Origin of the sequence: Ferranicluibacter rubi (genome assembly GCF_011603255.1) — a bacterium.
GTDB classification, from domain to species: Bacteria; Pseudomonadota; Alphaproteobacteria; order Rhizobiales; family Rhizobiaceae; genus Ferranicluibacter; species Ferranicluibacter rubi.
The window spans coordinates 1-55889 of the sequence record NZ_JAANCM010000018.1 but is presented as its reverse complement, the minus strand read 5'-3'; the positions used below and the strand labels follow the sequence as shown (position 1 = coordinate 55889).

At 64.2% G+C, this 55889-nt stretch carries 56 protein-coding genes (1 of these 56 running past the window's edge); 36 read left to right on the top strand and 20 right to left on the bottom strand.

Going from position 1 to position 55889, the window contains the following annotated elements; genetic code table 11:
* On the top strand, window positions 1–1627 hold the 3' portion of the coding sequence (locus G8E10_RS23820) for a methyl-accepting chemotaxis protein (RefSeq protein ID WP_132663114.1). It extends 185 nt beyond the left edge of the window; the window shows 1627 of its 1812 coding nt (coding positions 186–1812); the start codon falls outside the window, past its left edge; it ends in the stop codon at window positions 1625–1627.
* 259 nt (window positions 1628–1886) lie between these two features.
* Here G8E10_RS23820 and G8E10_RS23815 read toward each other — a convergent pair whose 3' ends face one another.
* Window positions 1887–2267, bottom strand: a complete 381-nt coding sequence (locus G8E10_RS23815; protein WP_092934107.1) for an acyl-CoA thioesterase — start codon at window positions 2265–2267, stop codon at window positions 1887–1889.
* A 637-nt stretch (window positions 2268–2904) separates the two neighbouring features.
* A complete protein-coding gene (locus tag G8E10_RS23810) occupies window positions 2905–3150 on the bottom strand; it encodes a hypothetical protein (RefSeq protein WP_167130901.1) in 246 nt (81 codons plus the stop codon).
* Window positions 3151–3762: 612 nt separating this feature from the next.
* Here G8E10_RS23810 and G8E10_RS23805 point away from each other — a divergent pair.
* From G8E10_RS23805 to mazF, 5 genes are all read left to right on the top strand, one after another.
* A complete protein-coding gene (locus G8E10_RS23805; RefSeq protein WP_167130924.1) occupies window positions 3763–4950 on the top strand; it encodes an extensin-like domain-containing protein in 1188 nt (395 codons plus the stop codon).
* 266 nt (window positions 4951–5216) lie between these two features.
* Window positions 5217–6143, top strand: coding sequence for an ABC transporter ATP-binding protein (locus G8E10_RS23800; protein WP_167130923.1), 927 nt, complete (start codon window positions 5217–5219; stop codon window positions 6141–6143).
* Complete coding sequence (locus tag G8E10_RS23795) at window positions 6140–6901, top strand: ABC transporter permease (protein WP_167130922.1); 762 nt, start codon at window positions 6140–6142, stop codon at window positions 6899–6901. Before G8E10_RS23800 ends, G8E10_RS23795 begins: the two co-directional genes overlap by 4 nt.
* Window positions 6902–6970: 69 nt before the next feature.
* On the top strand, window positions 6971–7234 hold the full coding sequence (mazE, locus tag G8E10_RS23790) for a type II toxin-antitoxin system antitoxin MazE (protein WP_167130921.1): 264 nt from the start codon (window positions 6971–6973) through the stop codon (window positions 7232–7234).
* Entirely contained in the window at window positions 7234–7593 is a 360-nt protein-coding gene (gene mazF / locus G8E10_RS23785) for a type II toxin-antitoxin system toxin MazF (RefSeq protein WP_167130920.1), read from the top strand. Before mazE ends, mazF begins: the two co-directional genes overlap by 1 nt.
* Before the next feature lie 7 nt (window positions 7594–7600).
* Here mazF and G8E10_RS23780 read toward each other — a convergent pair whose 3' ends face one another.
* From G8E10_RS23780 to G8E10_RS23770, 3 genes are read right to left on the bottom strand one after another with little or no spacing between them, the layout of a single operon-like run.
* Window positions 7601–8299, bottom strand: coding sequence for a retropepsin-like aspartic protease family protein (locus tag G8E10_RS23780; RefSeq protein WP_167130919.1), 699 nt, complete (start codon window positions 8297–8299; stop codon window positions 7601–7603).
* The gene (locus tag G8E10_RS23775; protein ID WP_167130918.1) at window positions 8296–8526 is read right to left on the bottom strand and encodes a DUF1289 domain-containing protein; all 231 of its coding nucleotides are present in this window, start codon (window positions 8524–8526) and stop codon (window positions 8296–8298) included. The genes G8E10_RS23780 and G8E10_RS23775 overlap by 4 nt, the downstream gene beginning before the upstream one ends.
* Window positions 8527–8568: 42 nt before the next feature.
* Window positions 8569–9360, bottom strand: coding sequence for an adenosylcobinamide-GDP ribazoletransferase (locus G8E10_RS23770; RefSeq protein ID WP_343289870.1), 792 nt, complete (start codon window positions 9358–9360; stop codon window positions 8569–8571).
* A gap of 350 nt (window positions 9361–9710) precedes the next feature.
* Here G8E10_RS23770 and cobT point away from each other — a divergent pair, with 350 nt between their 5' ends.
* A complete protein-coding gene (gene cobT / locus G8E10_RS23765; RefSeq protein WP_167130917.1) occupies window positions 9711–10730 on the top strand; it encodes a nicotinate-nucleotide--dimethylbenzimidazole phosphoribosyltransferase in 1020 nt (339 codons plus the stop codon).
* 391 nt (window positions 10731–11121) lie between these two features.
* Here cobT and mazG read toward each other — a convergent pair whose 3' ends face one another.
* On the bottom strand, window positions 11122–11961 hold the full coding sequence (gene mazG, locus G8E10_RS23760; RefSeq protein WP_167130928.1) for a nucleoside triphosphate pyrophosphohydrolase: 840 nt from the start codon (window positions 11959–11961) through the stop codon (window positions 11122–11124).
* 43 nt (window positions 11962–12004) lie between these two features.
* On the bottom strand, window positions 12005–12592 hold the full coding sequence (locus G8E10_RS23755) for a deaminase (RefSeq protein WP_167130916.1): 588 nt from the start codon (window positions 12590–12592) through the stop codon (window positions 12005–12007).
* 217 nt (window positions 12593–12809) lie between these two features.
* Here G8E10_RS23755 and cysG point away from each other — a divergent pair, with 217 nt between their 5' ends.
* From cysG to G8E10_RS23730, 5 genes are all read left to right on the top strand, one after another.
* Entirely contained in the window at window positions 12810–14288 is a 1479-nt protein-coding gene (cysG, locus tag G8E10_RS23750) for a siroheme synthase CysG (protein WP_167130915.1), read from the top strand.
* A gap of 2 nt (window positions 14289–14290) precedes the next feature.
* On the top strand, window positions 14291–14602 hold the full coding sequence (locus tag G8E10_RS23745; RefSeq protein ID WP_110728026.1) for a DUF2849 domain-containing protein: 312 nt from the start codon (window positions 14291–14293) through the stop codon (window positions 14600–14602).
* A 182-nt stretch (window positions 14603–14784) separates the two neighbouring features.
* The gene (locus tag G8E10_RS23740; protein ID WP_167130914.1) at window positions 14785–16458 is read left to right on the top strand and encodes a nitrite/sulfite reductase; all 1674 of its coding nucleotides are present in this window, start codon (window positions 14785–14787) and stop codon (window positions 16456–16458) included.
* A gap of 1 nt (window position 16459) precedes the next feature.
* On the top strand, window positions 16460–16972 hold the full coding sequence (locus G8E10_RS23735) for a DUF934 domain-containing protein (protein WP_167130913.1): 513 nt from the start codon (window positions 16460–16462) through the stop codon (window positions 16970–16972).
* A 204-nt stretch (window positions 16973–17176) separates the two neighbouring features.
* Window positions 17177–17989: a ferredoxin--NADP reductase gene (locus G8E10_RS23730; RefSeq protein ID WP_132663123.1), complete on the top strand. Its 813-nt coding sequence runs from the start codon at window positions 17177–17179 to the stop codon at window positions 17987–17989.
* Window positions 17990–18399: 410 nt separating this feature from the next.
* Here the strand turns inward: G8E10_RS23730 and G8E10_RS23725 are convergent, their stop codons facing one another.
* The 5 genes from G8E10_RS23725 to G8E10_RS23705 all read right to left on the bottom strand — a co-directional run bounded on the left by G8E10_RS23725 (window position 18400) and on the right by G8E10_RS23705 (window position 24797).
* Window positions 18400–20127 carry a M10 family metallopeptidase C-terminal domain-containing protein gene (locus tag G8E10_RS23725; RefSeq protein ID WP_167130912.1) on the bottom strand — a complete coding sequence of 576 codons (1728 nt, stop codon included), beginning with the start codon at window positions 20125–20127 and terminating at the stop codon, window positions 18400–18402.
* Window positions 20128–20496: 369 nt separating this feature from the next.
* A complete protein-coding gene (locus G8E10_RS23720; protein ID WP_110728021.1) occupies window positions 20497–21267 on the bottom strand; it encodes an amino acid ABC transporter ATP-binding protein in 771 nt (256 codons plus the stop codon).
* 15 nt (window positions 21268–21282) lie between these two features.
* The gene (locus G8E10_RS23715) at window positions 21283–22437 is read right to left on the bottom strand and encodes an amino acid ABC transporter permease (RefSeq protein ID WP_167130911.1); all 1155 of its coding nucleotides are present in this window, start codon (window positions 22435–22437) and stop codon (window positions 21283–21285) included.
* A 1-nt stretch (window position 22438) separates the two neighbouring features.
* The gene (locus G8E10_RS23710) at window positions 22439–23650 is read right to left on the bottom strand and encodes an amino acid ABC transporter permease (RefSeq protein ID WP_132710443.1); all 1212 of its coding nucleotides are present in this window, start codon (window positions 23648–23650) and stop codon (window positions 22439–22441) included.
* Window positions 23651–23768: 118 nt separating this feature from the next.
* Window positions 23769–24797: an amino acid ABC transporter substrate-binding protein gene (locus tag G8E10_RS23705; RefSeq protein ID WP_092934066.1), complete on the bottom strand. Its 1029-nt coding sequence runs from the start codon at window positions 24795–24797 to the stop codon at window positions 23769–23771.
* A 397-nt stretch (window positions 24798–25194) separates the two neighbouring features.
* Between G8E10_RS23705 and G8E10_RS23700 the strand changes: the two genes are divergently transcribed.
* Window positions 25195–26391, top strand: a complete 1197-nt coding sequence (locus G8E10_RS23700) for a cystathionine beta-lyase (RefSeq protein ID WP_132663127.1) — start codon at window positions 25195–25197, stop codon at window positions 26389–26391.
* Here the strand turns inward: G8E10_RS23700 and G8E10_RS23695 are convergent.
* Complete coding sequence (locus G8E10_RS23695; protein WP_132663128.1) at window positions 26388–27557, bottom strand: FAD-dependent monooxygenase; 1170 nt, start codon at window positions 27555–27557, stop codon at window positions 26388–26390. The genes G8E10_RS23700 and G8E10_RS23695 overlap by 4 nt on opposite strands.
* A gap of 75 nt (window positions 27558–27632) precedes the next feature.
* Window positions 27633–27878: a zinc-finger domain-containing protein gene (locus tag G8E10_RS23690; RefSeq protein WP_062473826.1), complete on the bottom strand. Its 246-nt coding sequence runs from the start codon at window positions 27876–27878 to the stop codon at window positions 27633–27635.
* A gap of 202 nt (window positions 27879–28080) precedes the next feature.
* Here G8E10_RS23690 and G8E10_RS23685 point away from each other — a divergent pair, with 202 nt between their 5' ends.
* From G8E10_RS23685 to clpA, 6 genes are all read left to right on the top strand, one after another.
* Window positions 28081–28878, top strand: a complete 798-nt coding sequence (locus G8E10_RS23685; protein WP_167130910.1) for an alpha/beta fold hydrolase — start codon at window positions 28081–28083, stop codon at window positions 28876–28878.
* An 83-nt stretch (window positions 28879–28961) separates the two neighbouring features.
* Entirely contained in the window at window positions 28962–29801 is an 840-nt protein-coding gene (gene cysE, locus G8E10_RS23680) for a serine O-acetyltransferase (RefSeq protein ID WP_110799040.1), read from the top strand.
* A 140-nt stretch (window positions 29802–29941) separates the two neighbouring features.
* Window positions 29942–30145: a DUF3126 family protein gene (locus G8E10_RS23675; protein ID WP_062473820.1), complete on the top strand. Its 204-nt coding sequence runs from the start codon at window positions 29942–29944 to the stop codon at window positions 30143–30145.
* Between the two features lie 186 nt (window positions 30146–30331).
* Complete coding sequence (locus G8E10_RS23670; protein ID WP_167130909.1) at window positions 30332–30715, top strand: phasin family protein; 384 nt, start codon at window positions 30332–30334, stop codon at window positions 30713–30715.
* Window positions 30716–31005: 290 nt separating this feature from the next.
* On the top strand, window positions 31006–31356 hold the full coding sequence (clpS, locus tag G8E10_RS23665; protein ID WP_110799038.1) for an ATP-dependent Clp protease adapter ClpS: 351 nt from the start codon (window positions 31006–31008) through the stop codon (window positions 31354–31356).
* 9 nt (window positions 31357–31365) lie between these two features.
* On the top strand, window positions 31366–33882 hold the full coding sequence (gene clpA / locus G8E10_RS23660; protein ID WP_132663131.1) for an ATP-dependent Clp protease ATP-binding subunit ClpA: 2517 nt from the start codon (window positions 31366–31368) through the stop codon (window positions 33880–33882).
* Between the two features lie 267 nt (window positions 33883–34149).
* On the opposite strand, the gene G8E10_RS23655 is transcribed toward clpA, so the two are convergent.
* Both G8E10_RS23655 and G8E10_RS23650 read right to left on the bottom strand, forming a co-directional pair.
* Window positions 34150–34887: a class I SAM-dependent methyltransferase gene (locus G8E10_RS23655; protein ID WP_167130908.1), complete on the bottom strand. Its 738-nt coding sequence runs from the start codon at window positions 34885–34887 to the stop codon at window positions 34150–34152.
* A gap of 116 nt (window positions 34888–35003) precedes the next feature.
* Window positions 35004–36209 (bottom strand): MFS transporter, encoded by a 1206-nt coding sequence (locus G8E10_RS23650; RefSeq protein ID WP_167130907.1) that lies wholly within the window; start codon window positions 36207–36209, stop codon window positions 35004–35006.
* Between the two features lie 306 nt (window positions 36210–36515).
* On the opposite strand from G8E10_RS23650, the gene G8E10_RS23645 reads away from it, so the two are divergent.
* From G8E10_RS23645 to G8E10_RS23635, 3 genes are read left to right on the top strand one after another with little or no spacing between them, the layout of a single operon-like run.
* Window positions 36516–37202 carry an AzlC family ABC transporter permease gene (locus G8E10_RS23645; RefSeq protein WP_132711000.1) on the top strand — a complete coding sequence of 229 codons (687 nt, stop codon included), beginning with the start codon at window positions 36516–36518 and terminating at the stop codon, window positions 37200–37202.
* A gap of 30 nt (window positions 37203–37232) precedes the next feature.
* Window positions 37233–37577, top strand: coding sequence for an AzlD domain-containing protein (locus tag G8E10_RS23640; protein ID WP_110728547.1), 345 nt, complete (start codon window positions 37233–37235; stop codon window positions 37575–37577).
* A 21-nt stretch (window positions 37578–37598) separates the two neighbouring features.
* The gene (locus tag G8E10_RS23635) at window positions 37599–38603 is read left to right on the top strand and encodes a hypothetical protein (protein WP_167130906.1); all 1005 of its coding nucleotides are present in this window, start codon (window positions 37599–37601) and stop codon (window positions 38601–38603) included.
* A gap of 160 nt (window positions 38604–38763) precedes the next feature.
* On the opposite strand, the gene G8E10_RS23630 is transcribed toward G8E10_RS23635, so the two are convergent.
* The 4 genes from G8E10_RS23630 to G8E10_RS23615 are packed head-to-tail and all read right to left on the bottom strand — an operon-like array spanning window position 38764 to window position 41646.
* Entirely contained in the window at window positions 38764–39186 is a 423-nt protein-coding gene (locus G8E10_RS23630; RefSeq protein ID WP_132447391.1) for an HIT family protein, read from the bottom strand.
* A 19-nt stretch (window positions 39187–39205) separates the two neighbouring features.
* Entirely contained in the window at window positions 39206–40414 is a 1209-nt protein-coding gene (locus tag G8E10_RS23625; protein ID WP_167130905.1) for a GNAT family N-acetyltransferase, read from the bottom strand.
* A 3-nt stretch (window positions 40415–40417) separates the two neighbouring features.
* Window positions 40418–41173, bottom strand: coding sequence for a glycerophosphodiester phosphodiesterase (locus G8E10_RS23620; RefSeq protein ID WP_167130927.1), 756 nt, complete (start codon window positions 41171–41173; stop codon window positions 40418–40420).
* A 5-nt stretch (window positions 41174–41178) separates the two neighbouring features.
* Complete coding sequence (locus tag G8E10_RS23615; protein WP_132447389.1) at window positions 41179–41646, bottom strand: RidA family protein; 468 nt, start codon at window positions 41644–41646, stop codon at window positions 41179–41181.
* A 142-nt stretch (window positions 41647–41788) separates the two neighbouring features.
* Here G8E10_RS23615 and G8E10_RS23610 point away from each other — a divergent pair, with 142 nt between their 5' ends.
* The 14 genes from G8E10_RS23610 to G8E10_RS23545 all read left to right on the top strand — a co-directional run.
* Window positions 41789–42631 carry a cell envelope integrity EipB family protein gene (locus G8E10_RS23610; RefSeq protein WP_165910562.1) on the top strand — a complete coding sequence of 281 codons (843 nt, stop codon included), beginning with the start codon at window positions 41789–41791 and terminating at the stop codon, window positions 42629–42631.
* Window positions 42632–42835: 204 nt separating this feature from the next.
* Entirely contained in the window at window positions 42836–43609 is a 774-nt protein-coding gene (gene rpsB / locus G8E10_RS23605) for a 30S ribosomal protein S2 (protein ID WP_110799031.1), read from the top strand.
* 247 nt (window positions 43610–43856) lie between these two features.
* Entirely contained in the window at window positions 43857–44783 is a 927-nt protein-coding gene (gene tsf, locus G8E10_RS23600) for a translation elongation factor Ts (protein ID WP_110799030.1), read from the top strand.
* Window positions 44784–44976: 193 nt separating this feature from the next.
* Complete coding sequence (gene pyrH, locus G8E10_RS23595) at window positions 44977–45699, top strand: UMP kinase (RefSeq protein WP_110728544.1); 723 nt, start codon at window positions 44977–44979, stop codon at window positions 45697–45699.
* A 57-nt stretch (window positions 45700–45756) separates the two neighbouring features.
* Window positions 45757–46317: a ribosome recycling factor gene (frr, locus tag G8E10_RS23590; protein ID WP_110799029.1), complete on the top strand. Its 561-nt coding sequence runs from the start codon at window positions 45757–45759 to the stop codon at window positions 46315–46317.
* Window positions 46318–46361: 44 nt separating this feature from the next.
* Window positions 46362–47141 carry an isoprenyl transferase gene (locus tag G8E10_RS23585; RefSeq protein WP_167130904.1) on the top strand — a complete coding sequence of 260 codons (780 nt, stop codon included), beginning with the start codon at window positions 46362–46364 and terminating at the stop codon, window positions 47139–47141.
* Window positions 47141–47968, top strand: coding sequence for a phosphatidate cytidylyltransferase (locus G8E10_RS23580; RefSeq protein ID WP_167130903.1), 828 nt, complete (start codon window positions 47141–47143; stop codon window positions 47966–47968). Before G8E10_RS23585 ends, G8E10_RS23580 begins: the two co-directional genes overlap by 1 nt.
* A gap of 183 nt (window positions 47969–48151) precedes the next feature.
* Window positions 48152–49306 (top strand): RIP metalloprotease RseP, encoded by a 1155-nt coding sequence (gene rseP / locus G8E10_RS23575; RefSeq protein WP_110799453.1) that lies wholly within the window; start codon window positions 48152–48154, stop codon window positions 49304–49306.
* Window positions 49307–49539: 233 nt separating this feature from the next.
* A complete protein-coding gene (gene bamA / locus G8E10_RS23570; RefSeq protein WP_110799026.1) occupies window positions 49540–51882 on the top strand; it encodes an outer membrane protein assembly factor BamA in 2343 nt (780 codons plus the stop codon).
* Between the two features lie 47 nt (window positions 51883–51929).
* On the top strand, window positions 51930–53000 hold the full coding sequence (gene lpxD, locus G8E10_RS23565) for a UDP-3-O-(3-hydroxymyristoyl)glucosamine N-acyltransferase (protein ID WP_110807521.1): 1071 nt from the start codon (window positions 51930–51932) through the stop codon (window positions 52998–53000).
* An 11-nt stretch (window positions 53001–53011) separates the two neighbouring features.
* Window positions 53012–53479 (top strand): 3-hydroxyacyl-ACP dehydratase FabZ, encoded by a 468-nt coding sequence (gene fabZ, locus G8E10_RS23560; RefSeq protein WP_110727997.1) that lies wholly within the window; start codon window positions 53012–53014, stop codon window positions 53477–53479.
* A 1-nt stretch (window position 53480) separates the two neighbouring features.
* Window positions 53481–54293: an acyl-ACP--UDP-N-acetylglucosamine O-acyltransferase gene (lpxA, locus tag G8E10_RS23555; RefSeq protein WP_110799023.1), complete on the top strand. Its 813-nt coding sequence runs from the start codon at window positions 53481–53483 to the stop codon at window positions 54291–54293.
* Between the two features lie 5 nt (window positions 54294–54298).
* Window positions 54299–55189 carry a UDP-2,3-diacylglucosamine diphosphatase LpxI domain-containing protein gene (locus tag G8E10_RS23550; protein ID WP_167130902.1) on the top strand — a complete coding sequence of 297 codons (891 nt, stop codon included), beginning with the start codon at window positions 54299–54301 and terminating at the stop codon, window positions 55187–55189.
* Window positions 55190–55285: 96 nt separating this feature from the next.
* Window positions 55286–55889, top strand: a 604-nt coding sequence (locus G8E10_RS23545; RefSeq protein WP_425530872.1) for a lipid-A-disaccharide synthase, incomplete at its 3' end; no start/stop codon positions are given.

Below are 55889 nucleotides of genomic sequence, written 5' to 3'. Positions count from 1 at the left end.
GACGGCCGGCAAAATGACTCAAGGCGCCGCGCAGGCCGCCGCGCTCGATGCGGTCCGCGCCATGCGCTTCCAGAACAGCGGCTATCTCTGGATCAACGACATGCAGCAGCGCGTCATCATGCATCCGATCAAACCGGAGATGGAAGGCACGGACCAGAGCGCTACCGCCGATCCCAACGGCAAGCACCTGTTCACGGAATTCGTCAAGGTGGTGAAGGCGCAGGGGCAGGGCACGGTCGACTACTATTGGGCGAAGCCCGGCGTCGACAAGCCTGTGCTGAAATATTCCTACGTCATCGGCTTCCAACCCTGGGGATGGGTCGTTGGCACCGGGGTCTATGCGGACGATCTCGCGGCGATGTTCCGGCAGGGGCTGATCCAGCTTTCGGTGATCTCCGGCGTGGCCGCCCTGCTGATCCTCGGCGTCGCGCTCGCGGTCGTGCGCAGCGTGGTCGGCCCGGTGGAGCGGCTGAAGGCCTCAATGCTGGCGATCTCCCGGGAAGACGTCTCGTCACCGGTGCCGGAGACGGATCGCGGCGACGAGATCGGCCAGATGGCGAGCGCGCTCGGCGTGCTGCGCGACAGCGTCTCCGAGCGGATCGCCCAGCGGGCGCGCGAGGCGACGCAGCAAGGCGAGATAGAGACCGAGCGTCGCGGTAACGAAGCGCGCACGGCACGCCAGACGCAGGAGCAGGCGGACGCCATGGCCACCATCGGCAATGCGCTGGAAGCGCTGGCACGCGGCGACCTGACGGCGGAGATCGGCGCGATCTCGCCGGAATATGCCAAGCTGCGCGACGACTTCAACGATGCGGTGGCGGCGCTGGCCGGTGCCGTGCAGTCCATCGCGCGCTCCACCGACGTCGTGCACGAGAATGCCGGCGACATTTCTGAGGCGGCCGGCAACCTGTCGCGGCGCACGGAACAGCAGGCGGCGGCGCTGGAGGAGACGGCGGCAGCGCTCGACCAGATCACATCGACGGTGCGCAACGCCTCCGAGCGGGCCGGCGAGGCGCGCAGCATGGTGGCGGAGACCAAATCGAGCGCGGCGAAATCCGGCGAGATCGTGCGCAGCGCCATCGCGGCCATGAGCCGGATCGAGGGCTCCTCGGAACGCATCAGCCAGATCATCGGCGTGATCGACGAGATCGCCTTCCAGACCAACCTGCTGGCGCTGAATGCCGGCGTCGAGGCGGCCAGGGCGGGCGAGGCGGGCCGCGGCTTTGCCGTCGTCGCGCAGGAAGTCCGCGAGCTGGCCCAGCGCTCCGCGCAGGCGGCCAAGGAGATCAAAGAGCTGATCCGCAGCTCGACCGGCGAGGTGGAAACCGGCGTCGCCCTCGTCCGCTCGACGGGTGATGCGCTGATGGAGATCGAAACGCTGGTCAACCGCGTCAACGACCACGTCGCCTCCATCGCCACCGCCGCCCGCGAGCAGGCGACGGGCCTGCAGGAGGTGAACGTCGCCGTCAACAGCATGGACCAGATGACCCAGCAGAACGCGGCCATGGTCGAGGAAACCACGGCGGCCAGCCAGACTCTGGCGCAGGAAAGCCGCACGCTGAAGGATCTGCTGCAGACCTTCCGGCTTGCCGGCGACGGGGAGCGATCGGTGCGACGGGCGGCCTGAGGCGGGCGAGAGCTTTGTGGGAAGGGCGTTGCGGGAGCGGCGCCCTTTTTGCGTTGGGGGAGGTGGTGTTCGGCAGTAGGAGTAGGAGTAGGAGTAGGAGTAGGAGTAGGCAGTAGGCAGTAGGCAGTAGGCAGTAGGCAGTAGGCAGTAGGCAGTAGGCAGTAGGAGATTGGTCCTCAGCCGTAAGTCGTAAGCCGTGGGTGAGAGATGACCGGGTCGTCGGTACGATGGGTCGGCCGGCGTGCTTGGTCTCCAGGGGTTAGCGTTCGCCGGGGACGGGGGTGGGGTGGCCTTCGGCGTCGAGGGCGACCATGACGAAGGTGGCGTCGGTGACTTTTTCCATGCGGTCGGAGAGGTAGCGCTGGGCCCAGGCTTCGACCGTCAGCGTGATCGAGGTGCGGCCGACGGCGGCGATGTCGGTGTAGATGCAGAGGGTGTCGCCGATCTTGACCGGCAAAGCGAAGGCCATTTCGCGCACGGCGGCCGTGACGACGCGGCCACGGGCGCGCTCGGCGGCGCGGATGCCGCAGGAAAGGTCCATCTGGGCCATGACCCAGCCGCCGAAAATATCGCCCGCAGCATTGGCATCGGCCGGCATGGCCAGGGTTCGCAAGGTCAGTTCACCACTCGGCGTCGCCATGACAATCTCCGTTTGCTTCGGCGCCTGCGCACCGGGGATGGGGCCGTCCGGGGGCATGCCGTGGACGGGTTTGCGTGGTCCCGTGCGTATCGCGGTTACGGGCGTTCGTCATCCCCTCGATGGTGGAAAGTGGCGATGGCTTTGGTGTGGGATGTGTTGGGGCTTTGCAGTGGGCTCTTGTGGCCGCGTCCGGGGATTCGCGCGCTGTCGTCGCGAGGTGGTGCGCGGGATGAGGATGCTTGGGACGCTCTGCGGGTGGGGTTTGCCCCTCACCCTAGCCCTCTCCCCGCTTGCGGGGCGAGGGGACGTGCCCTGCTTGGCGTTTTCAATTGCGGCAGTCCGGTGCCACAGGTCCCTTCGCCCCGCGTGCGGGGAGAAGGTCGCGGCAGCGGGATGAGGGGCGGTCTCTGCGCTATGTTTATGGGATTAAAGAAGAAAGGCCCTCTCTGCCCTGCCGGGTATCTCCCCCACAAGGGGGGAGAGGACTCGGCGCGCGCCTCAGCTTCAATCTTGAACGTTTCTTTGAAGCGAGCGGCCGGCCACGAGTCTTTTCCCCCCTTGTGGGGGAGATGGCCGGCAGGCCAGAGAGGGTTTTTCTTTTTTCGACCGGGGACACCAAACGTCGAGCGCGCCGCCCTCAGGCCGTTCCGGATGACGGGTCGGGGATGGTGGGGAGGCCGAGGCGGAGGCGTTGGCCTCGGGCGTAGCTGAGGGCCCAGTCGTGCTGGACGAAGGATTGCCGGCGCTCGACGCCGTCCTCGACGATGACGACGTTCCATTCGTCGCGGTCGGCGACGACGGTGACGGCCATACCTGCGAGGGCACCGGGGCCTGCGAGGGTATCGGGCGTTCTGTTTTCCATGGTCTGCTGCATATGGTCCATGCCCGGCCCTCTTTTCCCGCATGAGCATTTCCGGTGAGCACAGGTCACCCGAAATGCGTCTCCTCTCCGTCTTCCGCATTCCCCGACGCGATACCGCTCCGGCTGGAATGCTCCCGATGTCTTCGCATGACGGCCCGTGTTTCGTTGCCAGGCCGTGCTGCGATCACCGTTTCATGCTGTCCTGTCCCGAGCCCCCTCGGGATGCGGACGTAAGACGCCCGTACCGGCGATGCGCGAAGGCTTGGCCGGTGCGTTGACGATAGCGGGTTTGCGCGCCGGAGTAAACGGCGACGGGTGGTCCGAAACCGCGCTATAGCATTCCTCCGTCAGGATTCTCACCTGACGGAGGAATGCTATAGAGTCAAAATGTAGAGCGACCTTTGCGCGTTCGATCGCGCGCGCGGCGCTCTATCGTAATCTTTCATTTACCATGATTGCCTAAAGTCGAGCGATTGGCTATCGCCCGCGCCGCGTGCCCGGAAATGACCGAAGAGGGGCGGCAGTCTTCTCCGGCGTGCGACCCTTCTCTGGTTCTGCCCGGCAAATCCGGTCCTGTCGGAGGGCCGGGGTCTTCTCCGGGAAACCGGTTCCGTTCGAAAGGCGATATCCGGCATGGCGAACCATTCACAGGCTTCCAGACGTATTTCTCGCCGACCGTTGGTTTCCGTCGGGCTGATGCTGGCGCTGGCGGCGTGCTCCACGGATGTGCTGGAGCCGCCGGAGCGGATGAGCGGCGTGCGGCCCGTGACGGCAGCGCGGCAGGAGCGGGTGGCGACCTATCCCGTGCGCGAGGCGTCTTCGCCAATCCCCGCGAATGGTGTCGATATCGATAGCATGGTGACCGCCGCGCCCGTGGTCGGGCTGGCGGAGGAGCAGAGCCGCGATATTCATGCGGGGCAGAGTGTTCCTGCCAGTTTGGGGCCGAGTTCGGGACCGGTGCTGGTGGATGGGATCGGGACGAGCAGCGTGCATGTGCTTTCGGTGCCCACGCGCGCGACGGCTGCGGTCACGCCGGCTATGCCGGGCGATATTGCGTCGGCTGCGTCGGGCGGGGGCGATCCGGACCTGCCGCCGCTGACGCCCGAGCGGATGGAGATGGAAGCGCGGCGCAAGGCGCAGTTTCTGGAGCAGGAACAGCGGGTGATGATCGAGCGGCGGGACAAGGCGCGCGAGCAGCAGGTGGCCTTTTTGCCGCGGGCCGGCAATCCCGTCGATGCGGTTTCCGAACCGGATTTCAGCGGGCAGATGCCGGCCTCCGAGATTGCCTGTCGCAAGCGGCTGACGAAGCTGGGCGTGACCTTTACAGACGTGCCGCGCATCTCCAACGGACCGTCCTGCGGCATCGACTATCCGATCCAGCTTTCCGGCCTCTCGGGCGATATCAACGTCAAGCCGGCGGTGAAGCTGAACTGCGAGGTGACGGAAGCCTTTGCGCTGTGGGTGAAGAACGAACTCGCGCCGTCGGCCCGATACCGCTATCTCAGCGGTATCGGCACCATCAAGCCGCTCGGCGGCTATTCCTGCCGGACGATGAACTCGCGCCGCGGCGCGGCCATGTCCGAACACGCGCATGGCAATGCCATCGACGTCGGCAAGTTCGTGCTAAAGAACGGCAAAGAGATCGACGTGCGCAAGCCGGGCTTCTTCGCCTTTCGGGAAAAGGGTTTGCTGAAGGCGGTGCGGCAGTACAGCTGCAAATATTTCAACACGGTGCTGGGGCCGGGCAGCGATCCGTTCCACAAGGACCATTTCCACTTCGACCTGCGGTCACGGAAATCCGGCTATCGTCATTGTAGTTGACGAAACCAGTGGGCGGCGGAAAAAGAAGGCCGGTCTCCCGTTTTCAGACGGGTGCCGGCCTCAAGAAACCGGGCGGAGGGGACTGCCAGCCGATCGGTGCAAACCACAGAGGCGGGCAATGAAGCGGCGCCGTGTGCCCGGCGACCGTGATTGATTCTGGCGAAGGATTGATGACAGCGGAAAAGATCGGTTCAAGGTCGCCGGATGACTTTTGGCGGGGGAATGCCATATAAGGCATCCCGTCCCCAACAGTCCGGATCACCCCCATGGCGCCCATCGTCTCCGTTTCCCATCTCGTCAAGACCTACGGGTCCGGGTTCCAGGCGCTCAAAGGGGTTAGCCTCGATATCGAGGAGGGGGAAATCCTGGCGCTGCTCGGGCCGAACGGTGCGGGCAAGACCACGCTGATCTCCATCATCTGCGGCATCGTCAATCCGAGTTCCGGCACCGTGCTGGTGAACGGCCATGACGTGGTGAAGGATTTTCGGGCGACGCGGGCGATCATCGGGCTGGTGCCGCAGGAACTTACGACCGACCAGTTCGAGACGGTGTGGAACACGGTGTCGTTCTCACGCGGGCTGCACGGGAAGAAGGCCAACCCTGCCCATATCGAGAAGGTGCTGCGCGACTTGTCGCTGTGGGACAAGAAGGACAATATGCTGCGCGAGCTATCGGGCGGCATGAAGCGGCGCGTGCTGATCGCCAAGGCGCTCTCCCACGAGCCGCGCATCTTGTTTCTCGACGAGCCCACCGCGGGCGTGGATGTGAATCTTCGCAAGGACATGTGGAAGGTGGTTCAGACGCTGCGCGAAGGCGGCGTGACCATCATCCTGACGACGCACTACATCGAGGAGGCCGAGGAGATCGCCGACCGGGTGGGCGTCATCAATGGCGGCGAGATCCTGCTGATCGAGGAGAAGAGCGCGCTGATGAAGACGCTCGGCCGCAAGCAGCTGCGCATCGAGCTTGCCGAGCCGGTGACGGTGCTGCCTCAGGGGCTGGAGCCCTATCATTTGAAGCTCGAGGATGACGGCGGGCGGCTGATCTACGACTACGACGCGTCCGGCGGGCGCACCGGCATCACGACGCTGCTGGCCGCCATCGCAGAAGCGGGGTTGCGGATCAAGGACATCTCGACGCGGCAGAGCACGCTCGAGGATATTTTCGTGGAACTGGTGGAGAAGCGGGCATGAATTTCGAAGCGGTCAAGGCGATCTACCTGTTCGAAATGGCGCGCACGCGGCGCACGCTGCTGCAGAGCGTGGTGTCTCCCGTCATCTCCACCTCGCTCTATTTCATCGTCTTCGGTGCGGCGGTGGGCTCGCGCATCCAGGAGATCGACGGCGTCTCCTACGGCGCGTTCATCACGCCCGGGCTGATCATGCTGACGCTGCTGACGCAGTGCATCGGCAACGGCTCGTTCGGCATCTATTTCCCAAAATTCACCGGCACGATCTACGAGATCCTGTCGTCGCCGATCTCCATGACCGAGATCGTGCTCGGCTATGTCGGGGCGGCGGCGACCAAGGGTATGCTGGTCGGGCTGATCATCCTCGCCACGGCCGCGCTGTTCGTGGACCTCTCGATCGCCCACCCCTTCGTCATGCTGGTGTTTTTCGTGCTGACGGCGGTGACCTTCTCGCTGTTCGGCTTCCTCATCGGCATCTGGGCCAAGGATTTCGAGCAGCTGAACCTCATTCCCATGCTGGTCATCCCGCCGCTCGTCTTCCTTGGCGGCAGTTTCTATTCGGTCTCGATGCTGCCGCCCTTCTGGCAGGCGGTCAGCCACGCCAACCCGGTGCTCTACCTCATCTCCGGCTTCCGCTGGTCGTTCTTCGAGATCTCGGAGGTGAGCCCGCTGGTCAGCTTCGGCATCATCATCGCGTTTCTAGCGGTACTGATGGGACTGCTGGTGTGGATCTTCCGGACGGGGTATCGGTTGAGGAATTAGGGGCGATCGTATCGCCTTGCCGATCCTCATGGAGTGCTATATAAGTAGCACATTCTGGAGGGTGCTCGGATGTCCAACACAGCTAAAATTCGCCGTCAGGGCGGCGCCACGGTCTTCAGCATTCCGCCTGCGCTTCTGAAGATGCTGGGCGCGGACGTCGGCACGGAGCTGGCGCTGATTGTCGACAATGGTGCGCTCGTCGCAACGCCGCTGAAGACGAAGAAGAGATATACGCTTGCCGAGCTTCTGGAAGGCGCCGACGAAATGGTGGCCCTGAACAAGCAGGCAGCGGACTGGGAGGCTGGCGCGCCTGTCGGGAATGAAGTGCTCTGATGGTCCGGAGCAATGTTCCGAAACGAGGTGACGTCTTCGTCGTCGATCTGAACCCCGTCGTCGGACATGAGATGAAGGACAATCATCGCTGCGTCGTCATCTCGCCGCGCGAGATCAACGCGCTAGGGATGTGCCTCACGGTGGCCATCACGACGGGTGGGGCTTTTGCCCGAAAAGCCGGCATGGCCGTCAATATTACCGGACACGCAACCAATGGCGTTGCTCTGTGCAATCAGGTCCGAAGCCTGGATATCGTAGAACGGGTCAGACAAAAGACCGCTCGATACACCGATACCCTCGATGCCGCGACGGTTGACGATATCGTCGCCCGCGTGGTCGGCATCATCGACATCGCCTAATTCTGACTTAATCCCGCAATCGCAACTCGTCCGTCTTCATCTGCATCATGTCGAGCGTGGAGAGGAAGCTCATGCCCAGCAGGCTCTGATCGAGCTTGCCGTCTTCGGCGACGGTGGCGCGGACGTCGTTGCGGATAATGGGACCGATGGCGACTTGTGACAAGGTGACGGGGGCGCCGCGGGCTTCGCCGTTGGCGGTCATCAGGCGCTGGGTATAGGCGAGGTTTTCGGGGTCGAGGCCGAGGTTCTTGGCGTCGGCGTAGGAGAGGGCGATGGTGCTGGCGCCGGTATCGACCAGCATCTGGACGCTCGCGCCGTTGACGGCGACGTTCGCCTCGAAATGGCCGTTCATGACCTTGTGCAGCACGACTTCCTGATAGCCTTCATTGTCGGTGAAGACGGCGGCGCGGCCGGGCATGAGGCCGCCGGAGAGGCGTGCCCAATAGGATTCGAGCTCGCCGCGATAGAGATAGGCGGTGACGACGGCGAGGAAGATCAGCACCCACAAGGCGAACTGCCGGACGCTGTCGCTTAAGGTGCGGCTGCGCCAGATGCCGGCAGCAAAGACGGTGAGGAGGGCCGTCATGCCGATCAGGCTCGCAAAGCTGTCATTGCCGAGACCCAGCGTACGCCCGCTGTCGTGATTGAAAAGCAGAAGGACGAGCCCCAGGCCGAGAATGCCGAGCGCGACGGTCAGCCTGTTCATTTTCTCGTGCGCTCCCGGGCCATGCGGTCGTTGCGGACGCTCCGCGTTTCCAGACGTGAACCGGCATCGAGCGCGCTCATGCGCGTGTGCAAGCCGGTCATGATGTGGCGGCGCTCGCGGTCGCTGAAGAGCGTCCATGTCGCGATCTCGTCGCCCGTTCGCCCGCAGCCGCGACAGTAGCCGGTGGCAGCATCGATGGAGCAGACGGAGGTACAGGGTGATTCCATGAAAGGTCCGGGCTGGGCGTGATGTGTCGTTATATCGGCGCCTCAGGCGAAGATCGCAAGGGCGACGAGGAGGGCTGTTTCCGTCAGCTGTTGTGTGGCTCCGATTGTGTCGCCCGTATGGCCCGAAATCCTCTCCCGCACATATCGTGTCCAGAGCGGAACCGCGGCTGCGAAGGCGGCAAAGGCGATGAGGGCGGCGAGGAGCGGGACGCCGGCCACCAGCAGGAGAAGACCGGAAAGCACGGTGCCGGTGGCGAGCGCCGTGGTGACGGCGGCGGGCTGCGGCTGGCCGGCACCGGCGGCCACGCCGGTGTCGCGCGCCGGCGGCAGCTGCGACCAGTGCCAGACCATGCCCGCCCGGCTGAGCGCGGCGATGGCCATGAGCGCCAGCGCGCAGCCGGCGCTTGAGAGATGATCCGCGAGATCGGCGATGGCCACGGCCCGGAGCGCGAGCGTGAGCACCAGCGCGATGACGCCATAGGCACCGACGCGGCTGTCCTTCATGATCTCAAGGGCATGGCCGCGCGTGCGCCCGCCGCCGAGCCCGTCTGCCGCATCCGCAAGGCCATCCTCGTGCAGCGCGCCGGTGACGAGGGTCTGCACCGTCAGGGCGAGAAGGGCGGCGAGCAGCGGATCGGCATCGAAGGCCAGGGACAGGGCGAAGACGAGGCTTGCCGGCAGGGTGATGAGGAGACCGGCGAGCGGGAAGGCGCGCACCGTGCGGCCCATGCGGCCGTCATCGTCTTCGAAGAAGCGGGCGGGCACGCGCAGGCGGCTGAGGAAGGCGATGGCGCGCATCGTATCGGTGAGGAAGGCGGTGGCAGGGTTCGTCACGCGTTTTGCTCCTGCGGGTGTCGTGTCTGGCGGCGAAGGTCCGGCATAAGCCGTTGCCGGAGATCGTCATGCGCTTTAAGAGACTGTTTGAAAACCCGGACGGGTCGATCCGGCGGTGCTTTTCGTGCCCCGGTGCGTCGAGAATCTTGCCGATATCTCAGGATATCGGCTGCGATCCTCTTCTGCCGGAGCGCGAGAATCCCTCGCCAGCTCTCAGCCGCCGGGTTTCCAAGCAGCCTCTAAGAGGGCGCGAGACAAGATGACGTGCCGACGCTTCGCCTGACGATCAGCCGGGCAGCGCGAGCGGCCAGTGACCGGCTGACAAGCAGCCGGAGGAAAGGGATAGCCAGATGAGTGCCAGCGGTCTTCCGTTCGACGATTTTCGCGCGCTTCTGCGCCAGCTGCCGGGCCCTGATTCCGGCGCACTGGCGGCAGCCCGTGCGCGCGATGCGCAGCTGACCAAGCCGGCGGGCGCGCTCGGCCGGCTGGAGGAAATCGCCTTCTGGCTGGCGGCGTGGCAGGGTCGTGCGCCGGCCGTGACACGGCCGCTGGTCGCGATTTTCGCCGGCAACCACGGCGTCGCCGCACAGGGCATCACGCCCTATCCGCCGTCGGTGACGGCGCAGATGGTGGAGAACTTCGCGGCCGGCGGGGCCGCCATCAACCAGATCTGCGTGACCAACGATCTCGGGCTGAAGGTGTTCGACCTCGCGCTCGACTACCCCACCGGCGACATCACGCAGGAAGCGGCGCTGACGGAGCGCGACTGCGCGGCGACCATGGCTTTTGGCATGGAAGCGGTTGCTGGCGGCACGGACTTGCTCTGCATCGGCGAAATGGGCATCGGCAATACGACGATTGCGGCGGCCATCAACCTTGCGCTCTATGGCGGTTCGGCGCGCGACTGGGTGGGTCCGGGCACGGGCTCGCACGGGGAGCTGCTGGAGCGCAAGATCGCCGCCGTTGAGGCCGCGGTGACGCTGCATGGCGACCATCTCTCCGATCCGCTGGAGGTGCTGCGGCGCCTCGGCGGGCGCGAAGTGGCGGCGATGGCTGGCGCGATCCTCGCCGCCCGCATGCAGAAGATCCCTGTGATCATCGACGGCTATGTCGCAACCGCCGCCGGCGCCATCCTCAAGGCCATCAATCCGGCCGCCCTCGACCACTGCCTGATCGGCCACGTCTCCGGCGAACCCGGTCACATGGCCGCCATCGAACAGCTGGGCAAGACGCCGCTGCTGGCGCTCGGCATGCGGCTCGGTGAGGGGACCGGGGCGGCGCTTGCGGCCGGCATCGTGAAGGCGGCGGCGGCGTGTCATTCGGGTATGGCGACGTTCGAGCAGGCGGGGGTGAGTGGGCGGACGGAGTGAAGGGTTGGTTTCACAGGGGTGATGCTTTCGTCGGACTGTGGCTGAACGTCTCTCTCGTGGCTGCCCCTCACCCTAGCCCTCTCCCCGCATGCGGGGAGAGGGGACGTGGCCTGCTCAGTGTTTTGATGTGAGGTGGAAGCGGTGCCTCGGGTTCCTTCGCCCCGCGTGCGGGGAGAAGGTGGCGGCAGCCGGATAAGGGGCTGTTTTCGGGTGCGGTTTTGAAGAAAGACCCTCTCTGGCCTGCCGGCCATCTCCCCCACAAGGCGGGAGAAGACTCGTGGGGCTCGCTCGCTTCCTCCGACGCCTGGTAATCTGGGCGAGCGGCCAGCCCCGGGTCTTCTCCCCCCTTGTGGGGGAGATGGCCGGCAGGCCAGAGAGGGTTTTCCTTGACTTACCGCGTCCCGTCCAGCGCGCGCTCGATGGCTTTGGCGTCTTGCCAGAGGGCTTCCATGCGGTCCAGCGTGGCGGCTTCCAGGCTTTCGCCTGATGCTTGAAGTTCCGTCTCGATGTGGCGGAAGCGGCGGCGGAATTTGGTGTTGGTGCCGCGGAGCGCCATTTCGGGGTCGGTGCCGGTGTGGCGGCCGATGTTGACCACGGCGAAGACGAGGTCGCCGAGTTCGTCGGTGACTTTGGCCGTGTCGCCGCTGCGGAGCGCCTCGCGCAGTTCTGCGATTTCCTCCTCGATCTTGTCGAGGATGGGCTCGGGTTCCGACCAGTCGAAGCCGACTTTGGCAGCGCGTTGCTGGAGCTTCAGGGCTTCGCTCAGGGCCGGCTGGTGGCGCTGGACGCCGTCGAGGAAGCCGGACGCGTCGTCGGTCATCGCCCGGCGGAGGCGGCGGGCGCGGCGTTCGGCTTTTTCGGCTTGCTTGATCGCATCCCACTGGAGCTTGACGGCGTCGGGCGTATCGGCATCCGAGCGGGCAAAGACGTGGGGGTGGCGGCGGATCATCTTGGTGGTGACGGCCTCGACCACGTTGCCGAAGTCGAAGGCGCCGGCTTCCTCGGCGATCCGCGCGTGGAAAACCACTTGCAGGAGGAGGTCGCCCAGTTCCTCGCAGAGGTCGTCCATGTCGTCGCGCTCGATCGCGTCGGCGACCTCGTAGGCCTCCTCGATCGTGTAGGGCTTGATGGTCTCGAAGGTCTGGACGATGTCCCAGGGGCAGCCGGTTTCGGGCGCGCGCAGGGCGGACATGATGTCGAGGAGCTGATGGATGTCGCGTGAGGGCTGCATCGCGTCGGTCATCGGGCGGATTTCCGCATCGGGGGAAGGGTTTTCAGGCAAGGGGAATAGCGTTTCCAGACTTGCCGGACTGGTAGGCGTCGGACAATTCCATATAGCGGCGGCGGATGCGGGCGTCCTGGGCTTTCAGGCCGGCGCGGTCGGGCTCGTCGCTGGTGACGATAAGGTCGGCGATGGCGGCGGAGCGCCAGAAGGCGTTCTGGCGGGCATAGCCGCCGGGCTCCAGCCGGAAGACTTCCTTGAGAATGACGAGGTCGTGGGGGATGGCGAAGCTGTCGCGGCTGTCTTCGTGGCTGAAGAAATAATAGAAATTATCGAAGCCCGCCCAGGTGATGGCCGAGAGGCACATGGAGCAGGGCTCGTGGGTGGACAGGAAGATCAGGTCCTTGGTGTCGTGGCCCGGTTGACGTTCATAGAATCGCTTCAGCGTGTGGACTTCACCGTGCCAGAGCGGATTTTCCGTCTCGTTGTTGGTCTCGGCGACGACGAGGGACAGATCGGACTTGCGCAGGATGGCGGCGCCGAAGATCTTGTTGCCGGCGGCCACGCCTTTTTGCGTCAGCGGCAAGATGTCGCTTTCGATGACGGAGAGGAGGCGGGCGGCAAGCGGATCGGTAGACATCGGGTACGGTTCCCTGTGGTCGGTGCGCCACTGTAACGATGAAGGCCGGGCAGGTGCAATGCACCGCAGGGCGGCGGCGGGACACATTTGCTCCGATACTTCCCCGCCTGAGGAAAAGAATACGCCGCGTCAGGGGCTGGCGGATTTCTGTTTCTTCATTTTGCGCGTAGGATGGGCGATATCTAACCAACCCACAAAGGACAGATTCCCCATCGTCATGAGCGAGCAACTGACCGTATTCCCGGCTTTTTTTCGCGTTGCGCAGAAATGCGTGGCGGTGTTCGGCAATGGCGACGAGGCCTATGCCAAGGTTCGCCTGCTTCTGAACACGCAGGCGCGCATTGTCGCCTATGCCGATAATGCGGAGCCGGATTATGCGCTGTTCCTGGCCGAGAAGGGCATCGAGCGCATTGCCGTCGTCTTCGATGCAGGGCAGGTCGAAGGGGCCGTTCTGGTGTTTGCCGCAACCGGCGATGCTGCGCAGGACCGGCAGATCGTGGCGGCAGCGCGTGCGGCGCGGATCCCGGCCAATGCCGTGGACCAGCCGGACTATTGCGATTTCCTGACGCCCGCTCTGGTGAACCGCGCGCCGGTGGCCGTGGCGATCGGCACGGAGGGGGCGGGACCTGTCCTCGCGCAGATGATCCGCGCGCAGATCGATCAATTGCTGCAGCCTTCGCTCGGCAGTCTTGCCGGCCTTGCGCAATCCTACCGCATCGCGGCCGAAAAGCTTTTGCCGCGCGGTGCGCCGCGCCGGCAGTTCTGGAAGCGGTTCTTTACCGGCGGCGTGGCCGCGCATGTGGCTGCCAACGATGTTTCCGCCGCGCGCCGCGAGGCGACGCGCCTCTTGAAGGCGGGCAGCGTGGTCGAAGGCCGCGTCTATCTCGTCGGCGCCGGGCCGGGTGCCGTGGACCTGCTGACGCTGCGCGCCCAGCGGGTGATGATGGAAGCGGACGTGCTCGTCTACGACGCGTTGGTGCCGCAGGCGATCGTCGATATGGGCCGGCGCGATGCCGAGCGGCTGTCCGTCGGCAAACGCAAGGGTTGCCATTCGAAGTCTCAAGGCGAGATCAACCAGCTGCTGGTGCGTCTCGGCCGCGAGGGCAAGCGCGTCGTGCGGCTGAAGTCCGGCGACCCGCTGGTTTATGGCCGAGCGGGCGAGGAAATGGCGGCGCTGCGGGACGCGGGCATCGGCTACGAGATCGTGCCGGGCATCACCTCCGCCTTTGCCGCTGCGGCCGATTTCGAACTGCCGCTGACGCTGCGCGGCGTGGCGTCGTCGCTGATCTTCACGACCGGCCATGACCTGACCGGCGACGTGCTGCCCGACTGGGCGCGTTTGGCGGTCTCCGGTGCCACGATCTCCGTCTATATGGGGCGGACGGTGGCGGCCTCGGTCGCTGCACGGCTGATCGCTGCCGGGCTGCACCGGGATACGACGGTGGCCGTGGTGGAGAATGCCAGCCGGGCCGACCGGCGGCTGCTGCACGGGACGCTGAGCGAACTGCCGGGGCTGGAGGCGCGCGACGATCTCGACGGGCCGGTGATGGTCATCATCGGCGATGCGGTGGCAGGTGCGAATTTCGAGCGGTCGGAGCCGCTGTCCCGGCGGGCCGGTCTTTCTCACGAGGCAGGTCTGGCGGCTGTTTCCCGCGCCGATCTCCCGGAAAACCAACATGACGTGCAAGGAGCATGACGATGAGTGACAAGGTCCTGACGGCCAACCGACTGTCCGACGGCATTTCCGTCTGGCTGGATGCGGCCGGCAACTGGGGCGAGAGCCTGCAGGATGCCTTCATCGCGCGTCATGCCGAGGCTGTGAGCGCGCTGGAAGCGGCGGGCAAGACGGCCTTTGCCGACAACAAGGTCGTTGATGTCAACGTGATCGAGGTGGTGGAAGTGGACGGCGTGCTCAGGCCCTTGCGGCTGCGCGAGCGGATCCGTGCGGAGGGACCGACGATGGAGTATGCGCCGGGCTACAAGGGCCTGCACCATGTGGCGGCGGTGTAACGCCGGCGCATCGCGGATAGAATCTTCCGTCGCATTGCTTTTCCCGAGGCCGGGTCTGGTTTAAGGGAAAACACGCGCGGCGCACCGGATGTGCAGATGCTTCTCAAGGTCTTCTGCACGAGACGCCTGGCTTCCCGGACGTTGGGCTTCCCGGACGTTGGGCTTTAAGGAAAAGACAAACGATGTATCGCTACGACGAATTCGATCATGCTTTCGTATCTGCCCGCGTCGAGCAGTTTCGCGACCAGGTGGGGCGTCGCCTGTCCGGCGAGCTTGCGGAAGACGCGTTCAAGCCGCTGCGGCTGATGAACGGCGTGTACCTGCAGCTGCACGCCTACATGCTGCGCGTCGCCATTCCCTATGGTACGCTGAACGGCCGGCAGATGCGGATGCTGGCGCATATCGCGCGGAAATACGATCGCGGTTACGGGCATTTCACCACGCGGCAGAACATCCAGTACAACTGGCCGGCGCTGTCCGACACGCCGAACATTCTGGCCGATCTCGCCAGCGTCGAGATGCACGCGATCCAGACCTCGGGCAATTGCATTCGCAACGTGACGGCCGACCATTTTGCGGGTGCCGCTGCCGACGAGGTCGCCGACCCCCGGCCTTACGCCGAAATCCTGCGGCAGTGGTCGTCGGTGCATCCGGAATTCTCGTTCCTGCCGCGCAAGTTCAAGATCGCCGTGACCGGGGCCGAGCGCGACCGCGCCGCGATCCAGGTGCACGATATCGGGCTGCACCTGAAGAAAGATGATCAGGGCCGCATCGGCTTTGCCGTCTATGTCGGCGGTGGGCAGGGGCGCACCCCCATGATCGCCAAGAAGATCCGCGACTTCCTGCCGGAAGAGGACCTGCTGTCCTACACCACCGCGATCATGCGCGTGTACAATCTGCACGGCCGGCGCGACAACAAGTACAAGGCGCGCATCAAGATCCTTGTGCACGAGACCGGCGCCGAGGTGCTGGCAGGGCAGGTGGAGCAGGAATTCCTGCAGCTGAAGAACACAGAGTTGAAGCTGCCCGACGCCGATATCGCGGCGATCTCCGCTTACTTCGCGCCGCCGGCGCTGGGTGAGCGTCCCGAGGGCTGGGCGAACCTTGCGAGCTGGAAGAAGGCCGATCCGGACTTCGCCCGCTGGGTGCACCAGAACGTGGCGCCGCACAAGAACCCCGATTACGGCATGGTGACGATCTCGCTGAAGCCGATCGGCGGCATTCCGGGCGACGCGACCGACGTGCAGATGGAGGCCGTGGCCGATATCGCCGAGGACTACGCCTTCGACGAGATCCGCATCAGCCACGAGCAGAACATCATCCTGCCGCATGTGGCGCTGGCCGATCTCGAGGCCGTCTATCGCGGGCTGGTGGCGACGGGGCTGGCGACGGCTAATGCCGGGCTGATCACCGATATCATTGCCTGTCCCGGGCTCGACTATTGCGCGCTGGCCAATGCCCGCTCCATTCCGGTGGCGCAGGAGATTTCGACGCGATTCGGCGATCCCGAGCGGCAGGCCAATATCGGCGAGCTGAAGATCAAGATCTCCGGCTGCATCAATGCCTGCGGCCACCACCATGTCGGCCATATCGGCCTGCTGGGCGTGGAGAAGAAGGGGGCCGAGCTCTACCAGATCACGCTCGGCGGCTCCGGCGACGAGACGACCTCGATCGGCGAGATTATCGGTCGCGGGTTCGAGCCGGAGAAGGTGACGGATGCGGTGGAGACGATCGTCGATACCTATCTCGGCCTGCGGCTGTCGAAGGAGGAGACCTTCCTCGCCGCCTACCGCCGCGTGGGCCCGCAGCCCTTCAAGGATGCGCTGTACGGCGCCAAGGAACAGGAAGCCGCCTGAGATGACGCAGATCTGGAAGACGACCGGGTTCGTGACCGACGACGCATGGGTTCTCGAGGCAGAGGTCATTGAGACTGGGGAGACGCAGGCCGGCTCCAACGAGCGCGCGATCCACGGGCTGACGACCTTCATCGAGAAAGCGGAAGCCGGGGAGACCGGGCTCGGCGTGCTGGTGAACCCGGCCGACGACGTGTCGCGGCTGCAGCCCTATCTCGACCATATCGCGCTCGTCGCCGTCGCTTTTCCCGCCTTCAACGACGGGCGGGCGTTTTCGCACGCTTCGCTCTTGCGGTCGCGGCTGAAGTTCGACGGCGAGATCCGCGCCATCGGCGACGTGTTGATCGACCAGGTGCCGCTGATGCTGCGCTGTGGCATCGACAGTTTTGCCGTGACCAATGCAACGGCGCTGAAGCGGCTGGGCGAAGGGCGCCTGCCCGGCATCGACGAGCATTACCAGCCGACGGCGCGGCCGTCTGGTGAGGCCGGCTCCTATAGCTGGCGGCGGGTTTCCTGATCCGGCCTGCTCTTCTGTCGCGCGGTGATGGACGCTCATGCGCTGCGGCAATCTCCGCTGCCGCGTGATTTTGAAATGGAATTGCTTTCCTTGGGCGCCGGTTTGGAATATTCCGCGCATGAAAACCTGAGAGGCGCAGTCAGCCTTTCGCTCGCTCCGTATCCGAGCTTCGGCTCGACGCACCCACGAGGATGAGACGCACAGATGAATGCTCCGGCCAAGACAGAGGATTTCGCCGCGACCGTACCGGCCGGCGTATTTGCCGAGACCGTGACCAGCGTCACGCATTATACCGACCGGCTGTTCCGCTTCCGCATGACACGTCCGGCCGGCTTCCGCTTTCGCTCGGGCGAGTTTGCCATGATCGGCCTGATGGTCGACGGCAAGCCGGTCTATCGCGCCTATTCGATCGCCAGCCCCGCCTGGGACGAGGAACTGGAGTTCTTCTCGATCAAGGTGCCGGATGGGCCGCTGACCTCACATCTCCAGGCCATCCAGCCCGGCGACCAGGTGCTTATGCGCAAGAAGCCGACGGGCACGCTGGTGCTGGACGCGCTGACGCCCGGCAAGCGGCTCTATATGTTCTCGACCGGCACCGGCATCGCGCCCTTTGCCAGCCTGATCCGCGAGCCGGAAACGTTCGAAAAGTTCGACGAGGTCATTCTGACCCACACCACCCGCGACGTGGCCGAGCTGAAATACGGCTTCGACCTGATCGAGGAAATCCGCAACCACGAGTTCCTGGCCGAAGTGGTGGGGGACAAACTGCGCCACTACGCCACCGCAACCCGCGAGGACTATCCCTTCCGCGGCCGCATCACCGACCTTATCCGCAACGGCAAGCTCTTCACCGACCTCGGCGTCCCCGCCTTCGACCCTGAGATCGACCGCGGCATGATCTGCGGCTCGACCGAGATGCTGAAGGACACGAAGCTGCTGTTGGAAGAGGCTGGACTGAACGAGGGTTCGAACAACAAGCCGGGCGAGTTCGTGATCGAGCGGGCGTTCGTGGGGTGATGTTTTTGGGGTGAGGATGAGGGGGTTGGACAAGAAAGACCCTCTCTGGCCTGCCGGCCATCTCCCCCACAAGGGGCGAGAAGACTCGGGGCGGGCCGCTCGTTCCACGTCCAAGATCGTACCTGCAGAAGCCTTGCCAGACGCTCGATGCCCACGAAAGCACGAGCGGCCGCCGCATGTCTTCTCCCCCCTTGTGGGGGAGATGGCCGGCAGGCCAGAGAGGGTTTTTCTTTAGAGCCGCACCCGCAAAGGCCTGTAGCAGCCCCTCATCCGGCTGCCGCCACCTTCTCCCCGCGCGCGGGGCGAAGGGACTTGGGGCATGGCTTTCGCCACATATGAAAGCGCCGCGCTTGGTGCGTCCCCTCGCGCCGCAAGCGGGGTGAGGGGCGGTTCTGGGCAAGGCGTGCCTGTCAGACGATGAAGTCGCCGGCTTGCAGGGTCAGGCGGTCGTCGAAGTAGAGGGCGAGATCGGATTTTCCGTCGCCGTCGAGATCGCCGTAGACATAGGTCGTGGACTTGAGGGTCGCGAAGCGGAGTTCTCCGCCGGTCTTGGTAAAGGTGCTCGCGCCGATGAACGAGAAATGCTGCACGCCGTCCAAGAGAAGGTTGGCGTCGATGCCGGAGAGGTCGATGCGGTCGCCGCTGCTGGACGAGAAGTCGGTGATCGTGTCGCGCAGTTTGGTGGCGGTTTGCGACTCCGTCCAGCTGGCATAGACGAAGGTATCGGCGCCGGCGCCGCCGGTCAGGATGTCGCTGCCGACCCCACCGATCAGCGTATCGTTTCCGTTGCCGCCGCTCAGCCTGTCATTGCCCTTGCTGCCGTCCAGGCGATTGGCGGCATTGTCGCCGGTGAGCGTATCGGCAAAAGCCGAGCCTGTGATGTTCTCGATCGACTTGAACGTATCGCCCGCGGCAAAACCCTTGTTTCCCGAGGGCTTGAGCAGGCTTGCGGTAATGCCGGCGGTCGCGTCGAGATAGGAGGCCGTGTCGAGGCCGTTGCCGCCGTCGAGCGCATCGGCCCCGGCACCGCCCATGAGGATGTCGTTGCCGTTGAGGCCGAACAGCGTGTCCTTGCCGCCATTGCCCGCGAGAAAATTGGCGACCTCGTTGCCGACGATGCGGTCGTTGCCGGAGCCGGCATTGACGTTCTCGATCAGCGAGGCGGTGTTGCCGTCGTGCAGCAGCGCGTTGAAGATATTGCCGCGCGCATGACCGCCATTCGGGCCGCCACCGAGATCGGCGAGCTGCGCCTTGTCGAACACGGAAAAGCCGCCGGCGCGAAGATCGATCGATAGGTTGGTCTTGTACGCCGTCAGGTCGAACGTGTCCCTGCCGCCACCGTCCCAGAGGGTCGCGAAGATCTTGTTGGCGCCTGGTGAAATGGTGGTCTGGCCGTCGATGATGGTCGCGCCCGTCTTCGGCGTCCAGCGGTAGACGGTATCGCCGGACATGACGCTGTAGTCGGCGCCATACATGGCCTGCAGGGCCGCGATATCGAGCGCCATGAAGGTCTGCGGCGCGTCATAGGCGCCATAGCTGTAGCCGTCTTCGACGGATGCGCCGATATAGGCCTTGTAGGTCATCACCGTAAACTCGACGCTGTCCATGCCTCGCGGCAGGGCGGCGTTCATTTCCGCCTCGTGCCCGTGCTTCAGGCCGAGCGCGTGTCCGAGTTCGTGGACGAGGGTATGCCAGGCATAATTGCCCGCCTTCGGCTTCAGGTAGTCGAAATCCGTGCCGGCGTAGCCATCGCCGAACCAGATATCGCCCGAAACGGACGACGGGCCGGGGTAGAAGGCGAAAGCGGTCGGGTTGGCCGTGTCGGTGCCGGCGAAACGCAGGGTGGCGTCGGTCGGGCTGCCGCGGCGGAGATCGAGAAGCGTGAAGCCTTCGAGCGAGAACCCATCGTCGGCCGCGTTGCCGCTGGATTGCTCCATGATGAACAGGGCGGCAGCGACCTGCTGCGGAGAGACGGGAAAGAAGCTCCCGGAGAGATCGTCATAATCGTAGTCGGCCCGCGTTGCAGGAAAGGCGTAGGTCAGGGCCCCGCCGCTCCAGGCATTGTTCGAGAGCACGCCATCGATATTCGGATTGCCCGTCGCCGAGATCGTCGTGAACGGTGTCTTGCTGCCTGTCATATCCCCACCCCATCCGGAAAAGATTCCGGCTCTTCCCGTCTTGGCCCCTGAAAGCGTCATACACTCTCAGGCTGTATGCCTAGCATAAGGATGTGGCGGATAAGCTCAAGCGGGTGACGGGCGCGCAGGATGAAAAATGCTGCGCGCCGTGGGGAGATCTAAGCGATTCATGCCGTTTCGGTTAACACGCGTTCACCGGAACAGCACCACCTCTTGCTTTCGCAGCATTCTCCGACGCCGAAGCGACGCCGCTTCGGCTGGAAATGCTCTAGAGTCTGTCAGGTTCATTCTGAACCAGCCAGACTCTCAATCCCTCTGTTGTCGTTTGTCTCTTCGGGATAACCGGATTCCCCTTATCCCTGACAAACTCTAGTGCAGGATCTGGCTGAGGAAGAGCTTGGTGCGCTCGTGCTGCGGGTTGTCGAAGAATTCGGCAGGCGCGTTCTGCTCGACGATCTGGCCCTGGTCCATGAAGATGACGCGGTTGGCGACCTGGCGGGCGAAGCCCATTTCGTGGGTGACGCAGAGCATGGTCATGCCTTCCTCGGCAAGGCTCACCATGGTGTCGAGGACTTCCTTGACCATTTCCGGATCGAGAGCCGAGGTCGGCTCGTCGAAGAGCAGGATCTTCGGCTTCATGCACAGCGCCCGGGCGATGGCGACGCGCTGCTGCTGGCCGCCGGAGAGCTGGCCCGGGTATTTGTGGGCCTGTTCGGGGATCTTCACGCGCTGCAGATAGTGCATCGCAATTTCCTCGGCCTGCTTCTTCGGCATCTTGCGGACCCAGATGGGGGCGAGCGTGCAGTTTTCGAGAATCGTCAGGTGCGGGAAGAGGTTGAAGTGCTGGAACACCATGCCGACTTCGCGGCGGACCTCGTCGATCTTCTTCAGATCGTTGGTGAGCTCGATGCCATCGACGATGATGGTGCCCTTCTGGTGTTCCTCCAGCCGGTTGATGCAGCGGATCATCGTCGATTTGCCGGAGCCCGAGGGGCCGGCGATGACGATGCGCTCGCCGCGCATGACCTTCAGGTTGATATCGCGCAGCACGTGGAAATCCCCGTACCACTTGTTCATGCCGACGATCTCGATGGCGACGTCGGTGGACGAAACAGTCAATTTCTGGGCGGCTTCAGCCATGGTCAGTCCCTCGTGTTATCGTTTGTGGCCGGTATCGAGGCGACGCTCGACGAAGGCGGAATAGCGTGACATGCCGAAGCAGAAGATCCAGAAGACGAAGCCGGCAAAGATGAGGCCCGTCATGGGGGTCACCGGCGTGCTCCAGCCGCTGTCACCGAAGCTGGCCTTCACGATGCCGAGCAGATCGTACATCGAAATGATGGTGACGAGCGAGGTATCCTTGAACAGGCCGATGAAGGTGTTGACGATGCCGGGAATGACCAGCTTGATCGCCTGCGGCAGGATGATGAAGGTCGTCTTGTGGAAGTAGTTGAGGCCGAGCGCGTCGGCTGCTTCGTACTGCCCTTTCGGAATGGCCTGCAGGCCGCCGCGGATGACTTCGGCCATGTAGGCGGCGGCGAAGATGGAGACGCCGACGAGCGCGCGCAGGAACTTGTCGAAGTTGGTGCCCGGCGGCAGGAACATCGGCAGGAGCACGCTCGCCATGAACAGGACGGTGATCAGCGGGACGCCGCGGATGAACTCGATGAACACGACGCAGGCGGTCTTGACGATCGGCATTTCCGACCGCCGCCCGAGCGCCAGCACGATGCCGAGCGGCAGCGAGACGGCGATGCCGACGAAGGACAAGATGAGCGTGACCATCAGCCCGCCCCAGAGCGACGTCTCGACATAGGAGAGGCCGAACCGCCCGCCGAGCAGCAGCACATAGGCGATGATCGGCAGGACGATGAGGAGCAGGATGGTGTTCAGCCCCTTGCGCGGGACCTTCGGCATCAGGAACGGGATGAGAATGGCGATGGCGATGGCCAGCACCAGCAGAGGCCGCCAGAGCTGATCGCGCGGGTAGGAGCCGAACATGAACTGGATGAAGCGATCGTTGACATAGGCCCAGCAGGCACCGCTCCAGCCATCCGGCTGGATGCCGCCCTGTGCCGCGGTGGTGCAGACCGTGCGATCGGCGCCGGTCCATACGGCCTGGATGAAGAGCCAGTTGAGGGCGCCGGGCAGGTAGTAGAGGACGGCGAAGATGCCGATCAGAGAGAGGACGCTGTCGGTCGGCGTCGCGAACAGGTTCTTGCGCAGCCAGCCGACGACGGTCGAATCCGTCGAGGGCGGGGTTTCCGGCGCGATGAAATCATGGCGGACGAAGGCGATGTTCTGGGCCATATCAGCGCTCCACCAGTGCCATGCGGGCATTGAACCAGTTCATGAAGACGGACGTGATCAGGCTGATCGAGACGTAGATCAGCATCCAAATGGAGATGATCTCGATCGAGCGGCCGGACTGGTTGAGGATCGTGTTGCCGACGGCGACGAGATCTGCGAAGCCGACAGCGACGGCCAGCGACGAGTTCTTGATGAGGTTGAGATACTGCGAGGTCAGCGGCGGGATGATGATCCGCATGGCCTGCGGCAGCACGACGAGGCGGGTGGCAAGGCCGGAGCGCAGGCCGAGCGCGTAGGAGGCTTCCGTCTGGCCGGTCGCGACGCCGCGTATGCCGGCGCGCACGATTTCAGCGATGAAGGAGGCCGTGTAGAAGGACAGTGCCAGGTAGAGCGACAGGAATTCCGGGCCGATGACCATGCCGCCGCTCATGTTGAACGAGCCGGGCACGGGATAATCGAGCGTCATCGGGCTGCCGAGCACGAGGAAGACGACGAGGGGCAAGGCGACGATCAGGCCGAGATTGACGGCCAGGACAGGCGGCCGCTTGCCGGTCTTCAGCTGGTGAGCGGTGGCCCACTTGGTGAAGGCGATGGCCGCGAGGATGCCGAGAACGAAGGCGGCGGCGACATAGACGAAGCTTTCGCCGGGAACGGGGGACGGGAAGTAGATGCCGCGATTGCTGACGAAGAAGAAGGCGCCGGGATTGTCCTTCACATGCTGGAAGATGGTGCGGACGTTCGGCAGGAGCGCGAGGACGCCGAGATACCAGAAGAAGATGACGAGCAGCGGCGGGATGTTGCGGAAGACTTCGACGTAGATCGTGCAGAGCTTGGCGATCAGCCAGTTCTTCGACAGACGGCCGATGCCGATCAGCAGGCCGACGATGGTCGCCGTGATGATGCCCCAGAAGGCGATGAGCAAGGTATTGAGCAGGCCGACGAGAAGCGCGCTGAAATAGGTGGAATCGGGTGAGTAGGCGATCAGCTGCTGGCCGATGTCGAAGCCGGCGCGGCTGTTGAGGAAGCCGAAGCCGCTGGACATGCCGGAGCGTGCGAGGTTGGCGACGACGTTGGTCGCGGCATAGTAGATGGCGCCGAAGACGACGACCACGGTCACGATCTGGAAGAGAATGCTTCGGAAAGCCGGATTATAGAGAAGCGACATCGTCGGTCGATGCGCGCCGCCCCCGGTGCGGACGTCGTTTGCAGCCATTCACTTGTCCCCTGTCGGTCACCCTTTTTTCCGGGTGTTCAAGACGTTCTGAAGTCTGAAGAAGGGGCGGGCCATGCCACAACGGGACCGAGCCCGCCCCCTCGATATCAGCGGTCGATCAACGGATCGGCGGTGCGTACTGCAGTCCGCCCTTGTTCCACAGCGCGTTCAGGCCACGCTCGATCTTGAGCGGGGAGCCCTGGCCGACATTGCGTTCGAACAGTTCGCCGTAGTTGCCGACGGCCTTGATGACCTGGACGGCCCAGTCCTTGGGCAGGCCGAGATCGGCGCCGAGCGTGCTGTTGGCTTCTTCACCGAGGAAACGCTTGATGTCGGGGTTTTCCGACTTCTTCATTTCTTCGACGTTGGCCTGGGTGATGCCGAACTCTTCCGCCGTGATCGTGGCGTAATGCGTGAAGGACACGACGTCGAACCACTTCGAATCGTTCTGGCGAACGGCGGGGCCGAGCGGCTCCTTGGAGATGATTTCCGGGAGAACGACGTGATCAGCCGGGTTCGCCATCTTCAGGCGGATCGAATAGAGGCCCGACTGGTCGGTGGTGTAGACGTCGCAACGGCCGGCATTGTAGGCGGCGTCGGCTTCGTCCTGCGCTTCGAACACGACGGGCTTGAATTCCATCTTGTTGGCGCGGAAGTAGTCGGCGAGGTTGAGCTCGGTGGTGGTACCCGACTGGACGCAGACGGAGGCGCCGTTGAGCTCCAGAGCCGACTTCACGCCGAGTTCCTTCTTCACCATGAAGCCCTGGCCGTCATAATAGTTGACCGCGCGGAAGTCGAAGCCGAGCTGGCTGTCGCGGCTGGCGCTCCAGGTCGTGTTGCGGGCGAGCATGTCGATTTCGCCCGACTGCAGCGCCGGGAAGCGGTCCTTGGCGGATAGGGGGGTGAACTTGACCTTGGTCGCATCGCCGAAAACGGCAGCGGCAACGCCCTTGCAGAGGTCGGCGTCGAGGCCGGTCCAGTTGCCGGAAGAGTCCTGGGCACCGAAGCCCGCGAGGTTGGAACCGTTCACGCCGCACTGCACGAAGCCCTTGGCCTTCACGTCATCGAGCGTGCCGGCGGAAGCTGCATGGGCACCGAAACCCAGGACAGCGGCGCCGATCACGATCGGGAGAATTCTTGTTGCCATTCTTGAGACCCTTTTTTAAGTTTTCTGTCGCCCTCATCCCGGATGCCTTGACGGCTTGCCGGAAGAAACGCCCCCGCCACCCTCCTGGCGCGAGTGGGGTCTATCTCATTCGTAAATGTCTGACGGGTCAAGTCACGTTGCCGAAATTCTAGGCCGTTTCAACATTATCGGACGGTCTGCTCATTTTATCCGCTTATCCTGCTGGTGAGTGCAAAGTGCTGGCGAAAAATGAGGCAGCGTTAGGCGCGGGCTTCGCTGGATCTGACGATCCGGGCTTGACCTTTGACGCGAAGCGGACCGACAAGAAGCTCGAAAGACCCCCTGAGGACGACGCGCTGCCGTGGGCAGGACGGCGCCCGGGGGCATGCGTTGCTGCTTTGAGGACAAGGACCTAGACATGAGCGACAAGAGGGATTTTCTGGCGACGGCGGGTGTGAACACGCGGCTTGCGCATACGGGCAACGTGCCGTCGGACTATCACGGTTTCGTCAACCCGCCGATCGTGCGGGCCTCCACGGTGCTGTTTCCCGATGCGCGGACGATGGACACGCGGGCGCAGAAGTACACCTATGGCACGCGCGGTACGCCCACCACGGATGCGCTCTGCGAGGCGATCGACGCGCTGGAGGGGTCGGCGGGCACGATTCTCGTGCCAAGCGGGCTTGCGGCCGTCACCGTGCCGTTTCTCGCCTTCCTCTCCTCCGGCGATCACGCGCTGATCGTCGACAGCGTCTATTTCCCGACGCGGAATTTCTGCAACACGATGCTGACGCGGATGGGCGTGACGGTCGAATATTACGATCCCGCCATCGGCGCCGGCATCGAGGCGCTGATCCGGCCGAACACCCGGCTGGTGCATACCGAAGCGCCGGGCTCCAACACGTTCGAGATGCAGGACATCTCGGCAATCTCGGGCGTGGCGCACAGGCATGGCTGCGTCGTGACCATGGACAATACCTGGGCGACGCCGCTCTATTTCAAGCCGCTCGATCATGGCGTCGATATCTCGATCCATGCGGCGACGAAGTATCCTAGCGGGCATTCCGACATTCTGATGGGCACGGTTTCGGCCAATGCCAAGCACTGGGAACAGCTGCACGAGGCGACGATCACGCTCGGCATCTGCGGCTCGCCGGATGACAGCTATCAGATCCTGCGCGGCCTGCGGACCATGGGCGTGCGGCTGGAGCGGCATCAGGAAAGCGCGCTCAATCTCGCCCGCTGGCTGGAAGAGCACGAGGACGTGGAGCGGGTGCTGCATCCGGCGCTGCCGCGTTTTCCGGGCCACGACATCTGGAAGCGGGATTTCACGGGCGCGAGCGGGATCTTCTCCTTCGTGCTCAAGGTCTCCGAGCAGGCGCAGGTAAAGGCGCGGGCGCATGCGTTTCTCGATGCGCTCTCGATCTTCGGGCTCGGCTATTCCTGGGGCGGGTATGAGAGCCTCGCGCTCGTTGTCGGGCTGTCGGACCGGACGATCTGCAAGCAGCCGGCGGAGGGGCCGGTCATCCGGCTGCAAATCGGGCTCGAGGACGTGCCGGATCTGCGGCGGGATCTGGAAGCCGGGTTTGCGGCAGCGGCGGCGGTCAGCGCTTAAGGCGTCTTCTGGCCGGGGAGGCGATGGCCGTAGAGCCAGTCGAAATCCTCGGCCAGTCTTTCCGGCGTGCGCAACGACAGGACAAGGTTTCGGCCGAGACGGACGGGGCCGGAGGCGTGGTAGGCAAAGCGGTTGAAGGCGCCGCGGGCGCGCACGCGGGCGACGCGCGCCTTGCGGGTCTGGACGAAGGCGTCGAGACACGCGGTGAGGTCGCCGTGTTTTCCGATCGCGTCTGCAAGTTCGAAGGCATCCTCGATGGCCATGGCGGCGCCCTGGGCGGCAAACGGCATCATGGCGTGGGCGGCATCGCCGATGAGGATGCGCGTGCCGTCGTGCCATGCACCGTCCTCGACCTCGATCAAGGGCCAGGAACCGAGCGTTCCGGCCCTGGAGAGTGCCGACCGGATGTCGGGGTGCCAGCCCGAAAGAAGCTGCGCAATGGCCGCCCGGAAAGCCTCTTCGCTCGTGTCCGCCTGCGTCATCCCGCTGCCGATGGCCACAAGATTGACACCGCCGGACGCGCCGATCGGATAGGCGACGAGATGGGCGCGGCGGCCGAGATAGGCCGTGACGACGGTGGGATCGAAGGGCGACACCGCGGCGTGGCGGGGCAGGGTGAGCCGCCAGGCGATGTTGCCGGAAAGGCGGGCCTTTCCGTGGCCTGCAACGGCGAGGCGGACTTTGGAGCCGATGCCGTCGGCACCGACGATGAGGCCCGGCAGGCGCCGCGTGATGGCCGAGAGCGACGCTGGCGTTGCATCGCAAATGGCCGTGTCCAGATGCAGGCGGCAGAGCGGGTGGGCGCGCACGGCATCTGCCAGCGCGCCCTGGAGCGCGGAGCGCGCAATGACGGCGTAGGGCGCGTGCCAGCGGGTGCGGGCGAAGGCGCCGGCCGGAACCTTCGCGATCGTCCGGAGACTGCGGCCATCGACGAGGCGGATCTCCGATGGCTCCACCCAATGGGGCTGCAGCCTTGCGGTCAGGCCGAGAGCATCGAGAATGCGCGTCGCGTTCGGCGATAGCTGCAAGCCGGCGCCGACCTCATCGAGGTTTGCCGCCCGCTCGACGATATCGACCTCGAAGCCCTTGGCTGCGAGTGACAGGGCTGCGGTGAGGCCGGCTATGCCGGCTCCGACCACGGTGATGGGTGCGCGTGTGCCAGGCAAACGCTTTTGCGGCAGGTCCGTGATGGTGCGGCAAGGGCCGGATCCGGGCGGCGGATTCGTCACGGTGCGAGGCCGTCAGGCCGCCTTGGTCTGGAACAGGCAACCGGTCGGGCGGGTCTCATCCATCTTCAGCGCGCCGTTGAAGCGGAAGAGGGTCGAGCAGTAGGAACAGACCTTCTCGTTGTCGTCGCCCATGTCGAGATAGATGTGCGGATGATCGTAGGGCACGGAGGCGCCGGTGCACATGAATTCCTTGACGCCGACCTCGATCACCGCGTGACCGCCATCGTTCTGGAAATGAGGAATACCGTGCCCGGCCATGTCGTTCTCCACTGTCTCGTCTGTCTGTCGCGCCGCCGCGGGGGAGGGTCAGGCGCTTTCGGCGCGGACATTAGGCCGGTTCGGCGCAAAAAGGTAGACGATTGCCGGCACTCGCCCGCGTTTTTTGCAGGGCACGGGGTTTTTCCGCAAGGCACTCGGCTTTAAAGGGAACTGTTAAGACAATATCACAGGACCCGCCGAGATGGATCTGTCACCGCCACCCTTTTCGAGCTTCCGCCATGAGGGGCTCGATATCGCTTTCTTCGATGCGGGAGATCCGGCCGGCGCGCCGGTGCTGCTGATCCATGGCTTCGCCTCGTCGGCGAGCGTCAACTGGGTGTTTCCCGGCTGGCTGAAGACATTGGGCGATGCCGGCTACCGGGTGATCGCGCTCGACAATCGCGGCCATGGGGCCAGCAGCAAGCCGACCGATCCCGCCCTCTACCATCCCGATGCCATGGCGGGCGATGCGGTCGCCCTGTTGACGCATCTTGGGCTCGGCTCCGCGCATGTGATGGGCTATTCGATGGGCGCGCGGGTGTCGGCGTTTCTGGCGCTGTCCCATCCCGACCGGGTGCGCACGCTGGTGCTGGGCGGCCTCGGGATCGGCATGGTGACGGGGGTGGGCGACTGGGACCCGATCGCCGACGCGCTGCTGGCGCCGTCGCTCGACGACGTCAGCCATGAGCGCGGGCGGATGTTCCGCATGTTCGCCGACCAGACGAAGAGCGACAGGAAAGCCCTTGCTGCCTGCATCGCCACATCGCGCGAACTGCTGACCGAAGCCGAGATGGGCCGGATCGACGTGCCGACGCTGATCGGCGTGGGAACGAAGGACGACATCGCGGGCTCGGGCCAGGCGCTGGCCGATCTGATGCCGCGGGCGGTCGCGATCGACATTCCCAACCGCGACCACATGCTCGCCGTCGGCGACCGGGTGTTCAAGGCGGCGGTTCTGGCGTTTCTTGGCGAGCATGAGGCCGAGAACCAAGAAGGCTGAGGCCCCCCATTTAAACTTGGGCGAAACTGCCCTATTGTCATGAAAACCCGATCCGCAGACGTGCGGCCGCGAAGGAGTGCGACATGGTCGCCAGGACCGACATGATCATGGACATGCGTTCGAACGAGACCGTCAAGACGATGGACCCGATCTGGGACAGCATGAAGGACGAGGCGCTGCATGCGTCGGCGCACGAGCCGATGCTGTCGGCCTTCCTTTATTCCACGATCATCAACCAGCGTTCGCTGGAGGACAGCGTCATCCACCGGATCGCGCAGCGCCTCGACCATGCCGATCTCGATGCGAGCCTCGTGCGTCAGGCCTTTCTGGAGATGGCCGAGGACTGGCCGGAATGGGCCGGTATCCTGCGCGTCGATATCCAGGCCGTCTACGACCGCGATCCCGCCTGCACCCGCTTCATGGAAGTGATCCTCTATTTCAAGGGTTTCCACGCCATCCAGACCCATCGGCTGGCCCATTGGCTGCTGCTGCGCGGACGGCGCGATCTGGCGCTCTACCTGCAAAGCCGCTCGTCCTCGGTGTTCCAGACCGACATCAATCCCGGCGCGCGGATTGGCAAGGGGATCTTCCTCGACCATGCCACAGGCCTCGTCGTCGGCGAAACGGCCGTGATCGGCGACAATGTCTCGATCCTGCACGGGGTGACGCTGGGCGGCACCGGCAAGGAGGGCAGCGACCGGCATCCGAAGATCGGCAATGGCGTGCTGATCGGCGCGGGCGCCAAGATCCTCGGCAATATCCATGTCGGCCAATGTTCGCGTGTGGCGGCGGGTTCTGTGGTGCTGAAGCCGGTTCCGCCGAAGGTGACCGTTGCCGGCGTGCCGGCGCGGGTGGTGGGCGAGGCCGGCTGCTCGGAGCCGTCGCGCTCGATGGATCAGGTACTGCAAAGCTTCGAGATCTGAGGCCTGACGCTTTTTTTTGGGAACCTGCGCTCCCTGCACAGCTTGTGTGTAGCGGCTGCAATCGCCGTTGATGCAGGGTTTACACCCCTTGCGGCTTTATGAGAGAAGCGCCGCACTCTAAAACTGCTAGGAGACACGACTTGAAGCCTGAAGACATCAAAAAACTCGAAGCCTACTTCAAGCGCATTTTCAACCCGCAGATCGTCGTCAAGGCTCGTCCCAAGAAGGACGAGTCGGCCGAGGTCTATCTCGGAGACGAGTTTCTAGGCGTGGTGTTTCGCGACGAGGAAGACGGAGAACTGTCCTTCAGCTTCTCCATGGCGATCCTTGACATCGATCTCTGAGGTTTTCGCCTCAACGTTCGCATCCCAATGACATTTCAGCCCGGCCGGCCACTGCCCGCCGGGCTTTTTCGTGTCCGCACGACGAGGCTTCGTGAATCACGAGATGGTGCACTGCACTGCCGAAACTTGACTTTATTGTGCACTGCACCTAAGCTATTGCGATCAAAGACATCAGGAGGAATGCGCATGTTCAACTTCTCGAATGCCGGTTTTGCCGGAAAAGACGCCATGGAAATCATGACCAACAGCTATGCTGCCATGACCAAGGGCTTTCAGGCGATTGCCATGGAAGCGGCGGAGTATTCCAAGAAGAGCTTCGAGGACAGCGTGGCGCATATGCAGAAGCTGACCGGCGTGCGCAGCATCGAAGCGGCCGTCGAACTGCAGACCTCCTTCCTGACGTCGTCCTATGAGGGCTACGTCTCCGAAGCCACCAAGCTCGGCGGCATGTATACGGATCTCGCCAAGGACAGCTACAAGCCCTACGAAGCACCGATGGCGCAGGCCGCGAACGCCATGCAGACGGCAACGAAAGCCGCTGCTTCGGCCGCAAAGTCCGCCGCCGCCTGATCGGCGCCATACAGGGCTCGTGCCCTTCGAAATGACGAAAGCCGGCTGCGGGGTGCCGCGGCCGGCTTTTTTGTGTCCGGATCGTCCCCATATGTGCCTGGACCATGCTTTTACGGCTCCGCTTTCCGGGCGAAGACGACAAAAGACATCAAACTTGAGGGCGCGGTTCGAATATCGTTGCAGTGGAATGGAACGGGCTTAAAATCGCTGCGAGACACACTATCTGATGTGTCATGGAATGGTCGCAATGGGCTCCCAAGCTTTGCGACCCCACGAGGGAATGAAGACGAATGATCGCTCTGCCGATCCGGATGGCCAAGAGTGGCGATGGGAATGGTGATTCCAATCGCGGCACCTCGGTCATGTCTAGGACGAAGACACAGACCAAGAAGCCGAGCCTGTACCGCGTGCTGCTTCTGAACGATGACTACACGCCGATGGAGTTCGTGATCCACGTGCTGGAGCGTTTCTTCCAGAAGGATACCGAGGCGGCGACACTGATCATGCTGAGTGTCCACAATCACGGCGTCGGGGAATGCGGCGTCTTTACCTACGAAGTCGCCGAAACCAAAGTGACGCAGGTGATGGATTTCGCCCGCCAGCATCAGCACCCGCTGCAATGCGTCATGGAAAAGAAATGAGGATCCGACGTGCCAACATTTTCAACAAGCCTTGAAAAGGCGCTGCACCAGGCTCTCACGCTGGCCAACGAGCGCCACCACGAATATGCGACACTCGAACACCTGCTGCTGGCGCTGATCGACGACGGCGATGCGGCTGCCGTCATGGGCGCCTGCAACGTCAACCTGGATGCCTTGCGCAAGACGGTGTCGGACTATGTCGACAACGAACTCGGCAACCTGATCACCGGGTATGACGAGGACTCGAAGCCGACCGCCGGCTTCCAGCGCGTCATTCAGCGCGCCGTCATTCATGTGCAGTCGTCCGGCCGCGAGGAAGTGACGGGCGCGAACGTGCTCGTCGCCATCTTCGCCGAGCGTGAAAGCCATGCGGCCTATTTCCTGCAGGAGCAGGAGATGACGCGCTACGACGCTGTCAACTTCATTAGCCACGGCATCGGCAAGCGGCCGGGCGCTTCGGAAACGCGCACGCCGCGCGGCGCCGAGGATACCGACGAGGCGCCGAAGGCGTCGCGCGACCAGGAAGAGGGCGGCCCCAAGAAGCCGCAGGATGCCTTGACGGCCTATTGCGTCAATCTCAACGAGAAGGCCAAGATCGGCAAGATCGACCCGCTGATCGGCCGTCACACCGAGGTCAATCGCACGATCCAGGTCCTGTGCCGTCGTTCCAAGAACAACCCGCTCTATGTGGGCGATCCGGGCGTGGGCAAGACGGCGATCGCCGAAGGCCTAGCCAAGCGTATCGTCGAAAAGAAGGTGCCGGAAGCGTTGCAGGACGCCACAATCTTCTCGCTCGACATGGGCACGCTGCTCGCCGGTACCCGCTATCGCGGCGACTTTGAGGAGCGTTTGAAGCAGGTCGTCAAGGAGCTTGAGGAGTATCCGGGCGCCGTGCTGTTCATCGACGAGATTCACACCGTTATCGGTGCGGGTGCGACGTCTGGCGGTGCTATGGATGCGTCGAACCTTCTGAAGCCGGCGCTGTCCTCGGGCGCGATTCGCTGCATCGGCTCGACCACCTACAAGGAATATCGTCAGTTCTTCGAGAAGGACCGGGCGCTGGTACGCCGCTTCCAGAAGATCGACGTCGTCGAACCGACCATCGACGACACGATCGAGATCATGAAGGGCCTGAAGCCCTACTTCGAGGACTATCACAAGCTGAAATACTCGAACGAGGCCATCAAGTCCGCCGTCGAGCTGTCGGCCCGCTACATCAACGACCGCAAGCTGCCGGACAAGGCGATCGACGTGATCGACGAGACCGGTGCGGCCCAGATGCTGCTGCCGCTGAACAAGCGCCGCAAGCTGATCACCGAGAAGGAAATCGAGGCGACCATCGCGACGATGGCCCGCATTCCGCCCAAGACCGTTTCGAAGGACGATGAGACCGTTCTCGCCAACCTCGAAAAGGAACTGCGCTCGGTCGTCTACGGTCAGGATCTCGCGATCGAGGCGCTGTCGTCTGCCATCAAGCTGGCGCGGGCAGGCCTGCGCGAGCCGAACAAGCCGATCGGCTCCTACGTCTTCTCCGGCCCGACCGGCGTGGGCAAGACGGAGGTGGCCAAGCAGTTGGCCGTCTCACTCGGCGTCGAACTGCTGCGCTTCGACATGTCGGAATATATGGAACGCCACACGGTCTCGCGACTGCTCGGCGCACCTCCCGGCTATGTCGGCTTCGACCAGGGCGGTCTCCTGACCGATGGCATCGACCAGCATCCGCATTCGGTTCTGCTGCTCGACGAAATCGAGAAGGCGCATCCGGACCTGTTCAACATTCTGCTGCAGGTCATGGATCATGGCCAGCTGACGGACCATAACGGCAAGAAGATCGACTTCCGCAACGTCATTCTGATCATGACGACCAATGCGGGCGCGTCCGACATGGCCAAGGCCGCCTTCGGCTTCGGCTCGTCCAAGCGCGAGGGCGAGGATGTGGAGGCGCTGAACCGCCTGTTCACGCCCGAGTTCCGCAACCGTCTGGATGCGGTGATCCCGTTCGGCTCGCTGCCGACGCCGGTCATCCATCAGGTCGTGCAGAAGTTCGTGATGCAGCTGGAAACCCAGCTGTCGGAACGCAATGTCACGTTCGACCTGCATGAGGATGCGATCGCCTGGCTGTCCGACAAGGGCTACGACGAGAAGATGGGCGCCCGCCCGCTGTCTCGCGTGATCCAGGAGCACATCAAGAAGCCGCTCGCCGAGGAGATCCTGTTCGGCAAGCTCAAGAAGGGCGGCGTCGTCAAGGTCACCGTCGGTCTGAAGCCGGACGGCAAGAAGGGGCTGATCCTCGAGACGATCTCGGAGACGGCCCGCATCAAGCCGAAGGCTGAGGTGGAGCAGAAGCCCCGCAAGCCGACCAAGGCCGCCAAGGCCGCCGCCGAGATGGAAACGGTGGGTGCCGACACCGGGCCGAAGCCGAAGAAGGCGAAGTCCGACGACACGGACGCGACCTCGGCCAAGGACACCGGCACCGACGCCGCGCCCCGCAAGGGCCGGACGGTTCCGAAGGTGCCGCGGAAGTAAACGCAGGCGATAGAGAACGAGAGATGCCGGGCCCAGTGCCCGGCATTTTTGTTTGTTGAAGGCTCTCTCGTCCTGTTCGGGCTTGTCGCTGTCGTCTGCAACGGATTGATTTTGTTGGGATCGGCAGATCCTTGGCACTAGGCCTGGGGATGACGATCGCGGGCGGGGATGTTCGTGCTCTGCCCGGATGTCGGGTCTTTCGGACGTCGGCGGCAGATGCTCCTCGTATGGTTTTCGGCTGATCGCTTGGCGAACCGGAAACCCTTCTCACGCACCCGTCTTGCGGGCGGAGACGATGAGCATCATGGGGCGTTCCAGCTCCTCGGCAAGCTCCGGCGTGGCGGCGATCTGGTTTGGCGTGGGTGCAAATTCGGCGATCCGGCGCATCGCGAAACCGGCGTCAAGGAGCGTGTTGAGCGTCGTTGCCAGGGTGCGGTGGTATTTGCGGACGCCTTTGGCAAACCAGTCGGTGCGACGCTCGCCTTCGATGGAATAGCCGTTGACCGGCCAGGTCTTGCGGCCGTCTTTGTCGGCGATCCAGTGGGGGTGCCGGGCTGCCATGAAGATGGGATGCTCGATGGTGAAGATCAGGTCTCCGCCATCGACCAGCGAATGCCCGATCGTCGCCACGAGCCTGCGGAAGTCCTCGACATAGTGGAAGGCCAGGGCGCTGTAGACGAGATCGAAGCGGGCTTGCGGCAGGTCCAGTGTCTCTAGGTCCGCGATGTGGTAGGCGATCGCCGGGTCCGCCGTATCGGCCCGGGCCCTGTCGATCATGTTCTCCGAGAGATCGTATCCGTGGATTTCGGCTGCGCCCTGCGCGCGCATCCAGCGCGCCGCCCAGCCGAAACCGCAGCCGAGATCGGCAATGGTCTTGTCCTTCAGCGTCGGAAGCATGGCGCGGATGGCGGGCCATTCTGGGGCGCCGTCCAGCCCCTTCACCTGCCGGGGCAGCTGGCTGTAGCCGCTGAAGAAGGCGGGGTTGTCGTAGATATTCTGGGCCATGGTCTTCTCCGGCGGCGCTCGGCGCGCTCGAGGTGTTCGTCCCTGTCCCACAGGGGGTGACGCCAGCATGCCTGTGGTGGACGCGAATGGCTATGCCTTCGTTTTCTCCGGGCTTTCTACCGAACCGCCTCGATCACCCCTGCGTCACCCTTCCTCGCCCACTCGGTCAGCACGAAAGCGACGATGCCGGCGAGGGCGAGGGCTGTTGCGAGGGTGAAGAGGGTTCCATCGTAGAAGCGGCCGAAGAGCGTTGCAAACAGGGTGGCGACGAGGCTGGAGCCGGAGGCGATGAGGGAGGCGCCGAGGCCGGCCATGTTGCCGAGCGAGCGCATGGCCATAGCGTTGAGATTGCCGAAGAGGATGCCGATGGCGAAGAAGGCGGGGAAGGCGGACAGCAAGAAGAGAGCGAGCGGTGGCCTGCCGGACCAGACGGCGGATGCCGCCAGCAGCGCCAGTCCGGCTGCGATGAGGCCGGCATAGCCGGCGCGGGCCATCGCCTCCATGCCATAGCGGGAGACGCATCGCGCATTGACGAAGGAGGCGAGGCCGACGCCTACGGCAAGGAGCGCGAAGTAGAGCGGAAAGGTCTCGGCGATGCCGTAAATGTCGAAGAAGAGATCGGCGGCGGTCGCGAGATAGAGAAGCTGCGCGCCGAAGACGAGGCCGGTTGCGAGGGTGAGGCGTGTCACGCGAGGGGATGCGAGGATACGGGCGGCGTTCGCCAGGAGGCTTTTCGGGCGGAGGGGAATGCGGCGGGCCGGGGGCAGCGTTTCGGGTTGGCGATTGACGAACCAGATGCCGAGGAGGAGCGCGATGGCGAGGTAGGCTGCGAAGATGGCGCGCCAGCCGGCCAGCATCATCAGGCCTTGCGCCAGAAGCGGCGCCAGCATGGGCACGAGGATGAAGAGCGTGAACATGAATGAAAGAATGCGGGCCATGGCATCGCCCTCGAACTGGTCGCGGATCATCGCGCGCGTGGCGATCTTCGGGCCGGCCACGCCGATGCCCTGAAGGATGCGGCCGAGCACCAGCATGGGAAGCGATGTTGACTGGAGGGCGACGAGGGTGCCCACGGCGTAGAGGCCGAGACCCAGAAGGAGCGCCTTACGACGACCGATGGCGTCCGACAGGGGCCCGAGGAAGAGCTCGCCGATGGCCATGCCGAAGATGAACAGCGCGATGATGGACTGGGTGGAGAGCGGCGGCGTTGCGGCCATTTCGGCGCCGATGCCGCGAAGAGCAGGCAGGAGGCCATCGATGCTGAGCGCGGTGAGGGAGGTCAGGCAGGCGTAGAGAAGGATCCGCTCGCGCAGGCTTGTCATCGGTGTCCTTTCGGGCGGGGTGGAGGTTGCAGGTCGGCAGATTTGTGCGGGCCGGGGCAGACGGCTGTCAAGGTCATCGGGGATTTCGGGGGCGTTCCCAGCCCCCGTGATCGCCTTCGCTCCAACGACCAGCGCTGCGTGGTAGGAATGGCTTGACGGGGGATCGTCGTCGCGCCATCTGGTCCGGTATACAGGTTCAGGCACCGTTTGCAGCCGACAAGGCGGGGCGGGTGCGGGAAGGGCGGCGTGGCTTACTTCAGGAATGATGGTAGCGAGGGAACGGCGGGGTTCTGGTTCCTCAAGGGCATGCAGGGCATTTTCAGCCTGCCGGCGGCGATCCTGTTGATTTCCTTCGTCGGATTCACGGCCTTCGCGCAGCAGTCGGGCGTGCCCGTCGATCAGGCGGTGTTCATGACGGGGATCGTCTGGGCGCTGCCGGCAAAGCTCATTCTCGTGGGCTCGATCCAGTCCGGGGCCAATCTTTTCGCGGCCTTCGTGGCGGTGACGCTATCGTCGATCCGGCTGATGCCGATGGTGGCGGCGCTGATCCCGGAGATTCGTGCGGAAAAAACGCGCACCTGGGTGCTGCTGATCGTCTCCCACCTGATCGCCGTGACGGCCTGGGTCATGGCGATGGAGCGCGTGCAGCATGTGCCGCGGGTGTACCGGGTCTCCTATGTGCTGGGCCTCGGCTTGACCCTCGTGCTTGCCAACATGCTCGTCGTCGGCGTGCTCTACCAGTATGTGGCGGAGTTTCCGCCGATCGTCGCCGGTTGTCTCTTCTTCCTGACGCCGGTCTATTTCCTCGCCTCCATCTGGAGTTCCGGGCGGCATCCGGTCATCCATATCGCGCTGGTTGTCGGCCTTCTGCTCGGGCCGTTTGCCACGCTGTTTGCGCCGGATTTCGACCTGCTGCTTTCCGGCATCGTCGGGGGGACACTGGCCTGGGGGCTCGACGTGCTGCGGCGCCGGCGGCTGGAGGCACGGGTTTGATGGGGGCCCGGGTTTGATGGGGGAATGGGCATGAACTGGCAACCGGATGCCTGGGGCTACGTGTTCATCGCGATTGCCGGGTTTCTCGCGACCGACATCTGGCGCTGGCTCGGCGTCGTCGCCGGGCGGCGGCTACGGGAGGATTCCGAGGTTCTCAACTGGGTGCGGGCCGTGGCGACCGCGCTGGTGGCGGGCGTCGTTTCCAAGCTCATCGTGTTTCCCACCGGCGTTCTGGAAAGCTCGCCGCTCTGGCTGCGCGTGGGGTCGATCGCCGTCGGCGCGCTCGCCTTCTTTCTCGGACGGCAGGTGCCGGCCATCGGCATCGCCGCGGCCATCGCCTTTCTGGGGGCAGGGCTCTATCTTCTCGGGTTCTGACACGAGATGAGCGGGAGCCCTATGGCCAGAAATACCTCAGCTATGATCGACGGGAGGATGCCGCGTCGGGATGCGGGCGATGGCAGTCTGCTTCAGCGGCGGGCCTCGGGGCCGAGGCGCGCCGCGCTCTGCCTTCGCTGGCTGGCGCTGGCAGCACTCGGCGTGCTGCTCGTCGTCGTCAATCCGCTGGCGGACCGAGCGGCGCAGTATAATCGCGACGTCACCATCGGCAGCACGGCGCTCTACGGCACGCTGCGGGTGATGAACTCGGTGATGAGCGTGGCGAAGGATGCGGATGTGACCGGCGGCGTCGGGGTGGCTTCGGTGACTGCGAGCCCGGGGCAGCTGCTGCAGCCGGTGACGAACACGATCGACCGGATGGCCGACCTACTCTTCTGGCTCGCCATCGTCTCGGGTGTGCTCTCGACGCTGTTCCTGCCGGTCGCCAAGGTGGCGGCCATCGGGCTTGCCGGCGTGTCGCTGCTGCGGGCATGTGTCAGCCTCACGCGACGTCGGCTGCCGCGCTTTGCGGAGCGGCTGATGCATGCGGTGCTGACGCTCTGCCTGCTGGGGGCGGTGGTGCTGCCGCTGTCCTATGCCGTCGCCTTCCATGCGGGCGCGCGCATGACGGACGATGCCTGGCAGGGCGCGACTGTCGTGTTCGACCGGATCAATGCGGATTACGACGCGGAAGCCGTCGGGCAGATCGATGCGCTCCGGGAGACGCAGGTGCCCGCCGTTCCGCAAGCCGCACCGGATACGAGTTTCCTCGGGCGGCTCGGCTCGGCGGTCGATCAGTCGCAATCAGCGATCTCGGGCACGGTCTCGGCGGCCTCCGGGCTGGTGACCTCGCTGACGGAGGGGGTGGCGTCCAAGACCAAGGTCATCACCGACGGTATCGCAATCTCGTCCGACCTGTTCACGGCCTCGATCGCGATCGCGGTTTCCTATCTCGTGAAGATTTTGGTGATGCCGCTGCTGATTCTCGGCGCGGCGCTGTTTTTGATGCGGGCGGCGTTTCGATAGGACTGAAACGCGCGCAGACCTCGCGAGACGTCATCCCGAGGCCTTGTGCCGAGGATCTGCTGTCGTCCCCGCGAACACCATGGTCCTTCAGATCTCGGGCAGTGCAGCAGATGCTCGGGACAGGCCCGAGCATGACGGCAGGGTGGCGTGCGCGGCTTCCTTATCCCAATGCGGCGCGAAGTTTTTCGGCGTTGGCCTTCAGGATGTCGCCGTCTTCCATGGTGCCGGAATGGGCGCGCATGGGGTGGCCTTCGTGGCGGGGGATGATGTGAAAGTGGAGGTGGAAGACGGACTGGCCGGCGGGGGCTTCGTTGAACTGCATGATGGTGATGCCGTCGGCCACGAAGGCCTTTTTCGAGGCGACGGCGAGTTTTTGGACGGCGGCGATCAGCGCGGGCAGGGTGGCGGGGTCGGCGTCGAGCAGGTTGCGCGAAGGGGATTTCGGCACGACGAGCGCGTGGCCGTCGGCCTGCGGCATGACGTCCATGAAGGCGATGACGGCGTCGTCTTCGTAGACCGTGTGGGAGGGGATCTCGCCGCGCAGGATTTTTGCGAAGATGTTGTTGGTGTCGTACTGGGTCATGAGAGGTCCCTTGTAAATATCAGGTGTCGGATTCCACATCCTGCCGCTCGCCCTTCCGGAAGGGGCTGTGCTCGGTGAGGATGTCGCCCATGGCTTCCACGTCGAGGCGTTCGCGCTCGAGATAATCGGCAACCGCGTGTTTCAGGCCGGGATGCGTGAAGTAGTGGGCGGAGTGGGTGGTGACGGGGAGGTAGCCGCGGGCGAGCTTGTGCTCCCCTTGCGCGCCGGCTTCGACGCGCTTCAGGCCGCGGGAAATCGCGAAATCGATGGCCTGGTGGTAGCAGACCTCGAAATGCAGGAAGGGGTGATCCTCGATCGCACCCCAGTGGCGGCCGTAGAGGGCATCGCCGCCGATGAAGTTGATGGCGCCGGCGATGTAGCGGCCCTCGCGCTTGGCCATGACGAGGAGGATATCGTCGGCCATGCGCTCTGATATCAGCGAGTAGAAGGCGCGGGTGAGGTAGGGGCGGCCCCATTTGCGGCTGCCGGTGTCCATGTAGAAGCGGAAGAACTGATCCCAGATCTCTTCGGTCAAGTCCGCGCCGGTCAGCCAGTCCACTGTGATGCCGTTTTCGAGCGCCGCGCGGCGCTCCTTCTTCAGCGCCTTGCGCTTGCGGGAGGCGAGCGTCTCCAGGAAATCGTCGTGGCTGGCATAGTTGTCATTGGTGAAGTGGAATTGCTGGTCCGTGCGATGGAGAAAGTCGGCGTCCTCGAAGGTCGGAACTTCCGCTTCGGGCACGAAGGTGACGTGGGCGGAGGAGACCTTGTGGCGCTTGGCAAGCTCCGTCAGGCCCGCCGCCAGCGCCATGTGCACGGCTTCGGCTGAGAAGGGCTCGGACGCCGCCAGCAGGCGCGGGCCTGTGGCCGGGGTGAAGGGCACGGAGCTTTGGAGTTTCGGGTAATAGCGCCCGCCTGCCCGCTCCAGCGCATCGGCCCAGCCGTGGTCGAAGACGTACTCGCCTTGGCTGTGGTTCTTCAGGTAGCAGACGAGCGCGCCGGCCAGCGCGCCGTTGCCATCTTCCATCAGCAGATGCTGGCCGAGCCAGCCGGTCTCGGCCGTGGCCGAGCCGGAGTCCTCGAGCGCCGAGAGATAGGCGTGGGAGACGAAGGGGTTGAAGGGCACCTCAGGGGTGCTCGAGCCCTTCGACGTGCCGATGAGGCGATCCCAGGCGGCCTTGTCGATGTCCCTGAACGACGTCTCGATGCGGATGCTGACTTCGTCTGCCATGCGTCAGGCCACCAGATCCCCGGTTGAACGCGGCCGCGGTTCGAAGCCCTCGAAGGTCATCTGGTCGGCATGCAGGAAGGTGTGGTCCGCCGCCGCCTCGTCGCGCACTGTCCAGGTGATCACGGTGCGGCCGAGGTCGCGCTGGGCCGAGATGAAGGGGTTCGGCAGGTGGCCATAGTGGTAGGAGATGAAATCGAGACCGAGCGCCATGGCTTCCTCGTGCAGCGCAAACTCCTCCGGCCGTGCGCCTTCGGCGGTGAGGCCGAGGGGGAAGCGCGATTCGAGCGCCTTCAGGTCCTTGAGCAGCCAGTGGTCGAAGCTCATCAGCGCGACCGGGCCGCTATAGCTTTCGAGGATATCGACCACGGAATCGGCAAAGCCCTCGTCGTCGCCCTGGCGGCCCTTCAGCTCCAGCACCAGGGGCACGCGGCCCTTGACGAGGCGCAGGAGCTGGGAGAGCGAGGGGATGCGGTCGGACGTGTTGCCGATGGAGAACAGGCCGAGTTCGCCGACGGTCTTCACGCGGATGTCGCCCTCGACGCCGCAGAGGCGCTTCATGTCGTCATCGTGGAAGACCACGGGCACGCCGTCCGCCGTATATTGCAGGTCGCATTCGATGGCGTAGCCGTGGTCGATGGCGCGCTGGAAGGCGGAGATGGTGTTTTCCCAGATCGCATTGTTCATGTCGTGGTAGCCGCGATGGGCGACCGGCTGGGCCTTTAGGAAAGAAGTGTCCTTATTCTGAGAAAGTGCGGGCATCTTCGTCACGCGATCTCGATGACGGCGTCGATCTCGACGGCGGCGTTGAAGGGCAGGCCGGCCATGCCGACGGCGGCGCGGGCGTGGACGCCGGCTTCGCCGAGGATGGTGACGATGAGGTTTGACGCGCCGTTCATGACGAGGTGCTGGTCGGTGAAGCCCGGCGCCGAGGCGATGAAGCCGTTCAGCTTGACGATGCGGCGGATGCGGCCGAGATCGCCGTCAAGCGCCGCCTTGGCCTGGGCCAGCACGTTGATGGCGCAGAGTTCGGCGGCGCGCTGGGCGCCGGTGACATCAACGTCAGCGCCCACGAGACCGAGCACGGCGACCTTGCCGTTTTCCATCGGCAGCTGTCCGGAAATATAGAGGTGCTGGCCGCTGATGACGAAGGGGACGTAGTTTGCGGCCGGGGCGGCGGCAACCGGCAGGGTGATGCCGAGCTGTTCGATGCGGGCTTCGATTTCTGCGGACATGGATGTCTCCGGACAATATTGTATTCTCATGGGGAATGCGTCATGCACTTCATTGTGCGTTGCGGCGGAAACCGATCCGCCGCCCCGCTTTCGACGCATGCTTCAATATAGCATCGCGCGTCGATCCAACAGGAGCAGTTGAATGTTTCGTTCAGGCATGACCCGATCCGTCGTCGTATCCGCAGCACTTCTGGGGACGACGGTGGTCGGGACGGGGAACGCCACGGCGAACATCCTGGTTCCGCATCGTGCCGTCTACGATCTCGAGCTGAAGGATTCCTCAGAGCGCTCGGGCATTTCCAGCATGTACGGCCGCATGGTCTACGAGTTCAACGGCTCGGCCTGCGACGGCTATACGGTGAGCTTCCGCTTCGTGACCAAGGTGGATACCGGCGAGGACGTGCGGCTGACGGACCAGCAGACGACAACCTTCGAGGACCTGAAGACCGGCAATTTCCGCTTCCTCACGCGCTCCTTCACCGACGAGAAGCTGGACAAGGAAGTGCGTGGGCTCGCCCATGACGCCAAGGACGGTGTGACGGTGGACCTGACGGCGCCGGACAAGCGGGAGGTGGCGCTGGCCCACAGCCTGTTTCCGACCGAGCATATGCTCGAAGTGATCGACCGCGCCAAGCGCGGCGACAAAATTTTCGAATCGCGGATCTTCGACGGCTCCGACAGCGGCGACAAGACGCTGGTGACGACGACGCTGGTCGGCGCGCAGCACAAGCCGAAGGCCGGCGACGAGGATGCGGATGTCGGCAAAGCCGGCGTGATGGCGCAAAAGCCGTTCTGGCCGGTGACGATCTCCTACTTCAACGACGAGGCGACGGGAGACGCCGTGCCGATCTACCGCATGGCCTTCAAGCTCTATGAGAATGGCATCACCCGCGACCTGACGATGGATTACGGGGACTTCGTGCTCAGCGGCAAACTGGCCAACCTCGAAATGTTCAAGCAGGGCGGCGAGGGCACCTGCAAGTAGGCAGCGTCGGCGATTGAGGGCATAAAACCTCGAACTTCACGCCTTTTTCCTTGATATCCGCGGCGTCCCGCTGTATGGCGGGCCGCATTCCACACGTGGGGTCTGGGACGTTTCGGGAGACATCCGTTGCGTTCCGCCCGGTGGCACCGTCATCTGATGGTGCTGTTTTCCCCACGGAGGTTCAACCGGAAAAGGATAAACGGCATGGCATTGCCCGATTTCAGCATGCGCCAGCTTCTTGAAGCTGGTGTTCACTTCGGCCACCAGACTCACCGCTGGAACCCGAAGATGAAGCCCTACATCTTCGGCGAACGTTCCAACGTTCACATCATCGACCTTGCACAGACCGTGCCCATGCTGTCGCGCGCCCTTCAGGCCGTCAGCGACACGGTTGCCAAGGGCGGCCGCGTTCTCTTCGTCGGCACCAAGCGCCAGGCGTCGGAAATCATCGCGGACAGCGCAAAGCGTTCGGCCCAGTATTACGTCAACGCCCGCTGGCTCGGCGGCATGATGACCAACTGGAAGACGATCTCCAACTCGATCCAGCGCCTGCGCAAGCTCGACGAGATCCTTGCGTCCGACGCTTCGGGCTTCACCAAGAAGGAACGCCTGAACCTCGAGCGCGAGCGCGAAAAGCTCAACCGCGCTCTCGGCGGTATCCGAGACATGGGCGGCGTTCCCGACCTGATGTTCATCATCGACACCAACAAGGAGTCGATCGCGATCGAAGAAGCCAAGCGTCTTGGCATCCCGGTCGTCGCCGTTATCGACTCGAACTGCGATCCGGACCAGATCGATTACGCGATCCCCGGCAATGACGACGCTTCTCGCGCCATCTCGCTGTATTGCGACCTGATCGCCCGTGCAGCCCTCGACGGCATCGCCCGTCAGCAGGGTTCGTCCGGCCGCGACCTCGGCGCATCCGCCGACCTGCCGCTCGAGCCGGCTCTGGAAGAAGCCGTCGCGACCGACGCCTGATACCAAGCACGATCATCGGCGGCACCGGAGCGGTGCCAGCCACGATTGACCGAACGGGGCCGTTTGCGACTGATGAAGTGGGCGGCCCCGCTTCTTTTCGAGGATACCGCCACGGTGCGGGTCCACATCGGGTGAGACTGTTCATCACGATGTCATCCTGAGGGGGCACACCCTCACACACTTTCCGGCAAACGCCGCTCGACCGTATCTGAGCGCACCGGACGAGACACAGAAAGAGGCCAAGACGATGACGACCATTACTGCAGCAATGGTGAAGGAACTGCGCGAGAAGTCCGGCGCAGGCATGATGGATTGCAAGAAGGCACTGGGCGAAACCAACGGCGACATGGAAGCCGCGATCGACTGGCTGCGCGCCAAGGGCATCGCCAAGGCCGACAAGAAGTCAGGCCGCACGGCCGCCGAAGGCCTGATCGGCATCACCAGCGCCGGCACCAAGGCCGTCGTCATCGAAGTCAACTCCGAGACCGACTTCGTCGCCCGTAACGACGCCTTCCAGGAACTGGTTCGCGGCTTCGCCAAAGTCGCCGTCGACACGGACGGCACGGTCGATGCGATCAACGCCGCCACCTATCCCGCGACCGGCAAGTCGGTTTCCGACAGCATCAAGGACGCGATCGGCACGATCGGCGAGAACATGACGCTGCGCCGTGCAGCCCTGCTCTCCGTCGAGGACGGCGTCGTCTCGACCTACATCCACAATGCGGTGGCCGACGGTCTCGGCAAGCTCGGCGTGCTCGTGGCTCTGAAGTCCACCGGCGACAAGGACGCCCTGAACGCCATCGGCCGCCAGGTCGCCATGCACATCGCTGCCACCAACCCGCTCGCCATCCGCTCGACGGAAGTCGATGCAGCGGTTGCCGAACGCGAACGCAACGTGTTCATCGAGCAGTCCCGTGCGTCGGGCAAGCCGGACAACATCATCGAAAAGATGGTCGATGGCCGCATGCGCAAGTTCTTCGAAGAAGTCGCGCTGCTCAGCCAGTCCTTCGTGATGAACCCCGACCTCACGGTCGAGGCTGCCATCAAGGAAGCCGAAAAGACGGTCGGCGCGCCGATCGAAGTCACGGGCATGGCCCGCCTCCTGCTCGGCGAAGGCGTCGAGAAGGAAGAAAGCGACTTCGCAGCCGAAGTGGCCGCTGTCGCCAAGGGCTGATTCTTCTTCAGCTTTGCGCAAATCGGAAGGGCATCGCGTGGACAACGCGGTGCCCTTCGTGTATCCGGCTGGACGCAATTAGCGTCGATCCGGTGGACTGATCGTCCGGAAGCGATGCAGCCTCTGCGGGTGCCGTATGCTTGACCCAAACAGCGCGCCGGACGACCGGACGCGCGCCACGACAGGAGTGACGATGTCGGCCGAACCGCTGTATAAACGCGTACTTTTGAAAGCCTCCGGCGAAGCGCTGATGGGCGATCAGGGGTTTGGCATCGACGTTACCGTTGTCGACCGGATCGCCTCCGACATCGCCGCTGCACGCGCCATGGGCGTCGAAGTGGGCGTGGTCGTCGGTGGCGGCAACATCTTCCGTGGTGTCGCTGTGGCGTCCAAGGGTGGCGACCGCGTGACGGGCGACCATATGGGCATGCTGGCGACCGTCATCAATGCGCTGGCGCTGGCGACCTCGCTGCGCAAGCTCGACATCGACACGGTGGTCCTGTCGGCCATCGCCATGCCGGAGATCTGCGAGAGCTTTTCCCAGCGCGCGACGCTCTACCACCTGTCACTCGGCCGCGTCGTGATCTTTGCCGGCGGCACGGGCAACCCGTTCTTCACGACTGATTCGGCCGCTGCCCTCCGCGCAGCGGAAATGGGCGCCCAGGCGATCTTCAAGGGCACGCAAGTGGACGGCATCTATTCGGCCGACCCCAAGAAGGACCCGAACGCGACCCGCTTCGAGCGGCTGACGCATAGCGAAGTGCTCGACAAGGGCCTCGCGGTCATGGACGTTTCGGCCGTGGCGCTCGCGCGCGAAAACAGCATTCCGATCATCGTCTTCTCGATCCATGAGAAGGGCGGGTTCACCGATATCCTGACGGGCGGCGGCCGCGCCACCATCGTCACCGACAACTGAAACGGCAGGGGTCTCGCAGAAAGCGGGATCGCACGGGCCGAGCACGGAGCATAGAACATGAGTGAAGGTATCGACCTCAACGACCTGAAGCGCCGCATGGATGGCGCGATCGCTGCGTTCAAGAACGACATCGCCTCGCTGCGGACGGGACGGGCTTCGGCCAACGTTCTCGATCCGGTGATGGTCGAAGCCTACGGCTCGCGCGTCCCCCTGAACCAGGTCGCCAACATCACGGTGCCCGAGCCGCGCATGCTGGGCGTGTCCATCTGGGATCGCTCCATGGTGAGCGCCGTGGACCGGGCGATTCGCGAATCGAATCTCGGCCTGAACCCGATCATGGACGGCCAGACACTGCGCATTCCCCTGCCGGAGCTCAACGAAGAGCGTCGCCGGTCGCTGGTGAAGGTGGCGCATGATTATGCCGAAAAGAGCAAGGTTGCGATCCGCCACGTTCGTCGCGACGGCATGGACAACCTGAAAAAGGCGGAGAAGGACGGCACGATCGGTCAGGACATCAGCCGCATCCAGTCGGAAAAGGTCCAGAAGATGACCGACGATATGATTTCCGACGTGGACCGCTTGCTCGTCGATAAGGAAAAGGAAATCATGCAGGTCTAGTCTGCATACTGCGTTTTCTCCTCTTCCGCGAAGTCAGGCCGTCCATGTCCGATCCGTCCGCCAGAACGCTTCCCCTCCATATCGCCATCATCATGGACGGCAATGGCCGTTGGGCCGCCCGGCGCGGCCTGCCGCGGACCATGGGACACCGCAAGGGCGTAGAGGCCGTTCGCGAAACTGTGCGTGCGGCCGGCGAACTTGGCATCCGCTATCTCACGCTCTACGCGTTCTCCTCGGAGAACTGGAGCCGGCCGGAACCGGAGGTCAACGACCTCATGGGCCTGCTGAAGGTGTTCATCCGCCGGGATCTGGCGGAACTGCACCGCCAGAACGTGCGGGTCCGCATCATCGGCGACCGCTGGAACCTGCGCAGCGACGTCCTGCCGCTGCTCCTGGAGGCAGAGGAGACGACGCGCAACAATACGGCGATCACCGTCTGCATCGCCTTCAACTACGGCTCGCGCGACGAGATCGCCCGGGCCATGCAGTCGCTGGCGGTGGATGTGGCCGAGGGACGGCTGAGCCCCGAGCAGATCACGCCGCCGCTGATCGCCAGCCGGCTCGATACGGCCGGCATGCCGGATCCCGACCTCGTGATCCGCACCAGCGGCGAGGAGCGGCTCTCCAACTTCCTGCTCTGGCAATCCGCCTATTCGGAGTTCGTCTTCATGCCGGAATACTGGCCCGACTTCGACCGGGCGATGCTGATGCGCGCCATCGACATCTATCGGCAGCGCGATCGGCGCTTCGGCAATGTCGCTCCGGCCTCTGCTGCCGCCTCGTCCGCCACCCCGCCTCCGGCCAGCCTCGCGGTCGGTTCGTGATGGGCCGCGAACTCCAGCTTCGAATCGTTTCCGGGATCGTGCTTGCGGCCGTCGCGCTCGGCGACACCTGGATCGGCGGTCCGGCCTTTGCCATTCTCTCGGCCATCATCGGGCTCGCCGTCTGGCATGAATGGTCGAGCATGACGCGGATCGCCGAGGGCGATCGTGGCGCCTATTTCGCCGGCTGGGGCGTGCAGGCGGTCGTGGCCGTTCTCATCATCGGCGGCGGCGACGAATATGCCTTGCCGGTTCTCATTCTCGCCTCCATCGCCGCCATCGTCTGGTCGCGCTTCCACGGCCGGGGCTGGTGGCTGCCGGGGGGCGTCGCCTATGCCGGGATGACGACGATCTCGCTCGCGACCATCCGCGACGACACGCAGGTCGGCTTCGTCGCCATGCTCTTCGTCTTCGCGGTGGTCTGGGCGACCGATATCCTCGCCTTCTTCTTCGGCCGGGCCATCGGCGGCCCGAAGCTCGCGCCCAGCATCTCGCCCGGCAAGACGTGGTCCGGCGCCATCGGCGGCGCGGTCTCGGGCGTCGTTGCGGGAACGGCCGTCTACGCCTCGTACTTCTCGCTCGAAGATGCGCGCATCCCGCTGGTCGCGCTCGCGCTGTCGATCGCGAGCCAGTGCGGCGATCTGTTCGAATCCTATGTGAAGCGCCGGTGCGGCGTGAAGGACAGCGGCCGCATCATTCCGGGGCATGGCGGCGTCTGGGACCGGGTGGACGGGCTCGTGGTCGCCTGTTTCGCGGCGCTGATCATCGCGCTCGGGGAGGCCATGACGGGCGCCGGCGGCAAGATCGGCTCGTTGCTTCTCGGGCTCTGACGTCATGATGACGACCAGGCGGGCCGGGGCGGTGGCGGGCCCGCAAAAACGTGATTTCGAGGCCCATATCGCATTGCATGCGCCATCTCTATAAGACGGAGCAGCCGGGCTTGCTTCCACGGGTGCGCGTGGCGCCAGCTTTCGACGATCTCGCTCGCTTTCAGCGACCTGACAAGGACGACAATGACCTACCTGGCCGATCTCCTCCATCTCTTCGTGGGCTACATCGTCCCGTTTCTTCTGGTCCTGACGCTGCTCGTCTTCGTGCATGAAATGGGCCATTACCTCGTCGGGCGCTGGTCGGGCATCAAGATCGTCGCCTTTTCCATCGGCTTCGGGCCGGAGCTCGTCGGCTTCAACGACCGGCGCGGCACGCGCTGGAAGTTCTGCGCCATTCCGCTCGGCGGCTACGTCAAGTTCTATGGCGACGAGGATGCGGCGAGCAAGCCGGACTACCAGGCGCTCGAGGGGCTCTCGGCCGAGGAGCGCGGGCGGACCTTTCTGGGTGCGGCGCTCTGGAAGCGGGCGGCGACGGTTGCCGCCGGTCCGATCGCCAATTTCATCCTCGCCATCGTCATCTATGCCCTGCTGTTTTCTGCTTACGGCAAGCCGATCGCCGATCCCGTCGTCTCCGAGGTGAAGGCAGGCAGTGCGGCGGCCGAATCGGGCATTCGGCCGGGCGACCTGCTCGTCTCCATCGACGGCTCCACGGTCACGACCTTCGACGACGTACGCCGCTATGTGGGCGTGCGCCCGGAAATGCCGATCGTCGTGGAAATCCGCCGCGACGGGCAGCTGCTGGAGGTGCCGATGGTGCCGAAGCGCACCGAGATCACCGACCAGTTCGGCAACAAGATGGAAATGGGCATCATCGGCATCGTGACGAACCAGGAGAGCGGCAATTTCCGCCTGCAGAGTTTCGGTCCGCTGGAAGCGATCGGGCAGGGCGCCGTGGAAAGCTGGCATATCGTCACCGGCACCTTCGCCTATATCGGCAATCTCGTGACCGGCCACATGAAGGCCGACCAGCTCGGCGGGCCCATCCGTGTGGCGCAGGCATCGGGGCAGATGGCGACGCTCGGCGTTGCCGCCGTGCTGCAGCTTGCCGCCGTCCTCTCGGTCTCCATCGGTCTTCTCAACCTGATGCCGGTGCCGGTGCTCGATGGCGGTCACCTGATGTTTTATGCGATCGAGGCCATTCGCGGCCGTCCGCTCGGCCCCTCCGCCCAGGACATCGCATTTCGCATCGGCTTTGCCATGGTGCTGATGCTGATGGTTTTCGCCACCTGGAACGATATTTCCTCGCTTGTCGGACGAATGAGCGGCGCGGTTGGCTAAAGGTTAAGGAAGAGGCGCTAAACAGGAGCAAGGCTTCTCTTCAAAGGTTTGATTAGAAACGATTTGTTTACGATAATTCTTGTCAGTAGTGGCCGTTCAGCCACGGTGGGAATTGAAGTAAACGGAAATTAACGTGCTACCTTGCTTGTATGAGAAAAGCGGGTAAAACGGCAGGCATGACCGGAGTCGGCACGAGTTCGCCGCGGGACATTGGAAGAAGGTAAGATCAGAACATGAAGGCTGGTTCAAAGTTTTTGAACGCGGTGTCGGCGGTTGCGCTGTCTGCAGGGATTGTCGCGTCTGGAACTGGCGTCGTCGTTCTTGCCAGTGCGTCTGTCGCTGAAGCTGCAACGATCCGTCGTATCGACGTTCGTGGTGCAACGCGCGTCAGCGCTGAGACGGTTCGCTCCAACATCACCATCGTTCCCGGCCGGGAGTTCACCAATAGCGACATCGACGCTTCGGTGAAGCGCCTGTATGCCACGGGTTACTTCTCCAATGTCAGCATCAACGTTTCCGGTGGTGCGCTGGTCGTGTCCGTCAGCGAGAACAACCTGATCAATCAGGTGGTCTTCAACGGCAACCGCAAGATCACCGACGAAAAGCTGGCCGCGGTCGTCAAGACTCGCTCGCTGGGCGCCTATAGCGAGGCGACCGCGCAGGCCGACATCCAGTCGATCAAGGATGCCTATGCCGGCATCGGCCGCAACGACGTGACCGTGACCGTTCAGACGGCGCCGATCGCGGAAGGGCGCATCAACGTCGCCTTCGTCGTCAACGAAGGCGACCGGACCAAGATCCGCTCGATCAACTTCGTCGGCAACAATGCCTATAGCGATGGCCGTCTGCAGGGCGTCATCTCCACCAAGAAGTCCGGCATCCTGTCCTTCCTCAACCGGAAAGACGTCTACAATGCCGACAAGCTGCGTGCCGACGAGGAGCAGCTTCGCCAGTTCTATTACAACCGTGGCTATGCCGACTTCCGCGTCGTCAGCTCCGACGCCGTTCTCGACGAGACGTCGAACGAGTACACAGTGACGATCACGATCGAAGAAGGCGAGCGCTACGACTTCGGTGCCGTCAATGTCGAATCGACCGTCGAAGGCATCAATGCCGAAGAACTGAAGGGTCTGGTCCAGAGCCGTCAGGGCACGATCTACAAGGCCAAGGACGTTCAGGAAACGATGTCGGAGATCTCCAAGCGCGTCGCCGCGCAAGGGTATCCCTTCGCCCGCGTCACGCCGCGCGGCAACCGCGACTTTGCGGGCCGCACGATCGCCGTCGATTATCTCGTCGACCAGGGTGAGCGCGCCTATATCGAGCGCATCGAAATCCGCGGCAACACCCGCACGCGCGACTACGTCATCCGTCGCGAATTCGACATGAGCGAAGGCGACGCCTTCAACCAGGAAATGATCGCGACGGCCAAGCGCCGCCTCGAAGCGCTCGGGTACTTCTCGACCGTCAACATCTCGACCCAGGCCGGCACTGCGTCCGATCGCGTGGTCGTCATCGTCGATGTGCAGGACCAGTCGACCGGTTCGTTCGGCATCGGCGCCGGCTACTCTGCCGGCAATGGCGGCGGCTTCCTCGTGGAAGCCTCGATCGAGGAAAAGAACTTCCTCGGCCGTGGCCAGTACATCCGCGTCGCAGCCGGTCGTGGCGAAGATAGCAAGACCTACAACGTCTCGTTCACCGAGCCCTACTTCCTCGGCTATCGCCTGGCAGCCGGCTTCGACGTCTTCAAGAACGAGAACGACTTCAACGACGACAACTACAGCTACGAGGATCAGGGCTTCAGCCTGCGCGTCACCGCGCCGATCACCGAGCGCCTGTCATCGACGCTGCGCTACAACTACACGGAACTCGACTACCACGCGTCCGACGACGAGCTGGCCGACCTGTCGTCGCCCTACCGTCGCGTCGTGAACTTCTCGCCGTGGACGCGTTCGTCGATCTCCAACTCGTTCACCTACAACTCGCTCGACGACGCCCAGCTGCCGCATGAAGGCATCCTGGCGACGGCGACGCAGGAATTTGCCGGCCTCGGCGGCACGTCCGACTTCTACAAGCTGACGGCCAAGGCCAAGTGGTACTACACCGTGAACGACGATGCCGACGTGATTGCGTCGCTGTCGGCCGGTGCCGGCCATGTCGTCGGTACGGGCGGCGAGATGGAAGTGTTCGACCAGTTCCAGATCGGCAGCAACGAAATCCGCGGCTTCGAGCGGAACGGTATCGGTCCGCGCAGCCGCGAATATGGCGATGCGATCGGTGGCACGACGTACTTCACGGCTTCGGCCGAGGCGACGTTCCCGCTGCCGGGCGTTCCGCGCGATGCAGGCTTCCGTGGCGCCGTCTTCGCAGATGCCGGCACGCTGTACGGCAACGATGTCAGCACCCGAGCCAGCGACCGCATCGTCGGTACGGATGCGTCGCTGCGTGCATCGCTCGGTGTCGGCCTGCTGTGGGCTTCGCCCTTCGGTCCGCTCCGCGTCGATTACGCGGTTCCGATCGCCAAGGAAGATTACGACAAGGTACAGAACATCAAGTTCGGTATTTCGTCGAATTTCTGATATCGGCAGTCCAGAACTGCATGCCAAACTGTTCTGGAGTCTGGCCCATGGATGTTAACTGGTTTTTCCCGCCGCATGACGGGCTCCGCCTGAGTGATCTGGCGGAGCGCATCGGCGCTTCGCTGCAGGACGAGACGGCCGGTGACCGGATCGTTTCGTCCGTTGCGCCGACCTATCGGGCCGGCCCTCGCGACATCTGCTACATGCTGCAGCGGCGATATCGTGACGAGTTCACGACATCGCAGGCGGCTGCCGTGATCTGCGACGAAAGCGTTGCGTCGATCGTACCGCCGCATATTCCGGTGCTGCTCGCGAAATATCCCCACACCGCCTTCGCGCTTGCCGGCGCCATCTTTCATCCCGAGGCGCTGCGTCCGATCCAGAATCTCGGCGGACAGAGCGGTATCTCGCCGGCGGCCTTCGTCGATCCCACGGCACGGCTGGAAGACGGCATCGATATCGAGGCTACGGCCGTGATCGGGGCAGGGGTCGAGATCGGCTCCGGCACGCGCATCGCCGCCGGCGTCGTCGTCGGCCCGGGCGTGCGGATCGGCCGCGACTGCACGATTTCGGCCGGTGCGACGATCCTCTGCTCGCTCGTCGGCAACAATGTCATCATCCACCCCGGCGCCCGTATCGGGCAGGACGGCTTCGGCAATGCGCCGGGTCCGCGCGGCGGCATGATCAAGATCGTGCAGATCGGCCGCGTCATCCTGCAGGATCATGTGGAGATCGGCGCCAACACGACGATCGACCGCGGCGCGATGGACGACACGGTCATCGGCGAAGGCACGAAGATCGATAATCTCGTGCAGGTCGGTCACAACGTCCGCATCGGGCGCCATTGCGGCATCGCGGCCAAGGTTGGCATTGCCGGCAGCACGCGCATCGGCGACGGCGTCATGATCGGCGGCGCGGCGGCCATCAACGGACATATCACGATCGGCGACCGCAGCCAGATCGGCGCGATGAGCGGCGTGGCCGCGGACGTGCCGGCCGGCGAGCGGTATGGCGGCATTCCCGCGCGCCCCATGCGCGACTTCCTGCGGGAAGCAGCCGAGATCGCGGCACGGGCCAACTTAAGAAAGCGTAAGACGACGACGGGAGACAAGCAATGAGCGACACCCCAATGGGCGATACGGGGGCAACCGTTCTCGGCACGGCCGACATCCGCGAGATCATGAAGCTCTTGCCCCACCGCTATCCGTTTCTGCTGGTCGACAAGATCATCGAGATCGACAGCGACAATTCGGCGATCGGCATCAAGAACGTCACGGCGAACGAGCCGCATTTCACGGGCCACTTTCCCGACCAGCCGATCATGCCCGGCGTTCTGCTGATCGAGGGCATGGCCCAGACGGCGGGCGCGATCTGTGCGCGCAAGACGGCGACGGGCAGCAATCTCGTCTACTTCATGACCATCGACAACGCGCGTTTCCGCAAGCCCGTCGTGCCGGGCGACCGGGTCGAGTATCACGTGGTCAAGCAGAAGCAGCGCGGCAGTATCTGGAAGTTTCATTGCGATGCCAAAGTTGACGGGCACCTCGTCGCGGAAGCTGATATCGGCGCGATGATCATCAGCAAGGACGAAGCCTGACATGATTGCCGAGAGCGCCAAGGTTCATCCGTCCGCCGTCATCGAGGACGGGGCCGTCATCGGCGAGAACGTCACCATCGGCCCGTTCTGCCATGTCGGCGGTCTGGTGGAGCTTGCCGACGATGTCGTGCTGATGAGCCATGTGGTGGTCATCGGCCGCACGAGCGTCGGCCGGGGAACGAGGATCTTCCCCTCGGCGGTGATCGGCGGCGATTCGCAAAGCGTGCATCACAGCGCGGTCGATACCCGGCTCGTGATCGGCGAGAACTGCACGATCCGCGAGGGCGTGACGATGAACACGGGCACCGTGGAGCATGGTGGCCTGACCTCCGTCGGCGACAACAACCTGTTTCTCGCCTATGCGCATGTGGCGCATGACTGCCGGCTCGGCAGCAACATCATCCTGTCCAACAATGTGATGCTGGCCGGCCATGTCGTGGTCGAGGATCGTGCCATTCTGGGGGGCGGCTCGGCCGTACATCAGTTCACGCGCGTCGGCCGGCAGGCCTTCGTCGGCGGTCTCTCGGCCGTCAGCTATGACGTCATTCCCTATGGCATGCTGAACGGCAATCCGGGCATTCTCTCGGGGCTCAACGTCGTCGGCATGTCGCGTGCCGGCCATGACAAAGCTGTGATCCATCAAGTGCGCCGCGCCTACAAGTCGATCTTCGAAGGCACGGGCTCGGTTCGGGCCAATGCGGCGGCGATCCGCGATGATTATCTGGACTGCGCGCCGGTCATGGAGATCCTCGATTTCATCGGCGCGGAAAGCGATCGCGCGCTCTCGTCCCCCACCCGGGGAAAGAAGGGCTGAGCGCCGTGCCGGGCCAGAGCCCGGAATCGTCTGGAGACCGCAAGGGTCGGGGCCGTCTGGCGATCATCGCCGGCGGTGGGCGTCTGCCGCATCATGTGGCGGATGCGGCGCGGGCGCATGGCGAAAATCCTTATATCATCGCGCTGACGGGCGAGGCCGGAGACGGCTGGGGCGGCTATGACAGCTGCACGCTGGGGATCGGTAATTTTCGCGATATCAGCGCGACATTCCGGAATGAAGGCATCGACCGGGTCGTGCTGTCCGGCGGCGTGCAGCGGCGGCCGGAATGGCGGGATATCCGCCCGACGCTGAAGACGCTGTCGCGCGTGCCGGCGGTGCTGAAGACGCTGATCTCCGGCGGCGACGATGCGGTGCTGAAGATGGCGATCGCGCTGATCGAGGCGAGCGGCGCCCGGGTCATCGGCGTACAGGAGATCGTGCCGGAACTTCTGGCCGAGATCGGGCCGATCGGGCGGATCTCGCCCAATGACGATGACCAAAGGGATATCGCAGCGGCAACGGCGGCGGCCAATGCGCTGGGCAAGCTCGATGTCGGGCAGGGCGCCATCGCGGTCGGTGGACGGGTCGTGGCACTCGAGGGCCCCGAGGGCACCGACGCGATGATTGCGCGCGTGGCGGGCCTGCGTCGAGACGGACGGATTTCGCAGCGCCGCCGTGGCGTGCTGGTCAAGCTCTGCAAGCCGCAGCAGGACCTCCGCGCCGATCTGCCCTCCATCGGGCCTTCGACGATCGAGAGTGCATTGGCGGCGGGCCTTGCGGGCATTGCCGTGGAGGCCGGCCGGGCGCTGGTTCTGGAGCGGGCGGCCACCATCGATCTGGCCGATCGCTCGGGCCTGTTCGTAACCGGGCTCGATCGCGCTCTGCCGGTTTCGTGAACCTTCGGACGAAGAGGCCGGTTTCCCGGCGGTTGGTGACACTGTGACGGACGGCGGGCGCATTGTCGTTCCGCGAGCGATTTTCGAGGAGCACGCATGCCGAGAGAGAACGAGCACGGTCCCATCAAGGTTGCGGTCATTGCTGGCGAGGTCTCCGGAGATCTTCTCGGCGGGGATCTGATCCGGGCGCTGAAGGACCGTGTCGGGTCCGTCTCGCTGGTCGGCGTGGGGGGCGAGGCGCTGGAGGAACAGGGGCTCGTCTCGCTGTTCGATTACTCCGAACTCTCGATCATGGGCATTTCGCAGGTGCTGGCCCGTTTGCCGAAGCTGCTGCTGCGCATTCGCCAGACGGCGCAGGCGATCGTCGCTGCAAAGCCGGATGTGCTCGTCATCATCGACAGTCCCGACTTCACCCACCGCGTGGCCAAGCTGGTGCGGGCGTCGCTGCCCGACCTGCCGATCGTCGATTACGTCTGCCCGAGCGTCTGGGCGTGGAAGCCGGAGCGGGCGCTGCGGATGCGGCCTTACGTCGACCATGTCCTCGCCGTCTTGCCGTTCGAGCCGGAGGCGATGGAAACGCTGGGCGGGCCGCCGACGACCTATGTAGGGCATCGGCTGGCCTCGGATGCGGATGTGCTGGCGGTGCGCGCGGCGCAGTGGGCGCGGGGCGAGGCGCGCAGTGAGGCGCGCAGTGAGGCGC

What these genes read in the sequence shown, in the direction of transcription:
- G8E10_RS23815 (WP_092934107.1), bottom strand. Translation starts at nt 2,267, where the DNA reads ATGGCGACGCCGAGTGGTGAACTGACCTTGCGAACCCTGGCCATGCCG.
- G8E10_RS23810 (WP_167130901.1), bottom strand. Translation starts at nt 3,150, where the DNA reads ATGGACCATATGCAGCAGACCATGGAAAACAGAACGCCCGATACCCTC.
- G8E10_RS23805 (WP_167130924.1), top strand. Translation starts at nt 3,763, where the DNA reads ATGGCGAACCATTCACAGGCTTCCAGACGTATTTCTCGCCGACCGTTG.
- G8E10_RS23800 (WP_167130923.1), top strand. Translation starts at nt 5,217, where the DNA reads ATGGCGCCCATCGTCTCCGTTTCCCATCTCGTCAAGACCTACGGGTCC.
- G8E10_RS23795 (WP_167130922.1), top strand. Translation starts at nt 6,140, where the DNA reads ATGAATTTCGAAGCGGTCAAGGCGATCTACCTGTTCGAAATGGCGCGC.
- mazE (WP_167130921.1), top strand. Translation starts at nt 6,971, where the DNA reads ATGTCCAACACAGCTAAAATTCGCCGTCAGGGCGGCGCCACGGTCTTC.
- mazF (WP_167130920.1), top strand. Translation starts at nt 7,234, where the DNA reads ATGGTCCGGAGCAATGTTCCGAAACGAGGTGACGTCTTCGTCGTCGAT.
- G8E10_RS23780 (WP_167130919.1), bottom strand. Translation starts at nt 8,299, where the DNA reads ATGAACAGGCTGACCGTCGCGCTCGGCATTCTCGGCCTGGGGCTCGTC.
- G8E10_RS23775 (WP_167130918.1), bottom strand. Translation starts at nt 8,526, where the DNA reads ATGGAATCACCCTGTACCTCCGTCTGCTCCATCGATGCTGCCACCGGC.
- cobT (WP_167130917.1), top strand. Translation starts at nt 9,711, where the DNA reads ATGAGTGCCAGCGGTCTTCCGTTCGACGATTTTCGCGCGCTTCTGCGC.
- mazG (WP_167130928.1), bottom strand. Translation starts at nt 11,961, where the DNA reads ATGCAGCCCTCACGCGACATCCATCAGCTCCTCGACATCATGTCCGCC.
- G8E10_RS23755 (WP_167130916.1), bottom strand. Translation starts at nt 12,592, where the DNA reads ATGTCTACCGATCCGCTTGCCGCCCGCCTCCTCTCCGTCATCGAAAGC.
- cysG (WP_167130915.1), top strand. Translation starts at nt 12,810, where the DNA reads ATGAGCGAGCAACTGACCGTATTCCCGGCTTTTTTTCGCGTTGCGCAG.
- G8E10_RS23745 (WP_110728026.1), top strand. Translation starts at nt 14,291, where the DNA reads ATGAGTGACAAGGTCCTGACGGCCAACCGACTGTCCGACGGCATTTCC.
- G8E10_RS23740 (WP_167130914.1), top strand. Translation starts at nt 14,785, where the DNA reads ATGTATCGCTACGACGAATTCGATCATGCTTTCGTATCTGCCCGCGTC.
- G8E10_RS23735 (WP_167130913.1), top strand. Translation starts at nt 16,460, where the DNA reads ATGACGCAGATCTGGAAGACGACCGGGTTCGTGACCGACGACGCATGG.
- G8E10_RS23730 (WP_132663123.1), top strand. Translation starts at nt 17,177, where the DNA reads ATGAATGCTCCGGCCAAGACAGAGGATTTCGCCGCGACCGTACCGGCC.
- G8E10_RS23725 (WP_167130912.1), bottom strand. Translation starts at nt 20,127, where the DNA reads ATGACAGGCAGCAAGACACCGTTCACGACGATCTCGGCGACGGGCAAT.
- G8E10_RS23720 (WP_110728021.1), bottom strand. Translation starts at nt 21,267, where the DNA reads ATGGCTGAAGCCGCCCAGAAATTGACTGTTTCGTCCACCGACGTCGCC.
- G8E10_RS23715 (WP_167130911.1), bottom strand. Translation starts at nt 22,437, where the DNA reads ATGGCCCAGAACATCGCCTTCGTCCGCCATGATTTCATCGCGCCGGAA.
- G8E10_RS23710 (WP_132710443.1), bottom strand. Translation starts at nt 23,650, where the DNA reads ATGGCTGCAAACGACGTCCGCACCGGGGGCGGCGCGCATCGACCGACG.
- G8E10_RS23705 (WP_092934066.1), bottom strand. Translation starts at nt 24,797, where the DNA reads ATGGCAACAAGAATTCTCCCGATCGTGATCGGCGCCGCTGTCCTGGGT.
- G8E10_RS23700 (WP_132663127.1), top strand. Translation starts at nt 25,195, where the DNA reads ATGAGCGACAAGAGGGATTTTCTGGCGACGGCGGGTGTGAACACGCGG.
- G8E10_RS23690 (WP_062473826.1), bottom strand. Translation starts at nt 27,878, where the DNA reads ATGGCCGGGCACGGTATTCCTCATTTCCAGAACGATGGCGGTCACGCG.
- G8E10_RS23685 (WP_167130910.1), top strand. Translation starts at nt 28,081, where the DNA reads ATGGATCTGTCACCGCCACCCTTTTCGAGCTTCCGCCATGAGGGGCTC.
- cysE (WP_110799040.1), top strand. Translation starts at nt 28,962, where the DNA reads ATGGTCGCCAGGACCGACATGATCATGGACATGCGTTCGAACGAGACC.
- G8E10_RS23670 (WP_167130909.1), top strand. Translation starts at nt 30,332, where the DNA reads ATGTTCAACTTCTCGAATGCCGGTTTTGCCGGAAAAGACGCCATGGAA.
- clpS (WP_110799038.1), top strand. Translation starts at nt 31,006, where the DNA reads ATGATCGCTCTGCCGATCCGGATGGCCAAGAGTGGCGATGGGAATGGT.
- G8E10_RS23655 (WP_167130908.1), bottom strand. Translation starts at nt 34,887, where the DNA reads ATGGCCCAGAATATCTACGACAACCCCGCCTTCTTCAGCGGCTACAGC.
- G8E10_RS23650 (WP_167130907.1), bottom strand. Translation starts at nt 36,209, where the DNA reads ATGACAAGCCTGCGCGAGCGGATCCTTCTCTACGCCTGCCTGACCTCC.
- G8E10_RS23645 (WP_132711000.1), top strand. Translation starts at nt 36,516, where the DNA reads ATGCAGGGCATTTTCAGCCTGCCGGCGGCGATCCTGTTGATTTCCTTC.
- G8E10_RS23640 (WP_110728547.1), top strand. Translation starts at nt 37,233, where the DNA reads ATGAACTGGCAACCGGATGCCTGGGGCTACGTGTTCATCGCGATTGCC.
- G8E10_RS23635 (WP_167130906.1), top strand. Translation starts at nt 37,599, where the DNA reads ATGGCCAGAAATACCTCAGCTATGATCGACGGGAGGATGCCGCGTCGG.
- G8E10_RS23630 (WP_132447391.1), bottom strand. Translation starts at nt 39,186, where the DNA reads ATGACCCAGTACGACACCAACAACATCTTCGCAAAAATCCTGCGCGGC.
- G8E10_RS23625 (WP_167130905.1), bottom strand. Translation starts at nt 40,414, where the DNA reads ATGGCAGACGAAGTCAGCATCCGCATCGAGACGTCGTTCAGGGACATC.
- G8E10_RS23620 (WP_167130927.1), bottom strand. Translation starts at nt 41,173, where the DNA reads ATGCCCGCACTTTCTCAGAATAAGGACACTTCTTTCCTAAAGGCCCAG.
- G8E10_RS23615 (WP_132447389.1), bottom strand. Translation starts at nt 41,646, where the DNA reads ATGTCCGCAGAAATCGAAGCCCGCATCGAACAGCTCGGCATCACCCTG.
- G8E10_RS23610 (WP_165910562.1), top strand. Translation starts at nt 41,789, where the DNA reads ATGTTTCGTTCAGGCATGACCCGATCCGTCGTCGTATCCGCAGCACTT.
- rpsB (WP_110799031.1), top strand. Translation starts at nt 42,836, where the DNA reads ATGGCATTGCCCGATTTCAGCATGCGCCAGCTTCTTGAAGCTGGTGTT.
- tsf (WP_110799030.1), top strand. Translation starts at nt 43,857, where the DNA reads ATGACGACCATTACTGCAGCAATGGTGAAGGAACTGCGCGAGAAGTCC.
- pyrH (WP_110728544.1), top strand. Translation starts at nt 44,977, where the DNA reads ATGTCGGCCGAACCGCTGTATAAACGCGTACTTTTGAAAGCCTCCGGC.
- frr (WP_110799029.1), top strand. Translation starts at nt 45,757, where the DNA reads ATGAGTGAAGGTATCGACCTCAACGACCTGAAGCGCCGCATGGATGGC.
- G8E10_RS23585 (WP_167130904.1), top strand. Translation starts at nt 46,362, where the DNA reads ATGTCCGATCCGTCCGCCAGAACGCTTCCCCTCCATATCGCCATCATC.
- G8E10_RS23580 (WP_167130903.1), top strand. Translation starts at nt 47,141, where the DNA reads ATGGGCCGCGAACTCCAGCTTCGAATCGTTTCCGGGATCGTGCTTGCG.
- rseP (WP_110799453.1), top strand. Translation starts at nt 48,152, where the DNA reads ATGACCTACCTGGCCGATCTCCTCCATCTCTTCGTGGGCTACATCGTC.
- bamA (WP_110799026.1), top strand. Translation starts at nt 49,540, where the DNA reads ATGAAGGCTGGTTCAAAGTTTTTGAACGCGGTGTCGGCGGTTGCGCTG.
- lpxD (WP_110807521.1), top strand. Translation starts at nt 51,930, where the DNA reads ATGGATGTTAACTGGTTTTTCCCGCCGCATGACGGGCTCCGCCTGAGT.
- fabZ (WP_110727997.1), top strand. Translation starts at nt 53,012, where the DNA reads ATGGGCGATACGGGGGCAACCGTTCTCGGCACGGCCGACATCCGCGAG.
- lpxA (WP_110799023.1), top strand. Translation starts at nt 53,481, where the DNA reads ATGATTGCCGAGAGCGCCAAGGTTCATCCGTCCGCCGTCATCGAGGAC.